General features: G+C 37.2%; 53 protein-coding genes and 1 pseudogene. 9 read left to right on the top strand and 45 right to left on the bottom strand.

Annotation, left to right across the window (positions count from 1 at the left end; genetic code table 11):
- The first annotated feature begins 176 nt into the window (after window positions 1-176).
- On the top strand, window positions 177-320 hold the full coding sequence (locus H0184_RS13520) for a hypothetical protein (protein ID WP_221826073.1): 144 nt from the start codon (window positions 177-179) through the stop codon (window positions 318-320).
- 36 nt (window positions 321-356) lie between these two features.
- Window positions 357-596: an Imm59 family immunity protein gene (locus H0184_RS13515; RefSeq protein ID WP_221826071.1), complete on the top strand. Its 240-nt coding sequence runs from the start codon at window positions 357-359 to the stop codon at window positions 594-596.
- A 139-nt stretch (window positions 597-735) separates the two neighbouring features.
- Here the strand turns inward: H0184_RS13515 and H0184_RS13510 are convergent, their stop codons facing one another.
- The 33 genes from H0184_RS13510 to H0184_RS13355 all read right to left on the bottom strand — a co-directional run bounded on the left by H0184_RS13510 (window position 736) and on the right by H0184_RS13355 (window position 37,973).
- Window positions 736-1,833, bottom strand: a complete 1,098-nt coding sequence (locus tag H0184_RS13510; RefSeq protein ID WP_221826070.1) for a Gfo/Idh/MocA family protein — start codon at window positions 1,831-1,833, stop codon at window positions 736-738.
- A gap of 74 nt (window positions 1,834-1,907) precedes the next feature.
- Window positions 1,908-2,570, bottom strand: a complete 663-nt coding sequence (locus H0184_RS27685; RefSeq protein WP_313771762.1) for a hydroxyacid dehydrogenase — start codon at window positions 2,568-2,570, stop codon at window positions 1,908-1,910.
- Between the two features lie 76 nt (window positions 2,571-2,646).
- Window positions 2,647-2,892: a hypothetical protein gene (locus tag H0184_RS27680; protein WP_260631566.1), complete on the bottom strand. Its 246-nt coding sequence runs from the start codon at window positions 2,890-2,892 to the stop codon at window positions 2,647-2,649.
- Between the two features lie 28 nt (window positions 2,893-2,920).
- A complete protein-coding gene (locus H0184_RS13500) occupies window positions 2,921-3,691 on the bottom strand; it encodes a sugar phosphate isomerase/epimerase family protein (protein ID WP_221826069.1) in 771 nt (256 codons plus the stop codon).
- Window positions 3,692-3,703: 12 nt separating this feature from the next.
- On the bottom strand, window positions 3,704-4,522 hold the full coding sequence (locus H0184_RS13495) for a sugar phosphate isomerase/epimerase family protein (RefSeq protein WP_221826067.1): 819 nt from the start codon (window positions 4,520-4,522) through the stop codon (window positions 3,704-3,706).
- Window positions 4,519-6,363 carry a hypothetical protein gene (locus tag H0184_RS13490; RefSeq protein ID WP_221826066.1) on the bottom strand — a complete coding sequence of 615 codons (1,845 nt, stop codon included), beginning with the start codon at window positions 6,361-6,363 and terminating at the stop codon, window positions 4,519-4,521. Before H0184_RS13490 ends, H0184_RS13495 begins: the two co-directional genes overlap by 4 nt.
- 76 nt (window positions 6,364-6,439) lie before the next feature.
- Entirely contained in the window at window positions 6,440-7,603 is a 1,164-nt protein-coding gene (locus H0184_RS13485; protein ID WP_221826065.1) for a Gfo/Idh/MocA family protein, read from the bottom strand.
- Between the two features lie 56 nt (window positions 7,604-7,659).
- A complete protein-coding gene (locus H0184_RS13480) occupies window positions 7,660-8,418 on the bottom strand; it encodes a sugar phosphate isomerase/epimerase family protein (protein WP_221826064.1) in 759 nt (252 codons plus the stop codon).
- A gap of 238 nt (window positions 8,419-8,656) precedes the next feature.
- Window positions 8,657-9,676, bottom strand: a complete 1,020-nt coding sequence (locus tag H0184_RS13475) for a Gfo/Idh/MocA family protein (RefSeq protein WP_221826062.1) — start codon at window positions 9,674-9,676, stop codon at window positions 8,657-8,659.
- 185 nt (window positions 9,677-9,861) lie between these two features.
- Window positions 9,862-11,232, bottom strand: a complete 1,371-nt coding sequence (locus H0184_RS13470; RefSeq protein WP_221826060.1) for an ABC transporter substrate-binding protein — start codon at window positions 11,230-11,232, stop codon at window positions 9,862-9,864.
- A 41-nt stretch (window positions 11,233-11,273) separates the two neighbouring features.
- Window positions 11,274-12,128: a carbohydrate ABC transporter permease gene (locus H0184_RS13465; RefSeq protein WP_313771761.1), complete on the bottom strand. Its 855-nt coding sequence runs from the start codon at window positions 12,126-12,128 to the stop codon at window positions 11,274-11,276.
- Window positions 12,129-12,148: 20 nt separating this feature from the next.
- Complete coding sequence (locus H0184_RS13460) at window positions 12,149-13,099, bottom strand: carbohydrate ABC transporter permease (RefSeq protein WP_221826059.1); 951 nt, start codon at window positions 13,097-13,099, stop codon at window positions 12,149-12,151.
- Window positions 13,100-13,421: 322 nt separating this feature from the next.
- Complete coding sequence (locus H0184_RS13455; protein WP_260631565.1) at window positions 13,422-14,381, bottom strand: AraC family transcriptional regulator; 960 nt, start codon at window positions 14,379-14,381, stop codon at window positions 13,422-13,424.
- A gap of 564 nt (window positions 14,382-14,945) precedes the next feature.
- A complete protein-coding gene (locus tag H0184_RS13450; protein WP_221826055.1) occupies window positions 14,946-15,521 on the bottom strand; it encodes a hypothetical protein in 576 nt (191 codons plus the stop codon).
- Between the two features lie 444 nt (window positions 15,522-15,965).
- The gene (locus H0184_RS13445) at window positions 15,966-17,123 is read right to left on the bottom strand and encodes a plasmid pRiA4b ORF-3 family protein (protein ID WP_221826051.1); all 1,158 of its coding nucleotides are present in this window, start codon (window positions 17,121-17,123) and stop codon (window positions 15,966-15,968) included.
- Between the two features lie 49 nt (window positions 17,124-17,172).
- Window positions 17,173-17,325 carry a hypothetical protein gene (locus tag H0184_RS13440; RefSeq protein ID WP_221826049.1) on the bottom strand — a complete coding sequence of 51 codons (153 nt, stop codon included), beginning with the start codon at window positions 17,323-17,325 and terminating at the stop codon, window positions 17,173-17,175.
- A 148-nt stretch (window positions 17,326-17,473) separates the two neighbouring features.
- On the bottom strand, window positions 17,474-18,316 hold the full coding sequence (locus tag H0184_RS13435) for a hypothetical protein (RefSeq protein WP_221826047.1): 843 nt from the start codon (window positions 18,314-18,316) through the stop codon (window positions 17,474-17,476).
- 415 nt (window positions 18,317-18,731) lie between these two features.
- Window positions 18,732-20,210: a glycoside hydrolase family 32 protein gene (locus H0184_RS13430; protein WP_221826046.1), complete on the bottom strand. Its 1,479-nt coding sequence runs from the start codon at window positions 20,208-20,210 to the stop codon at window positions 18,732-18,734.
- Between the two features lie 96 nt (window positions 20,211-20,306).
- Entirely contained in the window at window positions 20,307-21,752 is a 1,446-nt protein-coding gene (locus tag H0184_RS13425) for a PTS transporter subunit EIIC (protein WP_221826044.1), read from the bottom strand.
- 1 nt (window position 21,753) lies between these two features.
- Window positions 21,754-23,439: a glycoside hydrolase family 13 protein gene (locus tag H0184_RS13420; protein WP_221826042.1), complete on the bottom strand. Its 1,686-nt coding sequence runs from the start codon at window positions 23,437-23,439 to the stop codon at window positions 21,754-21,756.
- A 307-nt stretch (window positions 23,440-23,746) separates the two neighbouring features.
- Entirely contained in the window at window positions 23,747-24,739 is a 993-nt protein-coding gene (locus H0184_RS13415) for a LacI family DNA-binding transcriptional regulator (RefSeq protein WP_221826041.1), read from the bottom strand.
- A 281-nt stretch (window positions 24,740-25,020) separates the two neighbouring features.
- The gene (locus H0184_RS13410; protein ID WP_221826039.1) at window positions 25,021-25,965 is read right to left on the bottom strand and encodes an aldo/keto reductase family protein; all 945 of its coding nucleotides are present in this window, start codon (window positions 25,963-25,965) and stop codon (window positions 25,021-25,023) included.
- 352 nt (window positions 25,966-26,317) lie between these two features.
- On the bottom strand, window positions 26,318-27,424 hold the full coding sequence (locus H0184_RS13405) for a glycosyl hydrolase family 18 protein (protein ID WP_221826037.1): 1,107 nt from the start codon (window positions 27,422-27,424) through the stop codon (window positions 26,318-26,320).
- Between the two features lie 255 nt (window positions 27,425-27,679).
- Complete coding sequence (locus tag H0184_RS13400) at window positions 27,680-28,069, bottom strand: DUF6933 domain-containing protein (protein WP_221826035.1); 390 nt, start codon at window positions 28,067-28,069, stop codon at window positions 27,680-27,682.
- Window positions 28,070-28,482: 413 nt separating this feature from the next.
- A complete protein-coding gene (locus H0184_RS13395; protein WP_221826033.1) occupies window positions 28,483-29,517 on the bottom strand; it encodes a M28 family metallopeptidase in 1,035 nt (344 codons plus the stop codon).
- 117 nt (window positions 29,518-29,634) lie between these two features.
- Entirely contained in the window at window positions 29,635-30,495 is an 861-nt protein-coding gene (locus H0184_RS13390; RefSeq protein ID WP_221826031.1) for an amidohydrolase family protein, read from the bottom strand.
- Between the two features lie 533 nt (window positions 30,496-31,028).
- Window positions 31,029-31,712 (bottom strand): hypothetical protein, encoded by a 684-nt coding sequence (locus H0184_RS13385; protein ID WP_221826029.1) that lies wholly within the window; start codon window positions 31,710-31,712, stop codon window positions 31,029-31,031.
- A gap of 35 nt (window positions 31,713-31,747) precedes the next feature.
- A complete protein-coding gene (locus H0184_RS13380) occupies window positions 31,748-32,104 on the bottom strand; it encodes a hypothetical protein (RefSeq protein ID WP_221826027.1) in 357 nt (118 codons plus the stop codon).
- 598 nt (window positions 32,105-32,702) lie between these two features.
- A complete protein-coding gene (locus H0184_RS13375) occupies window positions 32,703-34,064 on the bottom strand; it encodes a dipeptidase (protein ID WP_221826025.1) in 1,362 nt (453 codons plus the stop codon).
- Between the two features lie 598 nt (window positions 34,065-34,662).
- Entirely contained in the window at window positions 34,663-35,010 is a 348-nt protein-coding gene (locus H0184_RS13370) for a hydrolase (RefSeq protein WP_221826023.1), read from the bottom strand.
- 245 nt (window positions 35,011-35,255) lie between these two features.
- Window positions 35,256-36,437, bottom strand: coding sequence for a macrolide family glycosyltransferase (locus H0184_RS13365; RefSeq protein ID WP_221826021.1), 1,182 nt, complete (start codon window positions 36,435-36,437; stop codon window positions 35,256-35,258).
- On the bottom strand, window positions 36,434-36,874 hold the full coding sequence (locus H0184_RS13360) for a helix-turn-helix transcriptional regulator (protein ID WP_221826019.1): 441 nt from the start codon (window positions 36,872-36,874) through the stop codon (window positions 36,434-36,436). The genes H0184_RS13365 and H0184_RS13360 overlap by 4 nt, the downstream gene beginning before the upstream one ends.
- Before the next feature lie 145 nt (window positions 36,875-37,019).
- Window positions 37,020-37,973, bottom strand: a complete 954-nt coding sequence (locus tag H0184_RS13355) for a tetratricopeptide repeat protein (RefSeq protein WP_221826017.1) — start codon at window positions 37,971-37,973, stop codon at window positions 37,020-37,022.
- A gap of 124 nt (window positions 37,974-38,097) precedes the next feature.
- On the opposite strand from H0184_RS13355, the gene H0184_RS13350 reads away from it, so the two are divergent.
- Window positions 38,098-39,408 carry a M20/M25/M40 family metallo-hydrolase gene (locus H0184_RS13350; protein ID WP_221826016.1) on the top strand — a complete coding sequence of 437 codons (1,311 nt, stop codon included), beginning with the start codon at window positions 38,098-38,100 and terminating at the stop codon, window positions 39,406-39,408.
- Between the two features lie 401 nt (window positions 39,409-39,809).
- Here H0184_RS13350 and H0184_RS13345 read toward each other — a convergent pair whose 3' ends face one another.
- The 6 genes from H0184_RS13345 to H0184_RS13320 all read right to left on the bottom strand — a co-directional run bounded on the left by H0184_RS13345 (window position 39,810) and on the right by H0184_RS13320 (window position 44,008).
- Complete coding sequence (locus H0184_RS13345; protein WP_221826013.1) at window positions 39,810-40,478, bottom strand: Type 1 glutamine amidotransferase-like domain-containing protein; 669 nt, start codon at window positions 40,476-40,478, stop codon at window positions 39,810-39,812.
- Window positions 40,479-40,880: 402 nt separating this feature from the next.
- The gene (locus tag H0184_RS13340; RefSeq protein ID WP_221826012.1) at window positions 40,881-41,255 is read right to left on the bottom strand and encodes a VOC family protein; all 375 of its coding nucleotides are present in this window, start codon (window positions 41,253-41,255) and stop codon (window positions 40,881-40,883) included.
- Window positions 41,256-41,514: 259 nt separating this feature from the next.
- Window positions 41,515-41,694, bottom strand: a complete 180-nt coding sequence (locus tag H0184_RS13335) for a DUF6440 family protein (protein ID WP_221826011.1) — start codon at window positions 41,692-41,694, stop codon at window positions 41,515-41,517.
- A gap of 212 nt (window positions 41,695-41,906) precedes the next feature.
- Window positions 41,907-42,173 carry a CPCC family cysteine-rich protein gene (locus H0184_RS13330; RefSeq protein ID WP_221826006.1) on the bottom strand — a complete coding sequence of 89 codons (267 nt, stop codon included), beginning with the start codon at window positions 42,171-42,173 and terminating at the stop codon, window positions 41,907-41,909.
- A 168-nt stretch (window positions 42,174-42,341) separates the two neighbouring features.
- Window positions 42,342-42,902 (bottom strand): histidine phosphatase family protein, encoded by a 561-nt coding sequence (locus H0184_RS13325; protein WP_221825996.1) that lies wholly within the window; start codon window positions 42,900-42,902, stop codon window positions 42,342-42,344.
- 173 nt (window positions 42,903-43,075) lie between these two features.
- Window positions 43,076-44,008, bottom strand: coding sequence for a DUF7916 family protein (locus H0184_RS13320; protein WP_221825994.1), 933 nt, complete (start codon window positions 44,006-44,008; stop codon window positions 43,076-43,078).
- 436 nt (window positions 44,009-44,444) lie between these two features.
- Here H0184_RS13320 and H0184_RS13315 point away from each other — a divergent pair, with 436 nt between their 5' ends.
- The 3 genes from H0184_RS13315 (at window position 44,445) to H0184_RS13305 (ending at window position 47,664) form a co-directional block, all read left to right on the top strand.
- Window positions 44,445-45,221, top strand: a complete 777-nt coding sequence (locus H0184_RS13315; protein ID WP_221825992.1) for an MBL fold metallo-hydrolase — start codon at window positions 44,445-44,447, stop codon at window positions 45,219-45,221.
- A 317-nt stretch (window positions 45,222-45,538) separates the two neighbouring features.
- On the top strand, window positions 45,539-46,972 hold the full coding sequence (locus tag H0184_RS13310; RefSeq protein WP_221825985.1) for an MFS transporter: 1,434 nt from the start codon (window positions 45,539-45,541) through the stop codon (window positions 46,970-46,972).
- Between the two features lie 71 nt (window positions 46,973-47,043).
- Window positions 47,044-47,664 carry an NAD(P)/FAD-dependent oxidoreductase gene (locus H0184_RS13305; protein ID WP_221825983.1) on the top strand — a complete coding sequence of 207 codons (621 nt, stop codon included), beginning with the start codon at window positions 47,044-47,046 and terminating at the stop codon, window positions 47,662-47,664.
- Between the two features lie 181 nt (window positions 47,665-47,845).
- Here H0184_RS13305 and H0184_RS13300 read toward each other — a convergent pair whose 3' ends face one another.
- Window positions 47,846-48,202, bottom strand: a complete 357-nt coding sequence (locus H0184_RS13300) for an MmcQ/YjbR family DNA-binding protein (RefSeq protein WP_221825981.1) — start codon at window positions 48,200-48,202, stop codon at window positions 47,846-47,848.
- A 537-nt stretch (window positions 48,203-48,739) separates the two neighbouring features.
- Here H0184_RS13300 and H0184_RS13295 point away from each other — a divergent pair.
- The 3 genes from H0184_RS13295 (at window position 48,740) to H0184_RS13285 (ending at window position 52,428) form a co-directional block, all read left to right on the top strand.
- A complete protein-coding gene (locus H0184_RS13295; protein ID WP_221825979.1) occupies window positions 48,740-49,186 on the top strand; it encodes a PaaI family thioesterase in 447 nt (148 codons plus the stop codon).
- 125 nt (window positions 49,187-49,311) lie between these two features.
- Window positions 49,312-50,682 (top strand): MFS transporter, encoded by a 1,371-nt coding sequence (locus H0184_RS13290; RefSeq protein ID WP_221825978.1) that lies wholly within the window; start codon window positions 49,312-49,314, stop codon window positions 50,680-50,682.
- Between the two features lie 204 nt (window positions 50,683-50,886).
- On the top strand, window positions 50,887-52,428 hold the full coding sequence (locus H0184_RS13285) for an IS200/IS605 family accessory protein TnpB-related protein (protein WP_221825976.1): 1,542 nt from the start codon (window positions 50,887-50,889) through the stop codon (window positions 52,426-52,428).
- A 527-nt stretch (window positions 52,429-52,955) separates the two neighbouring features.
- Here the strand turns inward: H0184_RS13285 and H0184_RS13280 are convergent.
- The 5 genes and pseudogenes from H0184_RS13280 to H0184_RS13255 form a co-directional block, all read right to left on the bottom strand.
- Complete coding sequence (locus H0184_RS13280; protein ID WP_221825975.1) at window positions 52,956-53,954, bottom strand: NADP-dependent oxidoreductase; 999 nt, start codon at window positions 53,952-53,954, stop codon at window positions 52,956-52,958.
- A 711-nt stretch (window positions 53,955-54,665) separates the two neighbouring features.
- Window positions 54,666-55,244: a TetR/AcrR family transcriptional regulator gene (locus H0184_RS13270; protein ID WP_221825971.1), complete on the bottom strand. Its 579-nt coding sequence runs from the start codon at window positions 55,242-55,244 to the stop codon at window positions 54,666-54,668.
- Between the two features lie 739 nt (window positions 55,245-55,983).
- The gene (locus H0184_RS13265; RefSeq protein ID WP_221825970.1) at window positions 55,984-56,451 is read right to left on the bottom strand and encodes a UPF0158 family protein; all 468 of its coding nucleotides are present in this window, start codon (window positions 56,449-56,451) and stop codon (window positions 55,984-55,986) included.
- 40 nt (window positions 56,452-56,491) lie between these two features.
- Window positions 56,492-56,701, bottom strand: a pseudogene (locus tag H0184_RS13260) (DUF6366 family protein); the annotation flags it as partial.
- Window positions 56,702-56,908: 207 nt separating this feature from the next.
- The gene (locus H0184_RS13255) at window positions 56,909-57,394 is read right to left on the bottom strand and encodes an NUDIX domain-containing protein (protein WP_221825969.1); all 486 of its coding nucleotides are present in this window, start codon (window positions 57,392-57,394) and stop codon (window positions 56,909-56,911) included.
- Between the last annotated feature and the right edge of the window lie 277 nt (window positions 57,395-57,671).

Raw genomic sequence — 57,671 nt, 5'->3', positions numbered from 1 at the left:
CATGAAGAAAGATTATCCCTATTGGGATAGCGTCAGAAAAATGCGGATTTACAACTAGTAAAGAAGTTGCCCTTGTCGTTGACGGTACAAAATACATCAATAAAGCGGTAAAATTAACGAAGGGCGTATAGTAATTGAAGAAGCTGGCGGAGTAAAATTATGCAGAAACTGGACTGTTGTCTAAACATATCAAGGTACCGAATTACCCTGGCGTATTAAATGCTTACAGCCCTATCAAATGGGGTGAGGTACTAAAGGGCGGCTACGTACTAGATGAAAATGGAATTGCGATGAAAGAAACTCATAATTCGGAACATTAGGCCTAATAGAAAAAATATAACAAGGTGTGATTAAGTTTGGCAAGAAAGAATGCTTTAGAAATCATCCAAAATGAAAAATTACAGAATTTAAATTGGTTCGATGATCATAAAATTAAACCAAATGAAGTTGGCATTCGAGAAACAGCAAATAAATGGTATGTATATACTTCAGACGAGCGGGCAAATCCGATCTCTGAGAAAGAATTCCAAACGGAAGGTGAAGCATTAGAAAATTTTATTAAACGATTAAGAGCATTGAACAAAATCTCTAGGTAATTAAATTATTAAAGAAAATTTAAATAGGCTAGAAATGAAGGACTAACCTCAGTTGGTTAGTCCTCTACCTTTCCAGCTCTGTTCTTTCAAAACTACTTGGAAATCACCAGAATCAATGGCACTTTTTTCCTACCCTTTTTTAATTAACCGATAGCCTTTCAGCAGTCTCAATCTTAATTGCTTTTTCTTGTGCTTCTATGCATAACGATGCAGCCTTAAATGCATGTTCTTGTGTCATGGCGTTTTCCGTTCCATTCAAGCAATCTAAGATAAATTCGCCAAAGAAAGGACAGCCGACTTTTCCTGATAGCTGATATTGTTTTTCACCTTGATGATTAACTAAATATAAATGGTTTCCTTGATTTTCCCTGGCAATATCGATGTATTTTCTTATCTCGATGTATCCATCTGTTCCTAGAATAAATACACGGCCGTCTCCCCATGTACCAAGTCCATCTGGTGTGAACCAATCCACACGGAAGTAAAACGTCGCTCCATTGTCGGCAACAAGTGTGGCATCCCCGTAATCCTCAAATTTTGGATATTTTTTGAAGTTGTAATTCGCTACTTTACTATGCAAAACTTTTGCATCTTTTGCACCTGTATAATGTAGAAATTGTTCAACCTGATGACTTCCGATGTCACACAAAATACCACCATAATTCTTTGGATCAAAGAACCAATCTGGTCTGCTGTCAGGATTTGCACGGTGCGGACCCATTCCAGTCACTTGAATCACTCGTCCAATAGCTCCTTCTTCAATTAATTGCCCAGCAAAGACTGCACTCTCATTGTGCAATCGTTCGCTATAATAAATTCCCCATTTCAACCCAGTTTCTGCAGTTTTCTTCTTTGCTTTTTCTATTTGATTCAAGTTTGTAAACCCTGGCTTATCCACGAAAAAATGTTTACCTGCATCAAGGACTCTTAATCCTAGATCGCAGCGATCTACAGGAATATTGGCTGCAGCAATTAGCTTGATAGAAGGATTTTTTAAGATCTCTTCTTCTGATGCAGCAGGGATTACATTCGGATACGTACTGCAAAATCTCTCAACCTTCTTTGGATCGGGATCATAAACGGCAACAAGTTCGCCGCCAGCTTCTATTAATCCGTTACACATTCCATAGATATGACCATGATCCAATCCAATGGCAGCAAAAGGGAATTCCCCTTTCTCTACTACATGATTTACCCTTCCTTTTGGTGCGTAGTTCATTCCATCTCGTTTATCCATCGTAAAAACTCCATTCATTAAATGACTTGATTTAAATCGCAATGCTTGGACACTTCTATTTTAGTAATCTATATCTATGCCATGATGATAGATTTTTCTTTGGTTATATTCCATTTCAATGGTTCTCCGCGTAGATAACGTCCAAGCTCTTGTGCCATGTAGTTACCCATTCTTTGACATTCAGCTGACAGAGACCCGGCGACATGCGGAGTCAATATGACATTTTCCAAGCTGTATAATGGTGAGTTCTTTACTGGCGGCTCTGGGTGTGTTACATCTAAAATCGCATAAAGATCTTGACGCTGCTGCAGTGTTTCAATCATTTCCTGTTCCCGTATAACCGCACCTCTTGATGTATTGATAAGTGTGGCATTTGGTTTCATGGAAGAAATATGGTCACCGGTTATTAAGCCCTCCGTTTCTTTCATCCAGGGAGTATGCAGAGAAACGACATCTGCTCTTTGAAACACATCCTCTAAAGTACACATTTCAACATTTAGAGCTTTGCCTTCCATTTCGGAAACAAAAGGATCATATGCGATGACCTTACAATCAAACTGCTTTAACATTTCAGCGACTTTCCGGCCAATCATTCCTAGGGACACAAGCCCAACAGTCGATCCATAAGCTCCTGGAACCTTTTCTCGAGCTGGAAAAGAAGCCTTCTTTTTTACTTGATTGATAAAGTACCAGCCCCGCTTCAATGAAAAAAGAATTTGAGATAACGTAAACTCCACAACAGGTACCGCATTTGCTTCATACGCACTGGTTATGACGATGTTTTTATCCCAAAACTCATCTGTTACAATGTTCTTAATTGATCCTGCACCATAAAAATACCGCTTTTAAATTTGGAGCTAAGTCTAGAAAAGATTGATCCATGACCGGACAACCCCATCCAGTCAAAATAATATCCGCATCAGACAATATGGAAGGATTCTCTTTAATGGATGCTTTTGTTTGTGGTTCTGCATAGATGTGCACAAGTTTGTTAATTTCTTTATATGCGCTTCCGTATATAAGATCAAAATGATCTAGTAAGTAAATCCCTCGAAGCATGTTTTCCCTTCTTTCCTATAAGAGGCTACTATGCAATACGAAACTGCTCTTTTAAATAAACTAGTGATTGTTTAACCTCTGTTTCAAAGTCATTCCAGTTACATTCGATTGAAATCCGGCCATTATAACTAGATTGCTGCACCAAGTTTACAAAGTCCGAATACGGGTAACTTCCTGTACCAGGTGATAGTCTGCCAGAGTCTGCAACATGGATATGTTTAATAAAATCTTTATGTTCGTAAATATGTGTTAGAGGCTCAGAATCCTCATCCATATGGTAAAAATCTGCCAAGGCCTTAATACATTTACGGTTTACTTTTTCAGCAAATTTGACTGCTTCCGGAACACTGTTAATAATATTTGATTCCTTTCGGTTAAGAGGCTCAATGACAATGGTTAAATGAAGTGGATCCGCCACGTCGGCAGCCATATGCAAAAACTGGACAATTTGTTCTTCACCCTTCGCCCTTGAAAAACCATCTGGCAATGATCTAGCTCCCCCGCTTCCAAACACAATGGTGTCAGCACCTATTCGTTTTACTCGTTCTAACGCAGATGATAAATAATTTTTAATCCGTTGTGTGTTCACCTGTTCGCCTACAATTTTTAAATCTCCTGGAAGAAGAATATTACAGGCTTCAACCGGAATGGGCGATTCTTCGTAGTTTCTTAGGATCGATTTAAACTCCGCTTCGCTTGCTTCAGGCTGTAATGAAACAACTGTACATTCGATAAAATCATAACCTGCTTGATAGAGAATGGATGCTTTTTCTATACCTGCACAACAACCTAGTTTCATATAAATCCCACCTTATTTAATTAATTCTTTCATAAAAGAACTATATTGTTTAAACGCAATTTCAGGTTCTTCGATCTCTGGACACCATTTTTTCTCCCATTCTAATGTGCAATAGCCTTCGTATCCATTCCTCTTTAAAATGGTGTATATTTCTTGTAAGGGGACATCACCCTCGCCAAGAAGGCAAAGCTGGTACCCTCTTTGTGTACCTTCCTTTACATAAGAATCCTTCCAGTGTGTATATTTAACATAGTCTCCAAGTGTCTCCCACGTGAAGGCAGGTTCTTCTCCGATCGTTCGATAAGGATGATGCACATCCCATAGGACATGAAAATGTGTGGAGTGAATTCTATTAAAAATTTCTTTCATATATTCGCTGCTGGTCCAATCATCATGTGTTTCAAAAAGGAGATGAACGTCGTACTCCTCCGCAATTTTGAGATATTCTAAGACGTTTTTTTCTACTATTGAATATGCTTCTTCTCTGCTTGTATCACCAATAGAGCCGCCAAATACCCGAATGTATGGTGTGTGAAATTCTTGACAAAGCGCTGCATAGTTCTTCAATTCTTCTCGATAATTTTCAAATTCTTCACTTGAGTTTGTAAACAGCCTTACCGAGCTTGAAAAGCAGGGAACTTCTAGGGATGCTTCTTGAAATCTGCGAACAGTCTCACGTACGTTATTTGAGAACACTGGAAATTTGAATAGATCCAATTCACCTAGGTACCCTCGGAAATCCACTCCATCATAGCCATTTTCCACTGCATTTGAGATAATTTTATCTAAATCCCAATTGGGACAGCCTAATGTTGTAAAAGCTAATTTCATCTTTTCACTCCTTCCCCGAATTTACTGATTCCCATCATATCTAGTAAAGCATTCTCCTCAATGTATTCCTCATTTTGATAGAGATGAACCAAATAATGAGAAATTGCTTGCTTTGTATGATAGGATGCACTTGTCAGGTTTCCATTACGGTATTGCACAACCTGTGGTCCCATTTTTATAGGTGTAATAGGGTTATTATCAAGCACTTTAATACAAACCTTATTTCCTTTGTAATCAACATCAATCCTGTTTTCTGTACAGCTAATTTTCGTGCTGGTTTCCCCATCAGATAATAACAGAGGAAATTCCTGCACCACACTTTCTATCTCACCTATAATAGAATCTTGGACAAGAAGGATTTCTGGTGTAACTGTAAGGGTTTGCTGAATCAGAAAAGCCCCGTTCATTGGACCTCTAAACTCCAGTTTCACCTCGACTTTTTTTGTGTCACAGGATAGTACAGAGACTTCCAGATTAGGAGATTCTTTTGATGTCATCTCCGATAATCGTGTCATCACATTGTTTACATTGATCCAAGCTGGAGCAAAGGATAAAGCTCTATTACTTGTTACTGGTGTTCCATCTGATGGACCAATGGTCGGCCATACATTGTTTCGCTGGATCCGGACAATTCCTGTAGGAGTGTAGTTTTTATCCCCTTTTGTCTGATACTCAATGTAATGCCCGCCTGCATTGATAATCAATTTGTGAAAATAAGGTTCCATCCAAACATAGAATCCCCCTGTTTGTGCCGGACAAGCTAGTTCTCCTATTTCATCGTCCGCCTGTTCGAATGCCAGCGCTAAAAAATACGCTGCAAGCAAATTGTATTGAGAATGATAGGTATAGGTTTCGTACCCCGTACGAGTCATTGGGTCAGCATAATTTCTGACCACATTCAGCTCGCCTGTTGGCCTCTTCCACCTTTTGATAGATTCAAGCGATAAACGTGCTCCCCGTTTAAAGGCTGCTGCCATGATATAATCTCCAGTATTGGCATATTCATTTGCTGCCACTTCAAACTGAAAAGCTTGCTGTGCTTCATTCCACTGATGCTGGGAGCTTCGGCCTCCCGTCGGCATTTCGCCTGTTGGACTTTGCATAAACAGTGACGTTAAATCTCCACGCTGACAGCATTCTAACAGTCTCTCTTTGTGCCTGCCGTCATAGCCTGCAAGCAGCATTAATCGAAAATAGTTTCGTGTAAACATGGCATATGCCATTGGACCATTTGGATCTACATAAAGACCATATTCTGTTAAAAGCTCCATTTGGGGGGCTAATTCCCGATCAATGTCTTCTAAATTCATAGCATTGCCAAGCTTATGAGCTCCCCGCAAGTATTCTCCGGCAAGTGCCACTACTTTCCAATTGTTAATGGTTTTTTTATATAAACTTGCAGGATTCATTCTAGAAAAAGACAGTTCCCATTGTGTGGCTTTTGTTTCAGATACATAAGGTTTCAGTTTCATATAAGCAAAAGTGACCATGGTGGTATAAAAATTACTATGATCGTCTGCACAATTCTCTTCCACCATTTGTTTAAGCGAAGAATCTAACGCTTTACTAGCACTTACTAACATCCAATTTTCTCTTAGCTGCGTATAAAGAAGTGCTGTGCTAGCAGCAAAAGCTGGGGTTGAATATTGTGTCTCACGATGCATACAGTGGTCGATAATTCGACCTTCGTCATCCATACAGGTAGAAAAATATTGGACAAGAGGTTCAATGATGTCTAGATATAAGCTTTTTTTGTACTGTGAATCACGTATTTGTGATTCATCAAATTGTTCCACATACTTCGATACATCACGTTCAAGCGGGAATGGTTTTTCTAACAATGCTTTTCTCCTCTCAAATCGTAAGAAGCAGAATATAGTCGATATTCTGCTTTTTAAGTGTTATTAAACTAATCCTTTAATGTGTTCCTTGAATATTAAGTGTCCTATCGGCAACGATATTCTTTTTGAATGTAGATGTTTTTATTTTCTCTTGCAATTTTGAATAGAAGAGATCTTCATTTATAGGAAGGTCTACCCAATCGTCTGTCCAAGCAGATAAATGGATCGCATTGGAAATTTCTAACCCTTTGATTCCTTCTTCGCCTGGCCCTAGTAATTCTGTACCATGAAGAATTGCCTTCACCCAGTTGGTGGTAATTCCTTTATGCTGTGTTGCTTCTCCTTTTATAGGGATATCAATTTTCCAGCATTCTGGCTCACCAAATCCGCCTTTATATTCTCTGTTAAATTCTCTTTCGGATTGTCGTAATCTCCAAAATGTCAATTTTCCATCTTCGACTACCAATTTTCCACGATCACCGGATATTTCGTAGCGATTGGTACCAGGAGCATCACCGGTTGAAGTAACAAATACTCCTGTTGCACCATTTTCGTATTCAACATAAGCCGTTACGTCATCTTCTACTTCAATATTATGAAACTTACCAAACCCACAAAAAGCCCGAACACGTTTCGGCATCAAGCCGCTCGTCCATTGCCATAAATCAAGCTGGTGCGGGTCTTGATTTGCGAGGACCCCGCCGCCTTCACCTGCCCATGTTGCTCTCCAACCGCCTGAATCATAATAGCTTTGAGAGCGATACCAATCGGTTATAATCCAATTTGTTCGTTTGATTTCTCCTAATTCTCCGCTTTGCACAAGGTCTCTTAGCTTTTGATACAAAGGATTGGTTCGTTGGTTAAACATAATTCCAAAAACTTTTCCACTTTTTTTAGCCACCTCATTCAATTCACGAACGTTTTTAGTAAAAACACCAACCGGCTTTTCTACCAAAACATGCAAACCTTTTTGAAGGGCTTTTATCGCTAAAGGCGGATGATCATAATGCGGGGTTGCTACTATAACAGCATCAAGATCACCGAATTCGAAAAAGCTTTCTGTATTGTCAAACATTTGTATATTTTCCCCTAATGTTTCTTTTGCCCATTTTAATCTCTCGGGGTTCTGATCACATACAGCTGTTAACACTGCCCCTGGTACTTCACCATTATTAAGATAGAGTGAATGGGAACTTCCCATATTGCCAATACCGATAATTCCTATTTTGACATTCTCCAAATTTTTCCCTCTCCTTCATTCATAATTGGTTTGCATTAAGCGCTTTTCGCATTATTTTATTGAAATTGCTTTGATAGCACTTTTAGGTTTTCTAAGCTTGTTTGAAGACTATCCATTGGGTTACCAGGGCAGATATCCTGTTCCACTGCATACCATTCAACTCCTGATTTTTCACACCAATCCAGGATTGGAGCAAAATCAATCAAGCCGGTTCCCACTTCAGCAAAGGTTTTTCTTTCATCTCTTGTCATGTCTTTTAAATGGATAATAGGCATTCTTTGTGCATAGGGTTGTAGAAATTGCAGCGGGTTTCTTCCGGCTTTTTTAATCCAAAACACATCAATTTCAGCCAAAATTTTATTCTCTGCTGTTGGTTCTAACAAGTATTCTAAAGAAGATTTCCCTTCAATTTCAGTGTCAAATTCAAAAGCATGGTTATGATAGCTAATCCGATATCCAGGTGCTTTCTCAGCTACTTCATTTAAGAGGGTCTTTACTTTCTGAAAACCTTCTTTGTTTCTTAAATTCTCAGGAATGTTTGGACAAACAATATCTTTTGTTTGATATAAGCTGACTTCATCTAGTAGATTGTCAAGATCGTTTTCCAGCCGATCAATGGATATATGTATCCCGGCCGTACCAAGTTGATTTTCCTTTAGAGCTGCTGCAACTTCTTCTGGATCATAGCCAGGCGGTAACGCCGACAACTGAACTCCAGCCCAGCCCATTTCCTTTAATTCTTTAAATACTGGTACAATTCCCCTTTTTAATTCTTCTCGTAGCGTATACAATTGTGCTGCAAACTTATTTCTCATATCACGAGCTCCTTTTCTTTTTACAGTGTAATAGCTTACTATCTATATTAAACGGAATATTCAGAGTAGACTTGGTTAAAGTTGTTCAGTATAGGGTGATTTTTTACCCCTATTGCTATTTTAAAAGGAAATTCGTACTCATCTACTAAACATGTTCTAAAAGGCAGAACTTCATTTCTATTAATACTATCCGCAAGTATTTCTTCGCCAACACCATGTTGATTCTGCTTTCATCGTTTTATATGCTGGCTTCTAAGCTTTGCATCTCGACTTCTCTTTTTAATTCTGATGATTTAACGATACTGTCAATCATTTTCATTGATGGAAGGGCATCTTTGACATGTACATACTCGTTCGTATTCTCTACAATACATTCATAGAATTTATTGATTAATTTCATATGACTTGCACCATAATAGAATTTTGAGCCTGGCATCTTGGTATCTTCGATCAATTCTACTTTTTTCCCCTCTTCATCCAGCTTCGTTAGAATACTATCCTTAATGGTGAATTTCTGTTTCTCAAAAACTACCTGAAGCTCAACACTGGAATTATTTGCATTGGCAATGGTCGCAAAAAAGAATCCTTTCGCCCCATTTTCAAAATGAATAGATGCTGTGGCAGTATCTTCGATTTCTACCCCATAATCTAGAAGCTGATCGATGGACCCTCGAATGGATTTAATTTCGCCGCCAAGCAGCTGCATTTGATCCAATGTATGAATGGATTGATTGATCATCACTCCACCACCTGCATATTCCAATTTCCCCCGCCATGGTTTATTGTCATAATAAGATTTGGGTCTCGCCCATGCCACTAACCCCTTGATACCCAACACTTTTCCATATTGTTCGCTTTCAACTATTTTCTTCAGCACTTCAAAGGTCTCATTGAAACGGTTTTGGAAGCAAACACCTATTTTGATATCTTTATGCTTTTCCTCTAGTTTGACGAGGGCAGATCCTTCTTCCGAATTCAATGATAGCGGCTTTTCTTGAAATACGTGAACACCATTTTCAACACATGCTTTTGTTACGGGAAAATGAAGATAGTGCGGCAAACAAATATGTACGCAATCCAACACTTCTTTTTCCAGCATATCTTGAAAATCAGTATAAAAATTCACACCTGGCACGATATCTTTCCTTGTTTCATCGATATCACAAACTGCCACCAACTCTGCACGCGTATTTCCCTTTATAGCGGATAGATGAACACTCGAAACATCTCCAAGTCCAATCACAGCAACCTTTAGCATAAGTCACACTCCTTATCCTTTTCGTATTTTTGCAGCGTATACTTTCTATCTATGAGAGTACTGATCAACCATTATGAAAAGAAGTAACTGTATCCTATTTCTCTACAGTTACTTCATTTCATTGGTGCTCTAGTAATCTGCTAGTTTATCATCTGGTATATTTCTCAATTTTAATGCCACGAAGATTAACGATTTTCAACCCATTCCGTGCTCTCTTTTTGAGCTTTTTTAAGTGCATCCTCCGCACTTCTATTTCCAGTTAATGCAGCCTCAATTTCAGAGGTTAAGATAAAGCGCGGCTGTGAAGATCCCCATGGGTATCTAGGCGTCATCGGTGTTTCCATTGCTTTAAATACTGGAAGCATTAATGGCATTTCTTTCACACTATCCCATTCCGTTGCGGATTTCACTGCTGGGATTGCTCCATATTCTTCAAACACATATTTTTGGACGAAATCGCTTGTAGCAAATTTTACCCATTCCCATGCCAATTCTTTATTTTTACTATCCTTTGCAATGGTAATCGGACTACCTGCAAATAATCCTCCACGACCTTCATCATTTTTAAACTCATTAACAATTCCGATTCGGTCTCCAAGTCCTTGGGCATAAGCTGGTTTAACGGTATCCCCAGGTCCTTGGTTTAACATAATGGCAATATTGTTATCCTTTGATAACCATTTTTCATTCCCTTGGTTACTAACGATTCCCTTTGGTGCATATTTTTGCATTTCCAGCAGCCAATTTAACCCATTGAGCATTTCTGGTGATTCAAAGTTAAACTTAACTTCATCCCATGCAAAACCTGTTCCCCATGAACCATTTTGTCCTTCAGCAAGATCCACAAGAGTGAAAGCAGAAGACCAATCCCCACGGAACCAAATTCCATAGTTTTGTTCACCCGTTTTTGGATTCTTTCCTGTCATCTGTTTTGCTTTTTCTGCAATCTCTTCCATTGTTGGGTTTTCAGATGGATATTCTACACCCCAGTCGTCAAATAACTTCTTATCGTAAGCAATAAAACGGGTATCCCCCAAAAACGGAAGTCCATAAATATCCAATTCCTTACTGTCTGGTCCTAAAGCCTTCCAACCATCAACTTGGTTATCAATGAAGATATCTAGACTGAATTCCTTGTCTTTTTCAATCCACGGCTGTAATGGTTCTAGTACACCTTGTGGAGCAAAATCTGCGACACCAGGCATTTGGTACACATCGGCTTCACCAGAAGTGATCATCGCTTGCGTTTTCTCTGTATATCCTTCCCAAGGCATTAAAACAAATTCAACCGTTGCTCCAGGGTGCTGCTTTTCGAACTCCGCCTTTACTACTTTCATACCTTTTGCTGTCTCACCAGTAACAGGATCTGTCTTGTCATCCATCGCAAAGTCACCAATCATCTGGACCTTAATTTTTTGTCCTGCCCATTTTCCTTCTGTTTTACTGGTTGAAGAAGAACTATTTGATTTTGGAACACAGCCCACAAGTGCAAAACTCAATAACAACATCATCGTAATAAAGAAAGTGACCTTCTTCTTGTAAATACCTCTGCGCATTACCTTACCCCCTATTAATTTTATTTTTGAAAACGAATAAACTATTCTCCCTTTACCCCGCTTAGGGCAATACTTTGGATAATGTATCGTTGTAAAAAAAGATACAAGATGACGATTGGTAGAATACTAACGGTTGCGAGAGCCATCGTTAAGCCCCCTAAACTTGAACCATTTTCTAGCGAGAAACTTGCTAAATAAAGAGGAACGGTTTGTAATTCTAAATCGTTCAGCACAACTAATGGCCACATGAAGTCATTCCAACTCCAAATAAAGGCTAAGATCACCATTGTTGCTGCGATCGGTCCGGCAAGCGGCAAATAGACACTGAAGAAGATTTTAAATTCACCGGCTCCATCAATTTGGGCAGCCTCCCGAAGCGTATCTGGCAGCTGATCAAAAAACTGTTTACAAAGGAAAATCAACATGCCGCTAATAATAGAGGGAAGAACCAATGGATAATACGTGTTCAATAGATTCATTTTATTAAACAAGGTATATAAGGGAATTAACCTCGGCTCCATTGGGATCATGAGCGTACAAAGGACCACAATGAACAAGATTTTCTTACCCTTGAATTTCCCCTTAGAGAACGCATATCCTGCCAGAAGGGAGGCAGAAACTCCCAAAACAACAGAACTCACTGTAACAATGGTAGAGTTTATATACGATTTAATGAGTCTTCCATTCTCGAATACGATTCCATAGTTGAATTTGGAAGGTTCCTCTGGTATTAATCGAGGCGGAAACGGCATTGAAATATTGGCTGTTCTATCAAAACCTACACTAACCATCCATATAAATGGAGCCATAAGCACAACACCGAAAATTAATAGAATAAGAAACTTAATAATAGATGTAATCCTTTCCATTTTCTTCATAGACATGGTGTTATTCAATATAGTCCCTCCTCTCTACGTTATATTTTCATTTTCGAGACTTTGAGATTAATAAAGGTAAAGATCAAGATGATGATAAACATGATATATGTGGCAGCGGATGCGATACCAAATTCAAACCCTGTAAAACCACGCTCATAAATAAAGGCTCCCATGGTTTGGATGGAACGAGCAGGACTTCCATTTGGTCCGCCAACGACATAAACCTCATTGAAACGCTGAAGAGCACCAATCCAACCAGTGATTAATAAGAAGGCAAACGTTCCAGTCATGTTTGGAATGGTGATAAATAACCATTGTTGGAATCCACTTGCTCCGTCAATTTTAGCTGCCTCATACATTTCCGACGAAATGGCTTGAAGATTGGCAAGGCAGATAATAATAACAAACCCAATCCAATGCCAAACTGCCAGCAAAATGACACCCCATTTAGAAGTGGCAGGATCTGAAAACCAGCCTGGTGTTGGTAATCCTAATGAACCAAGAATATAATTTAGAATCCCCATTTCAGGGTGTAAAACAAATTGAAAGATCATGGCTGCCGCAACAATGGAAGTGACATTTGGCAGAAAGTATAAGACCTTAAAAAAGTTTTTCCCTTTTGACACAGAATTGATAAGTGTTGCAAAAATAAACCCTAGTGGAATAGTGATAAGAATTTGAAAAATACCGATATAAAAGGTATTCCAAACGGAATTCCAAAAAGGACCTGAAGTTAATACCGTACGAAAGTTAGCCAGTCCCGTAAAGGTCTCAATCGTCCCATTTGATTTAAAAAAACTCAATCTTAGAGATTCTGCGATTGGATAGACCATGAACAATAAAATACCTAGAAAACTTGGGATTAAGAAAATATACCATGTCCATTGGGAACTTCTTTTTTTCTTTTTCATCGTTTTAGACTCTGTGTGGGTGTTTGTATTCACACTTTGAGTAGTTGTATTGGCCGCTTCCACGCTGTTATTCGCCATAAATATCTCCTTTCTTGATTGGAATTCCTTCACTCTTTTGATTCTTGGTCATCTAACCCCCATTAATGACAACGCTTTCAAATTATCCTAAAAAAATTTACTCATATGTAGGCGATGCTTTTTACCACTGCCTTTTTTATCTCCTTTTGACAACGCCCTCCTGTTTCTGTTAAGGTTCATTCTAGTAAATCTAGCGAATACCATTTTTACTTCTAATTAAATAGTATAAAAATTTAGAATATTTAGCTTGTTTATAATTGTGTTATTTTGACTTTAATTTGTCATATGTTGCTGTTTTGCTATTTTTATTAAGGATAATGCTTTATTTTGAAGACGCTGAATGTTTCCTGATTGCTCTACTATTTCGATATTCTGTTGGAGTAATATTCATTTGTTTTCGGAAAAAACGACTAAAATGAGATGAATCTTCAAAACCGGATTCTAAGGCCACTTCATGTATGGATTTTTCCGGGTGGATCTCCAGTAAGTATTTTGCCCGGTTGATTCGACAAGTCATTAAGTATTGCATAATGGTAAAACCTGTAACATCTTTAAAAATCCTAGCCATATGGTATTTACTTAAATTTAAATTATCTGCAATACTGTCTAACGTAATCTGACTATTAAAATTCTTTTCAATCCAGGGTATAATCCGTTTTACATGAGTATTCTTTTCCGTTTCGATGGGAGGTATTTTTACGAGCTGTTGTTTACTTAATTCATAGATTTTAAATAGAAGTTGTACGAATAAAGTAGATATTTCACCATTTCGCAAACGACTTTCTACACTATTTTCTTTATCAAGCAATTTATTCGGATCTTTACATGCGATTTTTCTTATTAACTCCTTAATCTCTACTAATTTCTCTTTGTCTGTTCCTCGAAATAAAGTATTACTAAGCTGGTTAAACGGATTTAATAATTCAGGAACGTTTAAGTCAATTAAAATAGGTCGCAACCATTCAGATGAAAATTCAATTACACTTCTCTCATACGGGATACCTGGTTCTGGGTATGCTCTGTGCAAGGTTAAACCATTCATGATAATAATATCGTCTTCTTGTAAAGGATAAATATGGTCACCAATTAAATATTTGCAGTTACCACCATGGAAATAATAAATTTCATATTGTTCGTGTGAGTGGTAACTAAAAGCCTCATGCGAGTTGACGGTGTCGACCAATCGATAGTTTGCATTTATTTTCTCATCCAAACCTAATTCCCCCTCTTTTACGACAATAAGATCCATTGCTTTACACGCAGCGTACTTCTCTAATTTCATTTAAAATATAACTGCCATTTTTTTGATAAGTTAAATTTTTATTCTCTTTACTTCTTCTATTCACCTCTATAAATTCTCAAAATTCAAAAAACTAGACTATACTCACATTCATTCAGCTGTCAAACGGGAGAATAGACGGATAGAAATCGGAATAAAAAATAGCCCAGGGAGCCCTTGCCCTAGACATTTATAGATTTTATGTTTAGACAGATGCAGAAATCAGTCAGCGAGTAATTGACTTCATCATAGTGAAACTTAAGCAATTTAGAACCATTAAATATCTGTTATTTTTCTAGAATTTTTGGATGATTAAACTAATACAATTAAGGTTCCCAATGGTAAATAAAAAGAAAACCCGCATACCTTTGTGGCACACGAGTTTAATTTTGTTTGTCTTTTGCTTTATCATTTTCTTGTTTATCTTGAACTTACAAAGGGACAAAATATTCACTGAAAGTAAAAAGAAGGAGACTCATTTTCGATGTCTCCTTCTTTTCGTTTCAAATAATGAAGTTGTCTTTTATATCGGTTTCTATTTTTCAAAAACATGCCGTACCCGTGTATTTAGAGAACTTCCTTTTTCTGAGCACTTTTAATCAGCTTAATCTCACCATTTTTAGGGATTAATTCACTGATGTTTTCATATTTGTCTTCCTTTTTTGACTGGTTTAAGTCCGCCGCTACATATTCCTTAAAGGAGTAGCAAAAGAGTTTACGGGCCACTCTTCCTTTTTCACCAATTAAGTTAAACCAACTTTGCCCTACATAAAAAGGATTCGTTAGTATTCTATCAATAACATATGCTATACTGTCATCTTCTTCCCCTGGATTAAATCTTGTTTTAGTAGAAAGGGCCAAGATAAAATAGTTTGTAAACTTATCTAATTCTAGTAATTGAAGATGGTACTTCTCACGCTGCATTTGATTAAAATCCCTTAAGACCGACTTGATACTTTTCTCAATATCAATTTCAAGTTTACTTGCATCTTTCCAGGTTGATAAACGGGAATTAAAAATTGATAGTGTTAGTATATAATATCCAGCATACTTTTTGGGATCAAATACTTCATTATTAACTTGGCTTTCATCTTCCGGTAAAACAACAAATTTTTTATAGTCAGCAAAGAAATTTTCAATCATATCGAATCCCTTCTTTCATAACTTTATAGTTTTGCTGAATAAAATGGCTTAATCTAAATCTATCTGCAGCTATTTTCATTATGGAGAAAACAACCAAGGTGAACTACTCAGTATTTTTTTATAGCGCAGTTCTTCTCGTAACCTGTCAAAATAACTTCTATGTTCCATTGAATCGAAATTTGTATATAATATATTTCTTTATTCATATTAAAAGTCCTCCTTATTTCTTCAAAAATCCTCAACTTTCACGGTTTTTAATTAAAAAGTCCCATAAGCGAATCGGTAATTTGTCGTAACAGGTCTTTATAAACTCAAAAAAATAGTTCACTTGTTTACAAGCGAACTACCTGGACTGGCCTCAATTTTTTTTCAATCAATGTGTGCTATAGCGAATACTGATTTCCTGACTGATTCCGATAGGAAACCACCTAATTTTCAATCTAATCACAAAAATTGTGAATAATGATAGCCTTTGATTATTTGTTTAAGTCCATGATTTATCTTTTCATGGCTTCTGTTTCTTTCCTTTTGACTATCGGCCCATGCATTCATGTCCTCATGTTCTGGATCGTTCACATCTGCCATAATTCGCAGATATTCCATGTAACCCCCTTCTCCTCCCACATCTTCAGGAGGTCTCTCTCCGATTCCTTCCACAAATGTTGCACGAAACTCATTTGATTTCACAACATTTTCCAATGTGATGATATGTTCCCAGGAATCTCCGAGATCGTATTTATATAGTACTTCACCATAGGCTGGGAAAATTTCTTCAAGTCCAACAAATCGCTCCTGACAGACCTCAAATGCATCATAATTCAAATATTCCATCGTCTCGGGGTCATCATCCATTATAATTTTGAGGTCCTTGCTTTCCGCTCTTTCCACAACGAATTCATGTAAATGAGCGTTATGCCAATCAAAAACGCTTTGAATAATATTATGTAGATGTCTGAAGGAATAAGTCGAAGGCACTAAAACCCGTCGCCAAATTTCATAACCCTCTAGATTGATTTTTATTTTCAGTTGATACAGGTCGATTTCAAGAACATCTTCCACAGCTTCATGATCTTCCTGTCCAACAATAAGGCCGAGGCATTTGAGCATTTTTTCAATCGGATAAAACGCAGGATCATTCCCAGATTTATGGATAAATCTACCGGTTATCATGCTAATATACCGTTGAATTCTTACATTTTCATCTAAATATTCTTGAGTAAACTCAATATCACGCACCGCATTATTCATCCTTGCTACCATGCTTCTGCTGGCCGTTTTCGAAAATGTAATGTCACCCGCTTTTTCCATATATGCTTCAATGACTTCTTTGCGGACACCTTCCATTCGAAAAGCCGTAATGATTGCTTCCCGAATTAATTCATTTATTTTGGAAAAATCCTTCTTACTTGGTCTATAGATAATGATCGAATACCTTGTTTCATTATTCATCAAAACAATCGCTTTTTTTCTATCAATCGTAACAATATTAGCATGCCATGCCATAAAATTATTGGGGAACTGCTCATGTCCTTCTGGAGGATGCAGCTCACTATTCTTTATTCCAAGCTGATCTAGCAAGGATTTCGTACATTGGATTAACATATATTTCACCCTCTTATTTTCACAGGAATTACTGTGGATAAATATTTCATCAACGATCCACCAACTCTTTAAAAGTCTTGTCATATAACCGCTTGATTACATCTAATGCATATTGATCTAATTCTTTTTCAAAAATCACCTGTTCTTCTTGGTCTTTATCTTCTTTCATAGATAGATTACTCCATTCGTGCCAGTTTTCCAAGGAACTCCTCCTATGAATAGTAGTATCAAATAAGGGCAGGTTTTAGTAAACAAACAGGTTTCGTCATAATTCAAGTGAATTTTAACAAAGATGCGACATTTTTTTGCGTATCGGTTCTTTTCATGTCCTCCGAGGGCAATAGAATCTTTTATTCATTCGGCTGCAACCAATCCCAGTCTGGATTTATGCCATCTATAAAAGAATGGGATATAAGGGTTGTAGTCTCCATTGCAGATACCTTTTCCAAATAGAATGTCATGAATTTGTTGTTTAAGATTCCATAGAAGTAGGCGATCGGATTTTTCACGAGATTGGTCCTTTTTATTTTACCTATCAGTTGTCTAAAGGCTTGGATGGTTATGTCTAGTATATCTTCTGTGTCATTCGTACACTCAAAGCGAAAAGCAGTAATTTGCACCATATGCCAATATTCTTCAATGGTTTTTGCATCGCTAAAAAAGCATTTTACCAGGTGGACAAAAGGTTGTGGTACTGTGCTGCTAACATAGGAATCATCTAATGTTGACGGTTCTTCGTTACGTTTATTTATCTTTTGATTATTTGTTTTTAAAAGATTACTAGTTTTATATTGGTGGTTCATTTTTTCCTCTTCGGGTAGTTCATTCGATGGAAAACGATTAAACTGGTATAAATTGCTAGACTGTGAACCGTTTTTCCTTTCTGTTTCAAAGACTGTAATGATCCCAAATTCCATTGCTTTCAAAATCATTCGTTTAAAGGTAGACCTTGATATGCCATTATCATCGTATTGTGCGTGAATTGCTTTTAAGATGGTTCCGATTTTGGCATTGCATACACCGGGAACTTTGGCTGCAAATCGAACGAGCCTTTTTAATCCGACCAGCTCCCCTTTGGTAAAATCATGCTTGTGTTCTAATAACCACATTTCCATATGCTGATTAAATTCCTGAAGGGAACTAAATTGCGAGAACTGCTTAAACTCTTCTGTATTACCCGATTTTATACTCATGATTAATAACTCCCTCTCATCACCGTGTATTCGTTTTCCTTCGTGAGAACTTTACGTGAAAGCTCACGGCCGGCACTTCTACAGTAACGAGATTGGCTGAGTAAATCGAACTGCCCTATTCTACTTTTGAGGGCATTTTTAGAGTGAAACGTCAAAAAACGCCTTCAAAAATGATTTTTGAAGGCGTTTTTTGCATTTTGGGTAGATTTTCAATTGAATTATTTAAATCGCTCCTGACGAATCACAATATTATCAGCCTTAAGAACATTTGCGGGTGCTCCTCCAGGGGCTTTTTCAAAAGATTAAACATCCTTTTATGCGACGCCCTTTTCAAGGGGAATAAAATAAATTAAAACCTCGCGAATCGAAAAATGTTTTCTTATTATTTCACTCCTAGTTAATCTTGAATGGAATATCATTTTTCATCAATTACCCATTTCACCACCTTCACATTTGTTCGACCACCATGGGAAAAAAAGCGGATTCCTCTGCTTTCTTTGCTAGGAAAAATTCTCCCAGTGAAAACCTTCTCCCCATTATTTACAAAGATTTCGACTGAAGAGACGTCCACAAAGACTCGGATCGATATAGTTTTAGATTCGAAACTGCATTTTCTAATCGAACCAAACTCCTCAGCGAAGGACTGCCCGGAGTGTGTGCGGTCAAAACTAATTTTTTTCTCAAAAGAGTTATATTTAATTACTGTTTTTTCATTTGCTCCAACACGGAGCTCGATACCAAATTCCTTAGCTGTACTTGCAGAGAATTCTGCTAAAAGTTCGTAAATATCTCCCGCGATGCCTTTGAAACTTGTAGATTCATTATTCAATATTTTAGTAGCTTCTACCTTTTCACCACGAAGCAACTCAAGTTCAACTACTGGTTTTTGAATAACCTTCTCCTCATGAATAGATAACTCTCTTGGTAGGGTTAGACAATGGGCCCATCCTTCAGAATCAGTTGGATATTCAATTTCGGGTAATCCCATCCAGCCAACAAGGATTCGTCTTCCATCCGGTGATAGGGTTGTTTGAGGAGCGTAGAAATCAAATCCGGCATCCAGTTCTTGAAAATCACCATGTTCAAATGAACCTTTTTCTGTATCTAAAGGATTGCCAATAAAATATCCTGATTGATATATATTTTGATAAACATCACCTTTAGGCTGGAGTCCCTGGGGAGAAAATAAAAGGACTCCATGATTTTGTAATTCAAAGTAATCAGGACATTCCCACATAAAACCAAAATCTCTTTCCTTTGTTTTGACCTCACCGATCCACGTCCACTGTTTTAAATCACTTGATTGGTAAAGAAGTGCACAGCCCGTTGAATTTTGACGTTGTGCCCCAACAATCATATAAAACTTATTATCTGCCTTCCAAACCTTTGGATCTCTAAAATGCTCAGTGTATCCTTGTGGCTGACTTTTTATGATTGGTTCTGGTAATTTGACAATTTCCCCTTTGATATCCATGATTGCTAAGCATTGAGCAGCATGACGATTCCATTTATCATCCCGTTTATTTGCCGTATAGAATAAATATAGATTTTGATCATGAACAAACCCACTACCAGAATATATGCCGTGACTTTCATAACCATATTCGGGTTTTAGTGCAACCCCTTTATTTTCCCAGTTTACAAGATCAAAGGATTCTGTCTGGAACCAATGTTTCATCCCATGAACAGCTCCAAAAGGGAACCATTGATAAAACAAATAATAACGTCCGTTGTACCAGACAAAGCCATTAGGATCATTTAACAGTCCATATTGCGGTTGAATGTGATATTTTTGCCGCCATATACTGTCCGAAACTAATGCTTCAAGCTTCTTTTGTTCTTTTTGGGTCATACTGTCATACGTTCGATAGCGTTGTTTTAATGTCCATTCCATAGTGTACATTTCCTCCTAAACTAATTTTCACTAAAAAACGAGTTGCTATAGTGCAACTCGTAAAAAAACAACAAAAATCATCTTACTAGCCACCAATTAACTAGCTCTACTTTTACTGTGATCTTGGTCCATTTCCATCACTGCTTTTGGTACTGCAAATAGATAAGTAATTATTAAGGCAGCTGCAAAAGTTAATATGGATACGACAACATATACCGCAAGCTGGTTCCACTCATAAATGTACATTAAAGGAGAAAGGACAACGGCCAACCCATACGAATTAGCTTTAATATTTAAGATTGAAAGAATCGCACCCCCGACCGCCGAACAAGCAATCATTACATAAAGTGGTTTCATACTATACCTCATAACAACACCAAACAATGCTGGTTCACTAACACCAAGTAATTGGGTTAATGTTGCACTCATCCCTGTTACCTTGACGGTTTTCTTTTTTGCTTTTAAGGTAATCCCTAAACAAACGCCTGCATTGGCAAACCCATACATCGCACAAAGTGTAATCAGCGGATTAAACCCAGTATTGGAAAGTAACGTTGTCTCAATTGCAATAAACAAATGATGCATTCCTGTCATTACTGCTAAGGGATATAAGAAACCAATTAACAGACCCCCAATTCCAAGAGGAGCACTAATAAGTTTAGTAATAACCGTTACTAATCCTGATTCCACAAAATGCAATAAAGGACCGATGATGAGTAAACCAGTAATCATCATGGTTAATAAAACAAAGAAAGGAGTAAAAATTAAATCTAATGCATTCGGCATGATAGCCCGCAGCTTTTTCTCAAGTTTTGCCCCTAAAAACCCAACCACAAGTGCTGTCAATACTTTACCTTGATAACCCACAACCGGAATAAAACCAAAAGCCATTAGTGGTTCTACTCCACTATTAACATCTGCTACCGCATACGCATTTGGAAGGGCAGGAGAAACGAGCATTAACCCAAGGACAAAACCGATTACTGGCATACCACCAAAATTCCTAAATGCTGACCAGCAAATTAAAGCCGGTAAAAAGGCAAACGCAGTGTCTGTTAATACAGATGTAAGGGTCTTTAGATTTTCAGGAATATCATTAGGACTCATGTCCATTAGACCTAAGAAGGCGTCACTGAACAATACACCTTTTAAACCAAGAAATAAGCCTGTAGCTGCAATAATAGGAATAATAGGAATAAATATATCTGCTAAAGTCCGGACAGCCCTTCTTATTCCCTTTTCCTTTCTGCTAGATGAAGCTTCCTTATTGGGCTGCTCATCTATCGGATCAGGTTGTTTCCCTCTTAGCGCAGCATAGACTTTATTTACTGTTCCCGTACCCAAAATAATCTGGTATTGACCTGCATTATAAAAAACACCCTTGACTTCATCGATTCTCTCGATCGCTTCATCATCGATCATTTCACGATCTTTAACGGAAATGCGTAATCTTGTGGCACAATGAGTATACGATTCAATATTATTCATGCCGATAACGTTAACTATTTCTTTTCCTATACGTTCATATTTATTTTCACTCATGCTAGTTCGCTTCCTTTTTTAAGAGTACAAGTGCCTGATATGGCTTTAATGTATATTCTTGCTCCGTGATTGTTGGGCTCTCTTCTTTGTAGTTATTAAGAAGGATATCATATTCATAATTTCCCAATTCAACGTTCTCAGTTTCAGGTGAAAAGTTGAAGAAACAAACCACTTCTTCGGTATCCAATTTTCGTATATAGGCAATAATCGTTGGATGTTCTTCTAATATAGGTTTAATCTCTCCATAAATAAGAGATTCTTTTGATTGTCTCACTTGAATCATTTTTTTATAAAAATTAAGAATGGAATTTGGGTCTTGTTCTTGTTGTTCCACATTAATCGTTTTGTAATTTTCATTCATTCCCAACCATGGTTGGACTTTTGAAAATCCGCCATATTCCTTTGCACTCCAATGGAATGGTGTTCTAGAATTATCACGGCTTCGCAGGTTAATAAAGTGCAAGGCTTCTTCTGCACTAAAACCTTCGTCAATGGAACGATAGTACTGATCAATACTTGAAATATCGTCAAATTCCTCAATACTTTCCCGTTTAAAATTTGTCATACCAATTTCCTGACCTTGGTAGATAAAAGGTGTGCCTCTAAGGTTAAAATACATTGCAGCCAACATAGTCGCTGAATAGAAATTTCTATTCTCTTCTTCTTTTATAAACTTGCTTATGGATCGATTCTGATCATGATTCTCTAAAAAATTGGCTCCCCATCCCTCTTTTTGGATTTCATTTTGACTAGTAAAGATTAATTTTTTTAAATCTTGTACATTCCAGTCAATCCGCTTAAACCACTCACTGCCAGAAGCAACATCAAGGTCAGCGTATTTAAAGTCAAAAATCATGGAAAAATATCCATTGTCACCAATATAATCACCGTATTGTTCATAAGGAACACCTGGAGCTTCACCAATGGTTACACAATTATAATTAGAGAAGGTTTCTTTATTTAACTCATGTAAGAAAACTTCTATTCCGGGGCGATTCCGCGTTTTCTTTGTACATTTGCCTAGCCCGTCTACTCCATCAGCAGGGATGTTATCATAGCTTTGATCTTTTTTAATAAATGTAATAGCATCGACTCTAAATCCAGCAATACCTTTTTCCAGCCAGTAATTGACCATTTTATATAATTGTTCGCGTACTTGCTTGTTTTCCCAATTTAAGTCAGGTTGTTTCACATGGAAAGAATGAAAATAATACTCATCTGTCCCTTTCAAGGGCTCCCATACACTTCCACCAAAAACAGAACGCCAATTTGTTGGCGGCTGCCCATTCTTTCCTGGCTTCAAGACATAATAATCCCTATATTTACTGTTCTTTGGGTTCTCCAATAAGTCTTGGAACCATGGATGTTCATCGGACGTATGATTAATGACCAAGTCAAGAACAATCTTAATCCCTTTTTCTTTTGCCCTATCAATTAATTCTTCAAGATCTTTCATGTCTCCGAACTCAGGGTTTAATTGATAATAATCTGAAATATCATATCCGTTATCAGCCATCGGAGATTGATAAATTGGACATATCCATATCATCGTAATCCCAAGTGACTGGAGATAATCCAATTTTTGTGTGATTCCTTTTATATCCCCTACTCCGTCATTATTGGAGTCATAGAAACTCTTTGGATAAATTTGATAAATTACTTCTTTTTGCCACCATTTCTTCTCCATGTTGCCCTCTTTCTGTAGATGAGTTGTTCTACTATTTCATGTGGTATCGATTCCATATATTTTTAAAAAGTAAAACTCTATATTTATAGTTCACCAGTGATATACCCCTAAAATAAAAAGTGGTATCGGTTCCACTAGATCACAAAAGAATTTTAGGAACCGGTTCTATACCTATTATATTTACCCTTTTTCATCCTGTCAACGCTTTCTTATTCATTAATATCATACAACCTCTTCAACTATTGGCGCTTTTGGCATAAAAAAAGTGAAATCGATACCACATTTCACTTTTAATCAAAGACTACGCTTACGTCGATTGGCGGACAATCAAATCAATCGGAAGCTCATATGTTTTTATCTGGGTTTTTGGGTTTTCTAACAACTCTATCATGACTTTAACTGACTTTTCCCCCATCTGATCCATAGGTTGACAGATCGTGGTCAATTTCGGATCCAAGATTTCTGCAATTGGCTGGTCGTCAAAACCAACAACGGCAAGATCTTGAGGGATGGATAGGCTATGCTCCTTCGCTTCGATGATGATTCCGGCAGCTACCTCATCACTTCCTGTAAATATGGCCGTGGGACGGTCATCCATCTCAAGAATTTGCTTCAAGATTATTTTTCCATCTTCAATCGTATGTTGGTCCACAAAAATCCATCTTGGATTAATCTTTATATTTGCTTCCTGCATTGCTTTTTGGAAACCAAGATTGCGGTCTCTCCCTCTCCCATGTGCATCGAATAATCCACCCGTACAATAGGCAATCTTTTTATGTCCCTTTTCAACCAGGTGTTTTATTCCTAAATAAGCCCCTTTTGTTTGGTCCAAGCGGATCATCGGGGCCACTTCCTGATTGACATAATCATTACACAGCAGTATGGTACCATACTTAGTATATGGTTCTATAATTTCCCAATCATTTACAATTGAAGTCATGATGATTCCATCTACCTGCTTGTTTTTTAACAGGTTTAAAAAGGCCAGTTCCTTTTCTTTGTCCTCATTACTTTGGGCTATTAATACCTGATATCCCTTTTGGTAGGCTGCATTTTCGATAGAATTCACGAGATAGGAAAAGAAGGGATTCACGATTCTTGGAACAATGACCCCTATGGTTGTAGTTAGCTGGCCTCTTAGTCTCCTTGCGGTAGGGTTCGGTGTATAGCCTAGCTCTTCCATTGCCTTTAAGACCAATTCCCTCTTCTCCTCAGAGACATATGGATGTTTATTTATAACCCTAGACACGGTCGTTTTCGATTGTCCCGATAACTTTGCAACATCTGAAATTGTAGCCATTTGCTAATTAAACCACCTTATCAATTACATTGTTTATTTCTTAAAATAAGTTTACTTGAGCAAAGCCCCTAATGCAATCGATTCCATATATATTGATTTTCGTCTTTTAAGTAACTACATCAAATTTAACTTGAATTTTCCACCAAATTTCTCCATATAAAAACACACCCCGAAAGCTAGATTTCACTCTAACTTTCGGGGTGCACCACATTTGGAAGGTACCTGGCACTTTTATCGGCAAAAAAGAGGGATGCCATCACCCCTCCTTTTCCTAAGTGTTTCTATGCCAAAATCCCCTCAATTTTTTCAATAACCTCACTCGTGAGTTCAATTTCAACGGCTTTAATATTTTCTTCTACTTGGCTTGGTCTGCTTGCACCAATTAATGCGCTTGCAACATTTGGCTGACGTAAAATCCACGCTAACGCCAGGCTAGGTAGAGTGATTTCTAATTCCTTGGCGATCTTCTCTAACTGTTCCACCTTCGTAAAGGTAGTCTCATTCAACATCCCCTTCATGAAGTTATTGATTTCGTCATTTGAGGCACGGCTATCCTCTGGAATGGTATTTCCTTTATATTTGCCTGTTAGAATCCCCTGTGCTAGAGGAGAAAAGACCACCTGTCCGATCCCATGCTTGGAACTCACCGGAATAACTTCCTTTTCTATATAGCGATTTAACATGTTATATACAGGCTGGTTCACGACAATTCGATCTAAAAGGAACTTATCAGCTACACGGACTGCCTCTTCAATCTGAGCAGCACTCCATTCACTTACACCCGCATAAAGAATCTTCCCTTGACGAATTAAATCATCAATGGCTCTCAACGTTTCTTCCACTGGCGTTTCTTGGTCATAGCGGTGACAGTAAAAAATATCAACATAATCTAAGTTCATTCGCTTCAAGCTCGCATTAACTTGTTCCATCACATGCTTCCTCGATAATCCGCGATCATTCGGACCTTCCCCCATTGGCCAGAACGCTTTTGTCGTAATGACATAGGATTCACGTGGATATTCTTTTAAAGCCCCAGCCATAACTCGTTCACCTTCACCACGCTCGTAAACATTGGCAGAATCAAAGAAGTTAATCCCTAGTTCATATGCTTTATGTATGGTTTTCTCAGCTGTGTTATCTTCAACCGTTTTCCCGTAGGTTAACCAGCTTCCTAAACTTATTTCACTTACCTTTAACCCACTATTCCCTAAACGTCTGTATTTCATCGACATCAAACCCTCCCTGAAAAATTAGAAAACGACCTTCATAAACACTATATAAAATTCGGACTATTTTTACAATTATGAAATACTACAGGATTTGATTTGACGTTGTCCCTTATAAATCAAGAAAATAGATCTGGTTTTTCTTTTAGTAAATGATATAGCAAGTCTGTCATTTTTACTGTGTCACATACTCTTCTTTAGGTTTCTATAAATTCGTTTAGAAATCGGTACTCCTGCATTTCTATCTTGTTCTCCAGTGATTAGGAATGGCTTTGGGGAATATTCTTAAGACGTTCATTTAAGAAAGAGGGATCGTCGCAGCAATCCCAATAGGATTTAGAAGACCATTCCTTCACTTTTTTACTTTTATTTTCTCGGGTATAATCTTCCAGTACTTTGAGTCTTCCAAACCGAGTCGCCAAATACCGATTCCCCGTAAGTTATATTTTTCTACAAGGTTTAGCTTAAACCCCAGACTATGGCTATTCTCAAACCATACTTGGTGGCTATGTTGATTTTTATCTACGTAGCTGAAATGAGGTGTTTGCGAACGGGAGTCCCATACAACTTTAGCTTTATATTTATTTTTTTGATCCATTACCTGTGCATAGGAGCTATATACGGCTTTGTTTGCTGTGCTATCCCAGTCCCATCCATAACCTGCGATACCCAGTAAAATTTTTGAAGGTGGTACTTCCTGTTTCAAAGAATACTGAATCGTTGCTTCTGTCCAATCGACTGATGCTGTTGACCCGGGTTTTGTTCTGGGATTGTGTTCATCGTATGTCATAATCATTAACCCATCTGAATATTGACCTAGCTTTTTGTAATCAAACCACGGTGACCAGGGATTAGCACGGGAATCACCTGTGTTTGCCGGGACTGAAACCGTAACGACTTTTCCATCCTGGTGCAAAGCATCAGATAATTCTTTTATCATCAGACTAAAGGAATCCCGGTCAGTCAATTTCAAATTTTCCAAGTCAATATTAATACCATCATAGTTAAACTGATTTATTTCATTGCGTAAGTTCTGAATGAAAACATTGCGGTTACTATCGTTAATGAGTACGTTACTCGCTACCTGCTTGCCCTTCTCCACGGTTTCATAAAAGAGATTATGTACAACCATATATACCTTCAGCTGTTTTTCATGTGCACTCTTAATAACCTTTCTTTTATGATCTGGTGAGACGGATTCTATAAGACTCCCTGGATTCTTATCATCAAGCTTATACCAAAAAGGTGCAATGATGGTTAAACTGTTGTACTGCGAGTCAACTGTAGGTTGAGACCCTGGATACGTTCCTTCCTTTTCTGTGTAAAAACCTAAAACTTCTCGAGGAGTTTTATTCTTATTGTATTCCTCTTTTTTTTGTAACTTACTACAGGATGACATTAGTAATATTGCCATGCTTAAAGCAATGATGGTGAATGACCGATAACCATTTTTCGCCATATTACACCTTCTTCTAAATTGTATATTTATTAAGTTGATAAGAAATGTTGTAACTTATTCACGAATTGACTTTCCAACACAAAAGGCTCAAAAAAAAAAGATCTACACAAGTTGGTTTAGCCGTTCGGTTTTAAAAACAAAAACTCAATTACATAGAAGCTTATGACCTTTCTTATGATGATCTAAAAATCCAAAAAGGTGATATTGCTACAATACTTATATATCATTGAATTCTTGTCTTTTCATCTAAATATTCTAGCATGAACTCAATTTCACGGACCGCATTATTCTTCTTTGTACCAAGCTTCTACTTGCGGTTTTCGAAAATGTAATTTCACCCGCTATTTCCATATATGATTCAATGACTTCTTTACGGACACCTTCCATTCGTAAAGTCGTAATAATTGCCTCACGAATTAATTCATTTATCTTGGAAAAAACTTTTTTACTCGGTATGTAGATAACGATCGAATGCCTTGTTTTTTTATTCATCAAAACAATCGCTTTTTTTCTATCAATTGTGGCAAAATTTGGATGCCATGCCATGGAGCTATTAGGGAACTGTTCATGACCTTCTGTAGAAAGCAGTTCACTATTCTTAATTCCAAGCTGATCAAGCAAGGATTTCGTACATTGGATTAACATTCGTCTCACCATCTCTGTGTTTTGATTTTTTCCTTTCCATTACTTTTAATAATAATACAACAAAAATTGAGTGTTAAAATAAATGTGCTAGGCAACCGGGATAATTGGATATATTCTTATTAAGGATTTTGATATTTTTATAGGGCGACACTATGAAAACGCATTAGTTATTACATAGAAAAAGTGCCTGTCACTAGTCGAAAATTACAACATTCGACAAGTGACAGGCACTTTGTTGTTCTTGTGGAAATCCTCGGCTACTTCAGAACAAGAAAAAGCCCCGTTCCTGCTGAAGAAACGTTGGAAATCATCTCGTTATGTAGTCCAATAAACAAAATTTGGCAGGATTACTTTAAAAAGGTAGTCTAAAATGTAATATTTAGAAAAGGCGAAAAAGAACGAACCGAGCTGGATTAAAGTATCCCCAAGTCTTTCAAAGTTGATTTGATTTTTTCTAAATCATTATTTGGAGTTTTTGATAATTCTCTTATCAAGAAATCGCATATGCGGTCAAGATTATGATGAGGTCCTATTTCAGCATTAAAAAAACGGCTTAGCTCAGCTGTTTCAGATTCATGATTGAATAGAGGATTTTCAGCAGAGGTAAGTAATAATTCAGCAGTATTATCACCAAATTTCCTGTTTATTGTTAGAATGCAGTGTGTGATATAGGTAGAGATATTTGATATCTTCTCTAGATTTAATTTTTCAAATGTATCTTTCGGAGTATGATAGTTGGGGTCATGACCACATGTGAAAAATAGGTTGGGCTTCCTTTTACGATCAAAGATATAATTATCGGATAAATGAAATAATCTTCTGCTTCTTAACCGGTATACTTGAAGATTTTTTACATGATTTTGTGTGAATTTAATAGATTGCGATAGAGATGGGGATGTATTTGCTCCAATCACGAACAAAGAGTTTTCACGGTCTTTTACACCGACAGAATGACCACACAAATCTAAAATAAATGCCCCAAGAAAATGATTGTAATTTAATCGTTTTTGACTATCACGATAAAAATGGATACTACCCATACTTTTGGTTAAAAAGTATCTGTGCTCCTCCATATCAAAGATTCCTAGAACAATATTTATATTTAAGTTTGATGACTTTAATGAATCAAGCACAGACAGTAGTATTCCGATGGAAGCAGCATTATCATTTGCCCCTGGACAGCCTTTTACATGATCATAGTGAGCTCCTAAAAGCAGCCATTTATCACCGTTCCCCTTTCTTCTGGCAAGGAGATTTCGTCCAATCTTACCATCAAAAGCGGTATAGGTTTGTTCCCATTCTTTCTCTACTAATGGAGTTAACGACAACTTCTCAAACTGTTCCAAGATAAGTTTTCTTGCAACGTCATGCCCTTTTGTTCCTGGTACTCGTCCATTTAGGTTCGGATTGGATAGATTTTGTATGAGCTTAATATATTCTCTTTTCAACAAGTATCCCTCCTTTGGCGTTCTCTATGTAAGGAGCAATCACATTTGCTAGAAAAAATGACTAGTAGCCTTGAACCTTTACCTTGGTTACACTTAGTGGATCCTTTTTGAGAATTTTCAATTAATCAATCCTAAAAAATTTTTCCCAAGAATATATTCCTTTTGGTTATCAGGAATTTGAAGTGACTCAATCCAACTTTTCTTAGCTGAATAGTCGTATTCATTAAATTTTTTCATTCCATAAGGTCCGTCGCAACCATAAAGCACTTTACGATACCCTAGAGATTCCACTACTTTCTTTACAATAGAGGGATTAAGGTAATCACTTGATGTATCAACAAATACATTTGGTTGATCCTTAACATATTTCCATAGTTTTTTCCAAAAAGGAAGACCGGCGTGAGCATAAATCACTTTAAGTTTCGGGAAATTTTCAGGCAAATATTTAAACGAGTCAGGTTCTGAAGAGAGATGTATAATCATAGGTATTCCTTTTGATTCACACATAAATGCAACTGAATCAAGTGCCTTAATACTATATTCATGCATGAACGGATGAGCTTTTACTCCGATAAAACCGGGTTTATTAAGATAAATCTCTACATCTTCCACTGATTCAGGAATCAATGGGTTCACTGCTATCCAGCCTAGAAATCGGTCTGGAAACCGATCCAAGGCAGTAGCAACAATGTCATTGTTCGGCTTGGTAAAAATTTTGTATGAATTCCCATAAAGTTTGAAATAACCATCTTTGACTAGCCCATCATAAATTTTGAGTCCAATTTGTGGTGCATTTAGTATTAGAAAACGAAAAAAGTTTTGTAAATTATGTTGAAAAGTACTATCTACTTCAAACATGGTTTCATTCATGGGGGCAATCAAGGCTGTTTTAGTTACATCATGTTTATCCATACCCTCTATCATTTTTTCGAGGGTCAACATTGTTTCATCTACATGAAAATGGCAATCAATGTTCATTAAGTCCCTCCCCATTTATTAGTCCTTAAAATTTCTAAAGGAAGTTCGGTTCTTTCTTCCACCATAAAAATTCTATAATTAGAATAAAATCAGTCTTTAAGATTCGCAAAAGGTCTCTTTATATATATATTCTTGAAATCATAAATTAGATATTTTTCTACATTTCTTGGTTCTTCATCTATTAATACTTTCCAACAGATTATAAGATTTTTGCTATCTCTTCGGCTCATATGGAAGTCTTTGTGAGCTATAGTCTTCCATGCTAGTATCGTTTGGCGTGTTAATAAAATAATGTGGTTGATTATCTTTTACTCCGAACAATATCTATATTTCTCCAAGTATCGTTCCGGTGACTGTTTAATTCCGCCTTTTAGGGGAATGATACCCCAGGTATTGTTCCCTTGACTCCTCAGTTTTGTCTTTTGAGGGAACGATTCTCCAAGTATTGTCCCTTGTCTCATCGATTTCGCCTTTTAAGGGAACGATTCTCCAGGTATAAAGTTCGTTACCAGTATCCAAAAAGGTTTCCAAATTTATAGGAAAGAATCTGGTTCAATTTTAAGCGCAAAAACCAACATACTTAAATTTAACTTGAACGAGCTATACTCGATTTCCTGGCCTTCCTTTAACTCTCGAACTTGCTGCTGAATTTTCACCCAATCGTTTTCCAGCCCCCGCGGGATAGATTCTTCTTTTTCTCTCACCTTTTTTAAGGTAACTAAATGTCGTCTTATTAGCTCATCATAGGTAATCTTAATCGATTTCCCCATTTCTTTTTGCCGGCTAAGAAGTATTTGCTCCTGATTCCTCCTGGCATTTAGATACTCGTTTAATTTGAACAAATGCTGTTCCAGAAGCGGAAAGTCTATTTCTTTAAAGGTTTGTATTTCCTCATGTTGAAAGTCATCTGGGATTTCCACATTAAACCCATCTCGATCAATAAACCTTTGGACTACTTCTTCTTTCTTCCACCGGGGTAACACGTCATAGACAGTTTTTTGCGCGTCACTAAACTCTGCTAGTACCTTTTTTGTTTGTACCTTTTTGTCGTATTCTTTTTTAATAGTGTAGACTGTAGCTATTTGCCTGTCTGTTAACGGTATACCAATCTTGGCTTGGTGGACAATCTCCTCTGGTAAATCTTCTATGTAAATAAATTTTTCAATCGGAAAGAATTGTTTCCTTTGGTATTTTGTTAAGATTTCATCCCGTTCCAAATCAATGGTATGAAATCCTTTCTTAATATCACTGATCAGTTCAGGAGATAAATTCGTATAGTTTTCCAGAAAGTGACTCCTAATTTATAGGTTTTCTTCTCCTTTGAATGGTAGACAATGTATTGATAGCGGAGCGGAGTCCCGCACTCACAGCGAAACGGCTTGTTGCCAAACCCTCCATCTAGCACTTCTTTCAATACCCACGACTCCATTTGCTCCTCAATCTCTTCCTCCGACATCCCTTCGCCTAAAGGAATCCCTTTTTTCTGAGACAGTACCTCCAGCCATTTACTTTTCTTGCCCTGTTTTAGATGGGCACTTAAAAACTCCTGCTGCTCTGGAGATAACGTATTCAGAGTATCATTCACTTCGCGTTCCGTTAATGGCTCCATCGCTCTACCCTCCTGTATACTAGTATTCTGATTTTTTTTACTGATAAATCTTTTTAAAATTTAAATAATGCTCAATCGTCTTCTCATATGTTTTCCAGTCCTTATACCTTCCTTGGATTTTCCCAATCAAAGTAGAATCAATCTGGTTTTCTTCTTTATATAATCCATTGCGACGCATGCTCTGTAATGAACTCTTGCCAGATACCTGTTTTTACTATATTAATTTTACTCCATTATCAGGTTGCTTTTTCATAGTATCCAATTCCTTCTTTTTAACTATTAAATAACTTCTTCAATCAGGCAAATTCTCCTGCTTAATATAAAAGAAGAGGATTTCTGATAAGAAATTCTTTATCTTGATTTGTCAAAAATAGATAAAAGCACCATCACTATTTTGATGGTGCTTTCATCTACCTATCTGCCTTAGGGACAGTCCTCACGATTCTTTTCACCTAAATCGTTTTCAAATCCTTGTTCAGGACTACTCCTATAACTGATAGCTTACCTACCATATCATCCGGAGAGACAAAAGCCATCGGAAGTGTCCCCACGGTTCACAGCAAAAAAGAGGGATGCTATCCCTCCTTTGCTACTTTTATCAGATCAATTCTAAAAAGGCACAGATGGTTAAAATCCCTTTATCAAAGTTTTCTAAGTTAAAATGTTCATTCGGAGCATGGAGATTTTCATCCGGCAACCCGAATCCCATTAAGACAACAGGGGTATTTAGTGTATGGTTGAAATCCGATACAATCGGAATCGAACCTCCTTCTCTTTTATAAACAGGTGCCTTTCCATAAACCTGCTCATAGGCTTCAGCCGCTTTTTGAATCATTGGATCATCGATTGGTGTTAAGAATGGATTACCTGTATCTTGAAGTGTCACTTTTACTGAGCATCCTTTTGGTGCTTTTTCTTCTAAATGTTTTTTGATTAAGAGCTGGATTTTTTCTGGATTTTGATTATTGACTAGACGGCAGGTGATTTTGGCATGTGCCTCGTTCGGAATGACCGTTTTAGTACCTTCCCCCTGAAATCCGCCCCATATGCCGTTTAATTCTAGTGTTGGCCGCGAGTTGATTTTCTCAGGATATGGGTAATTATTTTCCCCACCCGTTAATTCTGTTAAGCCTAATTGTTTCTTTAGCTTTTCTTCATCAAAACCTAGTGCTTTAATCTGTCCCTTCTCAAATTCTGTTAATTCTAAAACATCATCGTAGAATCCTTCAACGTTTACCTTACCATTTTCATCATGAAGAGTAGATAGCAGCTTCACTAATAAATGGTTAGCGTTCTGAACTCCACCGCCGAACATGCCGGAATGCAAATCGGTATTCGCGGTTTTAAGTGAAACCTCGAGAGCCGCAAGACCTCTTAATGAATATGTAATCGCAGGAATTCCTCGATCCCACATATCAGAATCGGATATGATCACCACATCACAGGCTAGTTTTTCTTTATTTTCTGATAAAAACTGTGGAAGATTGGGACTTCCGATTTCTTCTTCCCCTTCGATACAAAATTTAAGGTTTACCGGTAATTTATTTTCTAGTTTCAGTAGTGATTCGACAGCTTTTATATGTAGGAATGTCTGTCCTTTGTCGTCTGTGGCACCTCTGGCATAGATTTTTTCATCACGGATGTCTGGTTCAAACGGCGGTGTTTCCCATAAGTGAATCGGGTCAACAGGCTGTACGTCATAATGACCGTATACTAATACCGTCGGGGCATTTTCCTGATGAAGCCAGTCTGCATAAATAATCGGATGACCTTTTGTTTGTACGATTTCTACGTGCTCCATTCCAATGCTTTCTAACTTATTGGCGATCCAGGAAGCTGCTTTTTGGATGTCCTCTTTATGTTCCGATAAGGAACTAATGCTTGGAATACGAAGTAATTCTTTTAACTCTTCAACATTTTGCTGATGCTGCTTGGATACAAATTCGGATAATTGACTCATGTTCTCACCTATTCTTTATTAGTTTCCATTCTATTTTACACAAAAGTTAGGAAAAAAATAGAAAACTAGCTCAAAAAAGGGAGAGAGTTTATTTGAACGTATTTAATAGTGCCTGGCACTACAGGTTAGTATCAAGGGAATGAAGACTGTTTGCTGGACCAACCCTTTTTCACAGAAGAGTTAAGTCTTCAACCAAAGCTTTTTATTCAAAGGCTCTGTTATTATTCATTTTAGATTTTCTTGTAGGGTTGAGAATTTATAGGCGGAGAATTTCCGGCTATTGTTTATAGAGCAACCTTAAGAGCAGATATAAACGGAGATATTCCGCTTAGCTGCCTTAAATAAGACAAATTACAAGGATTTACAAACAATAAGCGGAAAAACTCCGACTATTTTTAAGGAAATATGGGTATTTCCCAATTTAAACGGAAATTCTCCGCTTATTTTCCAAACACAGTGAATCAACATTCAGTTTAAACAGAGCCTGTTCAAAAAAATGCAGCCTGTTTACCAAGGAATGGGACTGACCGCATTTACCCCTTTTGTAAATAATTCACCATTTAGCGGTTTAATATTGTACCGCCAGATGTCATTAAGATTAAAAGCTTTTATGCTGAATAGTTGCACGATCCTCGTTTAGAATTCCCATTTCTCTAATATGTGCACGGGTTTTATCATCACCTAAGTAAAAGAGCATCGTATAAATCAAAATTATTCGCTGATCATATTCCCTATTTTGAGGCTGATGATGATACTCAAGATATGGAATGTGTGATCGAAAATAACTTTCCCAATCTGTTTCATCATTTTTATCAAAAAGTCGTTCCAGGACATATACTTGCGATTCTGTCGCTTCAATTTTAAAATTCCACTCTCCCTCATGAGGTCTTCTGAAAATTTCATTCGATTGAATATTGATATAATAACTTTGTTTTTGTCCATCCATTCGATCATCTCCTATCTCATTGGATGTTTACCACAACTTTCAATGTTTTAAACATTTTCATACTGTAAAGTTTTATCTCACTGGTTATCACCCATCTTTACCTATTTTGCTTTCTAGTCTATTACTTAACTTTTATGTAAGAATTCTAGTAGAAGAAAAATCATGTTCAAATTGTAAATAACCCGAAAAACAACCTATTTAATGAGGTTTTTCGGGTTATTTCAATTTTCAGTAATTCCAAGCAGTCAGTGTTTCTCTTCAATTTTCGCCACTATAACCTTTGCTGCTTCTTCAGCTCCACCTGCATTCCTAAAGGCTTCAGATAGTTTCTTTGTATTTTCCAGAAATGTTTGATGCTCTATTAAATCAGCTACTGCTTTTGCCAAAAATTTCGGTTTGTTTGCTTTTAATTTTATTCCTGCACCAAGTTCAGCAACTCGGTCAGCCACTATCCTTTGTTCGCTATGTAACGGGAATAATACCATCGGAACTCCAAAATACAGGCTTTCATTGACACTATTCATACCGCAATGGGTAATAAATACATCTACCTTCTGTAATACGGCAATCTGTTCAACATGGTTTTTAACTATAAAATTGTTCGGTATGGTGCCAAGCGAGGCAATGTCTGTCTTTTCCCCAACTGACATCACAATATCATAGGGACTGTCAGCAAATGCTTGGATGCAATTTTGGTAAAAATTCTTATTTTGATTAAGTACCGTTCCCAATGAAATATAAATCAACTTTCTGCTCTTTTTTTCAACATGTACCTCATGAGACTTCCCGATGCTAGGACCTATAAAGGCAAATTTATCGGAAAACGTTTCTGCCATAGGCTGGAATTCTTTCGATGTATACACAATGGTATCCGTTTCATTATCATTTTGAATAATCGATAGAAAACTATCCACTTCATACCCATAAGATTGCAGCAGCTCTATTTTCTTGTTAATTCGCGGCATTCCAACTATTAATCTCAGTATTTCTTTTACACTGCGTTTCATCAGTTTTGCTGTATATTGATTGAATGCGAAGGTTGTTGTAGAACAGATATACGGGATTCCTAATTTCTTGGCAAATAATTTTCCCCAAAAGCATAAGGAATCAGATACAATGCAATCCGGCTGAATTTCTCTTAATTCTGAACATACCTTTTCATCTAACGCTATGGTCGTATCACCAATCATTTCAATTAATGCAGCAAAATCTTTTCCTGCTTTTCGATTCAATTCCTGTTGTGATATCGGAGGTAAGAAGTCATCACAAGGAATAAATTTGGCACCGGCACCTTCTATTTTTTTTTGAAATTCCTTAAAGGAGTAGTACCAAACTTCATGGCCATTCCTTATTAACTGTGATACCACTGGAATTGTCGGATTCGTATGACCGTGAGCGGGGATCGAAAAAAATACAATTTTACTCATTCTGTTTCCTCCCTAGTCGGTTCGGCCCTGCGGATCATATCTGCAAACTCTAGAAAACTATCAGTTTTTAAGATTGCAATCCCTTTTGTCACATCTTCACCTAAAACTACGAGCTTATCACCAGGCTGAATTTGATACATGTCCCTCGCCTGTTTCGGGATGACAATCTGCCCCCGCTCGCCTACCTTCACAACACCAAAGAACTGTTTCCCTTGAGGGCCCAGGTGCTCTACCTCTTCTTCACTCATATTACTGGATAATTGTTCTAATGTGACTTGAAATATCCCAGCTAACAATTTACATTTATGTATATCAGGCAGGGCCTCCTCGTTTTCCCACTTTGCTACGGTTTGTCGTGATACGCTTACCCTCTCCGCTAAATGTTCCTGACTCATTTTATTCTTTTTACGCAAAACACGAATATTCATACCAATCATATCCTCAGCTCCTATATGATTAAATATAAATAAGACATTACCTAAAGTCTATCAACAGTCCGCAACATTTTATGTTAAAAATTGTGGCATCGTATCATACTATAAACCTCTTTTAAGTTTCTTCGTAATAACCTAACTCTCCAAATCATTCAGGTAAGAAATCCTCCACCCGACAAACAATACAAGCCGAAAACTCTTCTGCCAGCTTAATAGCTGCTATAGGTCTCCTTGTTTCTGGATGCAAGATGGATGTCGTTTCAATAATTTGTCCCCAATAAGGAATGTTTCTTGAAAGCCGACGGATAATTTGACGAATATAATCATCACTAACCTCTTGGCCACAGCCATTCGAAGCTATTTCTTGTAACTCATTATAAGTCCTAAAACTTTTTGCCATAACTATTCCATATAAGGTATAAAAAGCCTTAAGATTTAACGAGATGGGTTCGTAATCTTGAAAATGAATTTCCATTCCCTGATCGGATCTTTTTAGTAGTACTTGGTTTAAGTCAGGTTTAAAGTTGAGAAATTCATATTCTCCGATCTTTTCTTCTATTCCATTTTCAATTTTCCGGTAAAACATTTTATTAAAGATTTCTTCATCAAGAACGAGAATTTCATATTTATACCGCTCGATTCTTTCAATTTCCAGTTCAGTGTAGACATTGTCCTCAATAAAGTTAATCTCATGAATGGCTTCTTTTGCTATCTTGATGCCGCAATTGACGAGAAACATGTTTGCAAGCATCCTTTGGGTATCATTTAATTCCTCTTCCATTGAACCGTCCAATGCTTTCTCAAAAAAGGAAACGGCTTTCGTATATTCCCTGTTTTGATAATAAAGATAGCCCAGGCGATAATTTGCAACAGGATGGTCTTCCTGCATATGCAGTGCTTTTTCTAAATATCTTTTTGCTATTTTCGGGTCAGGCTTATCCGCCATTTTAAAATACTCCCCCTGGGAAACAAATAAATTCACCAGTTTCTTGGTTATTTCCTTTTCAAGGGTTTTATCTCTTTGTTTTCTAGCCACACCCAGTACTTCTTTTAATCTTTTTTCTTCCATAAATGGATGGATATCATCATCAAGGTCCCTCATTTTCCATTCACCTCTATATGAAAAATTCCCTTTTACTCTGTCAATCTCCTTCTTTTCTTGCTGTGACAGTCAGTCACAACTGCCTTGCTATACTTCGATTATAAACAAAGAGGAGATGATGGGCATGATAAACAAAGAAATTTTATTGGCAAGACACGGACTACAAAAAGAAGATTTGATGAGATCCCTAAATGGTGAAGTATGTAATGCTTGTAAACTTTTGATTGGTACAGGGAAATTATCTCAAGAAGTCAATGACAACATTACAGATGAAGATTTTATTTCCTTTCTACAGGAATCTGCTAAAACCATCGATTCCCCTGGGCGAGGAATGCTAATTGATCCGGTCCTTGGTGATTTGCCTCTTACTGATTTTGATCCCTACATCCGTGGAGTGATCCGCTGGATGAACCAACTTGGTATTTATACGTATGGCAGCTGTGACGGGCATGGCAGAGGAGAGGCAAGAATTTATCTAAAAAACTATCCGAATGGAAAGCAGCTTGAACTATTGAAGGCTGCCATACCGCCAAGTCTACGGATCAGAATTGAAGGCAAAAATATCCGAGTATATTACCCAAAGAAGGGTCAGTCACTGTTACTTGAATTCGCTGAAAACCTATATCAAGTTTGGAAAAATCCAAGTTTTCTAAAGGACCTTCAGGCAAATCATTTTAAAGGTTTGCTACTAGAGTGCTTAAATGTTCCAGGTGTAAGCACCGACGAAAAAAGATTCTGTTCAAGGCTGCGAAATAAATTGTCTACTCTTATCGATCATTCCTTTATTGACCGGAAAGGCAATCTTCTCGGGTTTGTGGAACTTGGAGATGGTCCCACTGTTCTGCTATCTGCTCATTTGGATACCGTTGAAGAAATTGTCGAAGGAAGAGAAATTATTGAAGAAAATTTCATTCTAAGAAGCTCAGAAGGAATTCTTGGAGCCGATGACCGAGCAGGCGTTGCAGCTATTCTCGTCATCCTTTCTAGAGTGAAAAAGACCAATTTTAGAGGAACCTTGAAAGTAGCTTTTACCGTGGAAGAAGAAATTGGCTGCCTTGGATCACGTGACATTGACGCGAATTTTATCGAAGATGTGGATGCCGCGATTGTGATTGACCGACGTGGAAATAGAGATATTGTTACATCGTGGAGTAACTATGTACCGTTTTGTCCAGAAGAGTATGGCAGGTTATTTGAGAAAGCTGGCCAATTAGCTGGAATGGATGATTGGAAGATTACTGCAGGTGGCATTAGTGACGCGATGGTTTTTTCGGAGTACGGCATCCCTTCTGTTAATCTATCAGCAGGCTACCAAAATGAACACAAAGAAACGGAAACAGTTAATTACAAGTCGACATTTGAAACGGTATTGTTGGTGGAGTCGGTGCTACATCACCAATTGATTAAACAAAATAAAAACCACGTGAAAAAATAAAAGGTAAAGACTGCAGGACAGTACCTACTGGGTTTGTTTCCAGTTTATGATAGAGAAACTAGTTTTCCCAATTAGAGGATAATAAAAAATGGCAATAATAGCAGGCTTGGAGATTATATTAAAACCAGGTGTTTCCACACTCCACAAATCCAGAGTGTTTATGGGAACAAAAGTGGTGCTGGTGATTTTACAAAAAACTAACGGAATCAGTATTGACTGACTCCGTTAGGCATATCTTTCTACTTCATTAAAGCTTAAATTGAGTGCACACCTACCCAAAGGTATCAAGGCAATGGCCAGCACTTCATCTGTTGAAGCGAAGACCCAGTCAAGTGAAATCATATTTTCATTACAAGAATCTCACCTACGTTATTTGATATGTTTAGCGGCGGAAAATAATATCAGGGCGAAAACAGTTTCCAATGTCCTTCGGAGACAACTTCAACCTCTCCGTCGATCACTTTGATGGCGGTTTGATCATCAATTGCATACGCCGTCCCCTGCATCCCGGCGGCCCATCTCTCTGCATTAGCCATCGTGTTATACGGCAGCATCTCGTGATCCAAATGCGGGAACATTGCAAAATTGACAAGTCCCAGCGTTTCATCACCACCGTTGGGTGGAGTCCAGCCAACGAAGAATTCCCCGATGCTAGGGGCCATCACCATGCTCCCAGCACTCATTCCCACATAGACAGCGTGCAGCGACGGCAAGAGGTCTGCCAGCCCTGATTGCCGCATCCAATGGCACAGGTAGAGGGCGTCGCCTCCCGACACCAGCAGGACGTCCGTCTCCCGGACCAGCGGCACCCAGCGGTCTTCGTCGATGCTTGGCAGCGCTGTTAGCTCCAACACACCGACGGACTTCCAGCCCAGGCTGACCATGGGATTCTCTTCTTTCCCGCTGATGAACTCCCATGCTTTGACGCCTGGACCGACCCAGGGGTGTCCGTACATCGCGGTGGGGATGCACAGGGCACTGGAGTCGGCGATTGGCTTGCCCAGCATGTCAACCAGCGTGTCATGTATGCTTTTGTTATTGATGCCTGCAGATGTAAGTAGTAATTTCATAATCTCAACTCCTTGTCGTTACAAGCTACTATTTTTTAGTATATTCTGAAAGGTATGAACATTTAAGAATAACATATACTCGATAGCACACTGCCTACACCTTTTTGATCAGAAGCTAAATGCAAAATGAACACATTGGCTTACAAACTGCATTTTAACCCATTTTTTAATATCCCTATTCACAACGGTAACCCCTTTTTGTGTGCGGAAATCTTAAAAACGATTTTCACCTCCCCAACATTTAATAATGTTTGATGAATGATGAAAGATAATTGATAATCGTCTTTAACCTCTATCAAAATACTTCAATAAGATTCAACAAAAAGAAGCGTTAATCCTGCTTTGGTCAACGCAGCCGTTCCTTTAAGTGTGACCTTTCACATAGTTAAGTTTGTATATTTCTTACCAGTGTACTTGAAGTTTATTACCATTTGGATCAAAAAAGTGGAAATAGGCATGTCCATTATCTTCTTTTATATCCTCAACCTTAACACCATTTTCAATAAGGTGTTGATGAAATTTAGATAATTCAGGACTTGAAAAACCAATGCTAAAGGCTGGAACATTACCTATGGTAAAATGTGCAAATGTATCATCTTCAGTAGGAACTAAGATAAGTAAAAAAGGTCCCTCATTAATTTTTATAATCGCAAATGGATCCTCAGTTATGGTTATTAATTGAAGCCCTAATACATCTCTATACCATAGTGCAGACTGTTCTAAATTCTTTACAGGAATTCTAATATAATGTAGTTGTTCAATAAATGATTTACTCATAATCTACCTCTCCTTTATTCTTTCTTTTATATATAGATTCTCTCCCAATTTATAGAATTAAACTGCCCCGTTAGTGCACAACAAGCAAAAAAAAGTTGCCGAAGCAGCCACTATTCTTAAACTCTTGCACCCATAGTTTAAGTGATAATATTCACAATTGATTCTTTAGGAGAATATAAAAAGGAGCCCATCTTACTAAAAAAAAGCGCCCGATTCTGGAATAAGCCTTTACCAAATGGGCACTTTATCACAGTCTTGACTATTTTTTAAAATCCTCATCTACCAAGGGTTTTCCTTCTTGATCAACCATAACGGTTAAACCACTTCCAGCAGCATTAAGATTCAACATGTATAGAACCCCCGTCTGGTTATCACGAATAATCTTAAAAAATTCTAGCTTTCCTTGTGTATAAATAATTTCAAAACGTTTGCTATCCATTATCCCACTCTCCTTAATCCAATAATCGCTATAGTGATTCATTCATATAACGAATACAATCTGTTCCCTATTCTTAATATGGAATATGTTTTCCCATAAGAATGCACTTACTGTAATTATTTGTACGATTTTAACTTTAAAAAGTTTCAAATCAATTCCAATTCAGGAAGAATTGTTCAACAAACCTGCTTCGTTAGCTTAACAAGAAGGCTCTAATCCAATGCTTTCCAATTAGGGTCTTTTTGATCTGTAATTGATGGCTTTCTAGTATATTTAGTTTTTCTAAACTCTTTTGCACCAAATTCAATAAAGTTTTTTTGTGCCTGTCTTAACGATGGACCATTAGCCCCTCCTTCATAATCGGGATCATCGAATTGAACGGTGTCATCTTCCCAAAAGCAAATTTCACATATATCGTAAGTACCTGGTGGTTCCTCATCTAATGTTTTATATCCACAACATGGACAAGTATATTTCACCAAATCACCTCAATTTAATCATTTATATTCTTCTACTAAACGTTAGTGGAACAATAGAAAGCGATTGCCCTTCTTCGACAATTCCACCTTGATTATACAAACATGGTAGATATAACTAAAATGTTAAACGGCCTTTTCTCTTAATTCTTAAACAAATATGGCGTTCGTTCAATTACATTTCCAGATTCGATTTACTTCTTTTAGTGTCGTTCCATTAAAAGTTAATTTATAAATGTCTGGCATACTAAGTTCTTTCCAAAAACTAAAATCATATTTCTTATCAAAAAAATTCATTATTAGAACCATGATATTACCGTGTGATCCCACGATAATGTTTTTACCTTCATACCTTTCTAAAACCTTTAAAGTTGCTTCAACTCCTCGTTTCTGTGCAATAATATTGGATTCTCCACCTTCCCAAGAAAAGGCAGGCTCCTCCCAAACTTTAGTGACAGCTAAATCGAAATTCTCAACAGGACTTTCAGACAGTATCCGTTCCTTAAAACTATTCTCAATAATAACTTCTTTACCAAAAAAATCTGCGACACCTTCGACTGTTTGAACTGCCCTTTTATATGGACTTGAAATCACATAATCTATATTTTCCTCTTTTAGAATTTGAGTAATTATTTCTGTGTCAATTTGACCTTTTTCAGATAAGGGTCTTCTTAATTCTTCAGGTGTATAGGTTGAATGAGCGTGTCGAACAAAATAAAGGTTAGTTAACAAATTTACCCTCTCCCCTTTTAATTCCTTATTACTGTAAAAGGATAAATTCAATATATGTAGTTATTTTTCCTTCTTTCCCGATCCTGCACCGTACCTTCAATAAGAAAAAGCAATTAGCGAGTGAAGGACAAAAAAATCCCTTCTTATTAACAGAAAGGGAAAATACAATATTTTTATCTTAAAGCAGATGCAGCCATTCTGATATAAGTATGTCTTTTACCCCTAACCGTAATCGAAAGGGTTTGAATATTTTCAGGTAGAGCCATACCAGAATACCCAGCATCCCCGATATGAAAAATATCCGCTCCTGCTCTTTTCGAGCTTAACGCGATTGCGCGGATGGTTTCTTCATCTGCTCCTTCTTGGCTTGTGCCAATTGCAGCAAGGGTTAATGCCCCTTTATTTTTAACGTTTTCTATTGCATGGGCAAGTGTTTCCTCACGAACACCAGGGACTGTTCCGGGAGCGGGGAAAAGAATGACATCTGCCCCAGCTTCTGCAAACCGAGAAAATGCATCTAAATCAAATACACTTCCTGCTGTTCCAGCATTATGCATTTTGCCTGCTATGATTAGTCCTCCAAAATGTTTGTTCGCCAATGTAATTGCTTGTTCAATTTTCTCATTGGTTACCCCTGATTTTGGATTACCCGTTAAGCAAATGAAATCACATCCCAGTTGCTTTGCCATCTCTAATGACTTTTCAGTTGCTGTACGCCCTTCCGGCAATGAATGCAAGTTCTCTAATGCATTAGCATCCGGATCAACAGGTTCAAGATTAATGCCGACTGGAAGACCAGTTAGTTCTTTTATTTTTTGAATAATGTTTTCATCTATTTCACTGCCTGCTGCATTTGGTTGAAATATACTGTAGGAATCCACACCATTTACTTTAGGGTTCATAACATCAAACAGGTTTAGTAAAATCATATCCGCTCCGAATGCCTTCATCACTTCCGGGTTGGATACCTCAGGAAGTAAGGGTTGTGATGTCACGACCGTTTCAGCCAAAATCGTTCTTCCTTCCGCTGCACGGATTGCCTGCTTTAATTCTTCCCTACCCATTTGTCGAAAATCAGAACCTCTACAATCTAATATCCTTTTCATCTCAATCACCTCTTATATATATTCTCCTTTATATTATCTAATTGTTTCTGCTAATGAAAATTTCTAGTTTCTTTTACAAATTTCGGATAAAGTCTAAACAATTCAGCATTTCATCTTTAAAATCATGCCTTTTTATCCTATTACAATTTAAACCCAACACAGGAAGTAGCAGAAGCGAAGGAAGTTGGGAAAAAAAGGACAAGCCCGTTGAGATAAAGGAAAAACCTATTGACCACACGGCCAGCTATTTAAAAACCTTGCAAGAAGGTTTGGCAGGTGGATATACCGTAACCTTTTATCTAGCATTTACTTAACTCCTTTCATAAATAAAGTCAAACGAGCAAAACACTTTATTTACTCTATATATCGGTCAATGGGTCATATTATAGAATATAGATTGTTCAAAGCTAATTTTAAAGAAAAGGAGTTACTTATAATGAATATACAACTAATTCGAAACGCTACGCTCGTTGTTCAATATGCAGATAAAAAGTTTTTAATAGATCCCATGTTATCAGAAAAGGGAACTCTTCCACCTTTTGGACCTGGAGTAGGTTTACCCCCTGCACCAAGAGAAGACCAAAATAATCCTTTAGTAAGCTTACCAACATCCATTGATACTATTATATCTAATATTGATGCTGTCATTGTCACTCATCTGCATCCTGACCACTGGGATCATGCTGCTATAGAAGCGTTGCCAAAAGAAATTAAACTATTTTCTCAAAATGAAGAAGATGCGACAGTCATTCGAAACGCTGGTTTCAAAAATGTAGAGGTTTTACAGGATACAGTCTTTGAAGGTATACAATTAATTAAAACAAAAGGCGAACATGGTAGAGGTGAAATCTTACAGCATGCTGGGCAAGTGTGCGGCGTTGTCTTCAAACATACAAATGAAAAAACTTTATATGTAGCTGGAGACACTGTATGGTATGGTGCTGTTCAAGATGTAATCGAAACACATAAACCAGAAATTATTGTTGTAAATGGCGGAGATAATCAATTCCTAGTAGGCGGTTCTCTGGTGATGGATAAAGATGACATTTATGAAGTTTATAAGGCTGCTCCTAACGCAAAAATTATTTCTGTTCATATGGAAGCAGTTAATCATTGGACATTATCAAGAGAAGAATTAAAAGGATTTATTAATGAAAAAGGAATCTCCGATAATGTTTTAATACCAGATGATGGAGAATCCTACTCATTTTAAGGGTAAAAACGACCAGATTTCTTAATTTATCTTCGGCATGCTTAACATGTTCCTTTATTTATAAATTCTTAATATCAATTAAATTGCTCTGATTAATAGATCAGAGCTTTTGTATTTGTAGTTCAAAATAAAAAAGAGATTTTTAAAAACCCATTGACATACTATAGGGGGGTATAGTAAGGTTTTGTTGTCAGGTGATAGTATGGTTCATGATTGTTCCCTTCCTGAAGGAAGAAATATTCAAGTTATTTTTTTAAACAATATCATACTATACGGGGGTATTCTATATTACTATACGAATTGGAGGAGATTGTTTTATGTCGACGGGTTCACAGACACTTACACAAGCAGATCCTAAGCGTTGGAAAGCACTTGCATTGTTAGGTTTTGCAAATTTCATGGTTATGATGGATAGTGCCATTATTCAGGTTGCCCTTCCATCTATCAAAGAAACTCTAGGTTATTCACAAGAAAACTTACAATGGGTAATGACTGCTTTTCTAATATTCTTTGGTGGTCTTCTGTTATTAGGAGGAAGGCTGAGTGATTTATTTGGGCATCGTCGCATTTTTATGTGGGGATTTTCAATCTTAACCGTGGCTTCCCTTCTTGCAGGATTGGCTTGGGACGATGTAGTGCTTAACATCGCACGGGCAGTTCAAGGTGCTGGTTCTGCATTGATTGCACCTGCGGCTCTTTCTATTGTCATGATTCTTTTTGCTGGGAATCCGAAAGAACTAAGTAAAGCTCTTGCTTTATGGGGGCTTTCAGGGGCAGCAGGTGGTTCAATCGGTATCGTTCTCGGTGGTATCCTTACAGAATTTTTAAGCTGGAGATGGGCGTTATTAATCTATGTTCCTATCGGTATTATCATTTTACTCTTGTCGCCAGGACTATTACAAAAAGGAAAGCGAATGAGTGGACGCATTGACTATTCTGGAGCCATCTCTGTTACAACGGCATTAGTTTTATTGGTTTATGGTGTTGCAAACGCAGAGCACAGTGGTTGGGGATCATCATCAACAGTATGGTCATTGTCCGTTGGAGCTTTGTTGTTTATCATTTTTATTATAATCCAGGTTATGAAAAAAGAACCACTTGTTCCACTTCGTATATTTAAGACTCGAAACTTGTCTATCGGTAACGTTTCGCTCGTCTTGTTATCAATCGCATGGGTTCCGATTATTTATTTCCTTGTATTGTATTTACAACAGATATTGAAATTTGCTCCTTTCTCTGCAGCAATGGCTTTATTACCTGCACCAATACTCATGGCAGTATTCGTTGTTGCAGTAGCTGGAAAGGCAATGGAGAAATTCGGATTGAAGATTACTATGGTTTTCGGGTTCCTTATACTCGGCAGTTCGGGACTACTATTCTCCCTTAACACATCAGTTAATGGAACCTATTGGACAAGTGTACTATTGGCTTTATTATTAGCCGCTCTGGGAAATGCCCTTGCTTATCTGCCAGCTACCACAGCTGCAGTATCTAATGCTAAACCAGAAGAGTCAGGTCTTGCATCTGGGTTGTATAACACTACTTACCAGATTGGCTCAGCATTGGGACTAGCCATCATGGTTGCAATTGCTGGGTCGACAACTGCCTCTAGTGTCGCAGGAGACCCAATTGTCGCTTTAAATGAAGGTTTTCAACAAGCATTTTTATGGTCTGGTATAGCTGCGTTTATAGGCGTTGTATTATCACTTCTGTTTGTCCGTTCACAAAAACAAGAAGAATCAAACGATTAGCCCCACGTTGCTGTAATTAGCTTTGTGTATCTAAGAGTCATGTTGTAATTAATTAACAGGGAGAAATTAATATGGGGAATGAAGTTAAAAAGATAAAGCTCGCCGTAAATGGAGGAATAAGCTTTGGGGCAAAACTTAACAATAAGCAGCTTTTGACAATTTCTAAATATATGAGTGAAAATGAGGAACTTGAATTAACCACATTTCAGCAACTCTATATAGAAATACCTGAAGATAAACAAACAAAAATCACGGAAGAGTTCAAAAGTGTAGGATTGGAATGTTATCCAGTTGGAAACTTCGTAAAGAGCTTAAGAACCTGCAATTTTTGTAAGGGTGAAGAAGAGGAAGGCATGGCAGTGGCGAAAGAATTAAATCGCCGTATCGCTGGTAAACCTGTCCCCTTCACCCTTAAGGTTGCATATACAGGGTGTCCAGTTGGTTGCGGAGAACCAATGTTAAGCGACATAGGTGTTATGAAAGTTAAAGAACACTACAACATTTATGTTGGGGGCAAAGCCAAAGGGAAAGATGCCGTAGTAGGCTCATTATTGAAGGAGAATCTAACACCAAATGAGTTGTACTACGCAGTAGAAAAGATAATTGATTTATATACACAAATGGGTAAAAAACGTGAGACATTTTATAAATTTTTAACACGGATAGGTTGTGACCAATTAAAAAGTCAATAAAAATTTAAAAATTTTTGTTTGTTCCTTTTCTATAATAAAACTGGCTTGACGTTTCTAACGTCAGGCTTTTTTTGTGTAAAATAACAGAAACCCTTATTAAGTTAAACTTCCCCGTTAGAGTTCACAATATTAGTAAGTTCCATAGAAAAAGGCATAAATCCTTCCTGCTGAATCAATGACTTTACTTTTTGAAATTAACTTTTCTATTACTTTTTTTAGTTAATATATAGCTTTGTTTTATCATTTCGTAAATTTCTTCCTTTGGAACAGTACCGTCAAGAATTATCGAATTCCAATGCTCCTTATTAAGATGAAATGCAGGAACTACCGAATTATAAATCTGACGCCAATAATCCAAAAAACCAGGTTCACATTTCACATTAATCCAAGTAAGGCCATCTCTTTCAAAAATCCACGCAAACACTTTCTTGTTATCTATATGTCGCATTAACGTCCAATTCTTATCGCGAAATGGATAATCTTCATATGTATTACCAATCTCCAAACAGTAACCGATAGCTTCCTCTCTATTTTTCATTGTTAACCTCTTCTCTAACCTAATAACTTGCTAGTTTTTTAATATAGCTGCATCCTTAATTATAACCCTTGGGCCCTTTATTACACTAGTCGAGTATAAGAGAGCCTTTCTACCTTACGGTAAATTGTACTCCTCCCCCCTCACAGAACCGACCCCTTACTATTTGAATAGTTTAAATATTCTTTACTGACCTTTCTAAAAATGATAAAATTTTTAAAAAAGGGGGGACAAAGAAGTTGCTGACTGGATTAGTAAAAGCTTTAGTAAGACAGAATCATTTATATACGAACTACTATTGCAGGGGCAAATACGTGAAGAAATATCCGATCAACTTGATATAAAAAAATTAGCTGAATTTATTCATAATTCACTTATCGGGTTAAGAGTATTAGCCAAAACAACGATAGATAAAGAGAAACTTCAAAACATCATTGATTCGACTTTAACGGTATTAGATTACCATTTTTAGAATGAACGTTCTAAAAATGTAATGATTTTGTTCAATCTTTTTTATTTTTAATATGGAGGGTGAAAAGAATGAATCATTTAGAGTTTTTGAAGAAAATGGCAAAGGGCGAAATACCAGGTTCGCCGGCTTCAGAGGTAATCGGTTTTCACATAACAGATGTTGAGGAAGGGAAGGTTGTGATTGAAATGGATGCCACAGAAAGATTACACAATCCGATGGGTACACTACATGGAGGGATATTATGTGACATATCCGATGCCGCTATGGGCTATGCATTTGTAACTACATTAGCTGAGGACGAACTTTTTACGACGATCGAAATTAAATTAAATTTCCTAAAACCTATTTTTAAATCTAGACTTCGAGCTGAGGGAAAGTTAATAAAAAAAGGTTCATCAGTCGGATTGCTGGAGTGTCATGTATATGATGAAAAACAAAGTCTTGTGGCACATTCTACAAGTACATGTATGATTTTGAAGGGTAATTCCGCCGGAAAAAGATTGAAAATAGATTAATATAACTAATCTCACGTAAAAAAAAATCCATTAAAGTAAGATCCATAAAGTTTTAGCTATCATTTAGCTAGTAGTACGATGTAAAGTGCATTTTTATCAATATTAAAAAGGTAAGGTGGGAACTAATGCCTTCTATTCTAACGGCTCCTTCCAAAATGGAAAGCACGGTGCAATTACAAGAGAATAAACTCATTTTAATATGGAGTGTTACCACTTTGCTTGTTGTAATGAATACAACCATGTTTAATGTTGCATTACCCTTTATTCTTAAAGACTTATCCTTAAGCTCATCCTTGGGCTCATGGCTGGTATCAGGTTATTCCATCATGTTTGCCATTTCAACCCTAACTTTTAGTCGCCTATCTGATTTTGTTCCCCTCTCAAGACTTCTACTCCATGGAATTTGCCTATTAGGAATATCATCAGTCATCGGTTTCTTTTCAACTAATTTTTTTATCTTATTAGGAGTTCGAATTCTTCAAGCAGCTGGAGCAGGAGCCGTTATGGGATTAAGTATGATCATGGCTGGGCGGTATATCCCACTATCAAGGCGTGGAAAAGCGATGGCGATTATTGCTTCAGCTGCCTCTTTGGCCTTTGGGTTGGGTCCTGTACTAGGGGGAGTGATTACTCAATACTTAGGATGGAATTATCTTTTCGTTGTCACTATTTTTTCTGTCCTGTCTATTCCTTTCTTCCTAAAGTTATTGCCTAATGAGGTAATTAAAAAAGGACATTTCGATTTATTCGGTGCTATTCTTACGGGGCTTAGTGTAACAGGTCTATTACTTTTTCTATCTACATTTTCGTATGGGATACTATTAGGAACAGTCGTTCTTTTTGCGGTATGTTGGAAATATCTTAATAAGACGGAAGAATCGTTTATTCCACTATTCCTTCTTAGAAATAAGCAATATACAAAGCTCCTTCTTATTAATTGTTCTGCTTTTTTCATTAACTTTTCACTTCTGTTTTTAATGCCTATTATTCTCACAACTGTATTCGGAAAAGAACCAGCAGAGCTAGGACTGATGATTTTTCCAGGTGCCATTATCGCCATGGTTGCTGGCATATATATAGGAAGATTCATTGACCGTTTTGGGAATGCACCCTTAATTATTTTTGGGCAGTTATTGTTATTAAGCGCCTCAATCTTATTTGCATGGTTCTCTTCTGCAAATCCCTATTTTATCCTTTTCATTTATATGTTTGCTAGCGTTGGCTTTACGGCAATTTCTTCAAGTATATCGAACGAGATAACAAGGATCTTGCCCATCAATCAAATTGGTTCGGGGATAGGAATCGGCCAATTATTGCAATTTTTCGGTGCGGGTCTCGGAGTGACTATTTCTGGATTACTCATAACCATTCAAGAAGGTTTATCTTTGGAAATGGTTTATCGACATATTTTTATTTGCTTCTCGATTATTAACATTATGACTGGTTTCATATACGGCTTCTATCTTCGAAGAGCTAGGTTAAAGGAGCAAAGTTAAATTCTTCATCGATTGAATAGAAATAGGACCCATAATAGGTTTCCAGCACTCTTTCAAGGGTTAACAGCAGTTTCAATATATGTAGACAATAATAGACATTAGTGCTAATTTGTGTATCTTAATACTAAATACTTGAAAAAGGTAAAGAAAAATAAGACAATAGATTTTAGAACAAATGTTCCTGGTTCTATTTGGAGGTGCTGAATGATTCAAACCTATCAAACAAAATTAATAAACATTTCATTTCATAATGGTCTGTCATCATACATGTACCTTCAAGAATATGCAGACTACTTTGGTAGGCTGGAGCGAGAGCTTTTTGTTCAGTCTCACATAAAAGGTGTTTCGTCCTCCAGCCTAAAAAAGACCTTTCTAACACGATTTGGAATCACAGCCCGACAATTCAATTCTTTGAAAATGCAGCTGGACGGAAAAGTCTCTTCCTTGATTGAAAAAAGAAAGTTGGATATCAAGGAACTTGAATCCAAAACGACTTATCTGCACAAAATCATTGACAAGAAAACTACACAAAAAGAACAACTTCATCAAAAACTCCAGGACACTTCACTAACCCATCCATTATTTTCGAAACTGGTTAAGAAGTATCGTAATCTTAAGTTTTACCTTCATCAAAAAAAACGCAGACTGAGGAATCTCCAACAAAAGTTGGAAAAGTTGAAGATAGACGTCAAAAATAAAAAGATTCGTATCTGCTTTGGCTCAAAGAAACTGTTTCACAAACAATTCCATTTGGAAGAAAACCAATACAAGGATCATCAAGAATGGCAAAAAGACTGGACTGAAGTGCGCAGCTCCCAATTTTTGGTCATCGGGTCTAAGGATGAATCATTTGGTAACCAGACTGCTACCTATGATTGGAAGAACATATTGAGGCTGCGTGTTGCGAATCTTTTCACCGATAAATATGGTAGATATATAGAGTTTCATGATGTGATTTTTCCATACGGACAAGAGTGGCTAGATAAAGCGAAAGTTCCTTACATGGGTTATACCCGGAGTGGACGAAAACAAAAGTACTACACTTCTGTTACCTATCGTTTTATCAAGAGGGAAAAAGGATGGTATGTTAACGCTTCAGTTGAACGGGAAACACCTAAGGTGGGGACCTCGAATCTAACTGGACTTATCGGAATCGATATGAATGCCGGATTCTTCGCCATTTGTGAAATTGATCGGTTTGGGAACCCCATTAAAAATTGGTCGATTAAAGTCCCTATGTATAGCCGAAGAAAAGACCAGATAACCGCCTCCATGAGTGATGCCATAAAGGAAGTCCTAGAATACTCGGTCTTGGTCCATAAGGATGTCGTCATCGAAAAGCTGGATTTTTCCAAGAAAAAGGATCAGCTGCGAGAACAAGGTCCTGCCTATGCCCGCATGCTTTCAGGGTTCTCCTATTCCACGTTCCGGCAATTGATAGAGATGAAGGCCAAAAAACTTGGAGTAAAAATAATGCGGGTTAATCCAGCGTATACAAGCCAAATCGGGCAAATGAAATTTATGGCACGGTATGGGTTAAGTTCTCACGCATCTGCCGCTTGCATGATCGCAAGAAGAGGTTATCGTTTCAAGACAGAAAAACCTAAGTATAACACCATCCTGTCATTACCAAAAAATCTGAAACTACAGCAATCAAACTTCCAAAAATGGAGAACCATCACCACCCATTTGAAAAAAGAGTATTTATTCCAAGATAAAATTGAAATATTAAAGGCAGATCGTTAAAGTAAAAAAATTGGAGCAACGCTTCCTTTTTACCTGTAAGGAATCAAAGACCACGTACTCCAATTTATGGATGAAATGATTGACCAGCGTGGCTAACAGCCTTTCTAGAGTATCATTTGGTATCCTATTCTGTGTTTTTTGTGTTAAACATGGGACTGTGACGGGAACGATGAAGTTTAAAGTAGTCAATAGACTCCTTTTTACGGATGTTTTCATTCTAGAATTAGGGCGTGATTCCCTAACGCGATTCGCAAAAAACTCTGTTCGTTTGGCGTGCTAAGTAGAATATTAATTATTTCTATTTAGAACATATAGATACTAATATCCATGGATGTCTATATTTTTAGGAACGGTGCTGTTTTATTTCCAAAGAAGGTTAATAAATCATTTTTTCAGTTGTGAGTCGTCTCATAATTGAACTTTTCCGTTTGCGAAATAAATTAAAAGCTACCCTATTGGTAGCTGGAATTATAAAAGGAAAGCACCTTATAGTTTACAAGAGTTCTTCCACGTACTTAAATTTTAGATTAGAAGGTTACAATTACTTTGCCTTGTGAGTGTCCAGTAGAAACTTTTATTAATGCTTTGTTAATGTCATTAAAATTATAAATTGAATCAATAGAGGGCGTGATATTTTCTTTTTCAACAAGGTTAGTGATTTTTTGTAATTGACTGCCATTGGCTTGCACGAATAAAAAGTGATATTCATTTTTATGTTTACGTGCTAAAGAATCTATACGAGCACCCACTAAACCAAACAATAGTTTTTTCCACACTGGAAAATTATTTTTAACCGCAAAGCGATAATTAGGTACGGCTTTTAATGATACTAATTTCCCTTGAGGCTTTAAAATAACAAGTTCTGCTTTTATCTCTTTTGCTCCCAAGGTGTCAATAACGTAATCTATATCAGATAAAATGTTGGCATAGTTTTCCTCATGGTAATTTATGAATTTATCAGCGCCAATTGACAGTGTACGGGATCTACCTCTTTCACTGCCGCTTGTTATAACATATAACCCCATTGATTTGGCGATGGGGATTGCCATAGCACCAAAGCCGCCGGTTCCTCCAGGGATAAATACCTTTTTGTTAGGCTGAGCATTGAGTACGTCATTTAATGCTTGATAAGCAGTCAAAGCAGTGAGAGGAACAGCGGCTGCTTCAATAAAGGATAGATTTTTAGGCATTATGGATATAGCATCTTCATTGACGACCGCATATTCAGCAAAAGCTCCAATTTGATTAACTGGCAACCTCGTATAAATGTGGTCACCAACGCGGAAGTTCTTAACATCTTTTCCAACAGCCTCAATAACTCCAGATAGTTCATTTCCTAAAGTTAATGGTAAATCATAATCAGAAATCATGCGAATACTACCATTTAAAATAAGGATATCTAATGGATTAACACCTGCTGCTTTAACTTTAACGAGTACCTCCCTGCTATTAAATTCTGGTATTTTAACATCATTCAAATACACTTGAATTTCTTTTGTATATTTCTGCATTTGAGCAGCTCTCATTTTTTCATCCTCTTCCTCTACAATTTTTTGTGATTTTTCATTGAAATGCAATCTCTAACGTTGAATGTAAGTGACTCAAAACAAAAACCAGTGCTTGAAGGGATATATGCCCAAGAATGCATCTAACACTGCAAATACACCTAATTCACGCCTCAAGTCACTGTATTAGTAATTTGTATTAGGAGAGATGTGGGTATATCGCAGATACACCACCAGCAAAAACTCTTTGGATATTTCGGCTCACGTCATCGGCAACAATTTCAAAGCTGTCGGAGTCTGGATAGAAATTCAAGTGCTAAATGGCGGCCAAAACCTCGGTTCGCCCCGGTTACAAATACGACTTGTTCAGATATTTCCATTTTTATGTGCTCCTTTTAACATTTATTTTGGTACAACAAAATGTCTTTCTCCTAAAACTACGCAAGTAATCATTTCCTTAAGGAGAAGTTTTGGGCATGGCAAGAATTGTTATATGGGAATGGTCATTCTAAAAAGCACAATGGAATATCCCTTCATGGAGAAATTTTTAAGTGAGGCAAGAATCATATACAAGAACGATCATTCTAAAAAACACAAAAGAAAAATCTCTTCAAGGAGAGAGCTTAAGCAAGGCAAGACTCATATATGAGAACAATCATTCTAAAAAATGCAAAAGCATTGATATCTACATAGAGAAAGCTTTACTACAGTTCAGACTTTCTCTTATAGGAACTATTTATCTAAAAGTTTTATTGATAAATTGGCTATACGATGTAATTTTTCTTTGGGAATGGAGGTTCTTGTCATTACCCTTAACCCTACACACACAGTATGCAGATGTTCCGCCAGTTCGCCGGCATCATACTCTGAAGTAAATTCTCCCTCTTCTTGCCCCCACAGAATAATATCCTTGAGTAGCTGCTCTGATAGTGTGAACGATTCAGTGGACTTTGAATCCACATCAGCATCGCGCATTGCCAATTCCACCGCCGAATTCACCATTAAACAGCCTGAAGGAGAGTTTTCTTCACCATATATCATGAAACTAAAAATAAACTGAAGAGCCTCCGCTGCATTCTTGGAGCGTTTAACTTCTCCCGTAAGCTCAGCACTGACTTTATCACGAAATCGATCCATAGCTTTCAAAAACAGCGTATGTTTGTCGCCAAATGTATCATACAAACTTCTGCGATGGATTCCCATATGCTCGACCAGATCGGTCATGGATGTCTTCTCATAACCTTGTTCCCAAAAGAGCTTCATCGCCTTTTCTAATACTACGTTCTCTTCGAATTCTTTACTTCTTGCCATTTTATTTTCCTCCTCCCATAGGCACTATAACATATTGAGAACGAACGGTAAAGAAAGCAACCTCATAATATTTATTCCAAATATTATCAAATGTAGTGAAATTACCGAAATTACCTATAGCTCAAATAAGAACACTCCACAATCACTTCTAAATTTTATCTGTCAGCATAACCTAAATCCCTTGATCATATGATCCCAAGAATCTTACCAAAGACTGATTTTTAAGGAGAACATACTTTTGTGAAATTTACATAAACAGCACCACAAATTGGTACACAGGATATAAGTAAGAAAGTAGTCATATTTCTATCACCTTAACATTTTTAAGAGTATTATTCCCATTCCTTATTGAACTAATCTTTCACTTATATATAGAATCCACAACAAAACATTGATATGGTGCACCCTTTATCATTGTTTATATGTATCCATAAAGTAGGTGTTTAAGGACTTGACTTGGAGCCTCTGTGGTTACGATTTGTCTTGAAAGGCTGAAACTAAGTTTCCATCTGGCAAACGAGCCTATCATACCCACCTCCCCAAGTAAATCCTATCGTTGTTTACGTTGAAAACTATAATTAATTACTATATATAATGCTTCTACAAAGATACAACTTTGGCATTTTTCATATCTTTACTTTCGTTGATTACGGTGGAAAATCATACTACATAGAACTGCTTCGTTAGTTCAATAAGAAACGTGATTACTATTTATTTTATTAAGCACCTCCTGTTTACTCTATTCAATAAAGTCTATTTTATTTTCCCGGCACCATTCAATCGCAATTTGTTTATAACACTCGTCTCGGTAAGAATACCATTGGTCTTCTAATCCAAAATCTATAATTTTGTCCTTAAATCTTCTAAAGGCACCCTTTCCCTTAATTGCCTTATATAAAGAATCCTGCTTTCGTTGATCACTCATTGTTAAGCAAAAGTTTTCTATTATCTCATATTCATTCACATCATTTTTAGTAGGTAAATCTATATAGTCTTCAAAGTTTTCCACCACTTCAATTGCCAGCATTCTATTTTCACGATCCCATTCAGGTAAATGATCAATTGGTTGTTCGTCCTCAGCAGCTCTCAGGTCCTCCGAGGTCACTATCACTATTTCACCAGTTTTAATATTTAGTAAAGAACGTGATTCTTCAAACTGTATTTCCATTTCCTCAATAATATCTTTTAGTTTGACTTTTAAACTCATTTTTAGATCCCCTTTTTGATATTTTTTTCTAAAGCACCCGTTACTTTAAGAAGATTGAAGCAATTATAGCTCCAATTATGAGTACAAGAATAAGGATACCTGTACCTTTCCAACCTAAACTGCCTACTAAATCAACAAGACTACCTGTGTTTGCCCTGTTAAAGGCATCGTTCAGATTGCCCGTTGGATTGCCTTTTAATTCTTGTTGTCTTAATCTCTCTCTTTTTCGTTCAGGAGTTTCTTTGTTTTCTTACACTTAAAGACCCCCTATGAATTAAACAATCATTCTTTATATATTTAACCACAAATAACCATTAACCTTGTTGAACTATTTGCTTCGTTAGTACAACAAGAAAAAAAGACCGCCGCAGCAGTCATTCTTGAGCACAAGCACCATTAATATGGTAAGGACATTAGTACAAACAAGGAAAATTTCAATTACTGTCTTATGTATGAATTACTTCTTTTCTAATCGGAGTCTGTCTAGGCTATAATCCTCAATTAATTCGATATTCCTTTGGTTTTTAATATATTCTTTTATTTGCTTATTAATATTCGGAATCAGCAAAATGGAGTCTAATTCTTCTAAAGGGACCCATTTAACGCCCGATTGATGAGGATCTGGATTTTGAGGTAATCGTGGTATTGAATTATTCTTTATTGTACATTCAAAAATGAGGTGCAATCCGTGCTTCTCATTGACGTTATAATTTCCAGACTGTTTATGCGGGGGAAACTCATAAATTAATGCTAACGGACCCACATCAACTTGTGCTGTAGTTTCTTCTAACACCTCTCTAGCAACACCCTCTAATATCGTTTCACCTGGCTCAAGTCCGCCACCAGGTAAATTATAATGAATCCCATTATCATCATACTCAACTAAAAGGACAGAATTATTTTCGACTATTAGCCCTGTACATCGTATTCTAACGTGTGACAAGTCTTCACCTCATTTGTTCTTTTGGATACTGATAATTCCTATGCAAGGTAACATATTTCGGTTGATACCTCTTAAACTGAGCTCTACATATATATTCGTCTTATTTATGAGTATAACCTTCTTGAGCTAAACTGCCCCGTTCGTATTATAAGGTTAGCCAGAATGCTAAATATTTCTGGTTGACCTTATTTTTTATGGTCTTATTATATCAGTAGCCAGGGTAGAACGTAACTGCCCGTGGGGCTTCGACCCCGTCAGCTAAACCGTTCGCCCCCTA

The organism is Neobacillus niacini, assembly GCF_019749295.1.
Taxonomy (GTDB): domain Bacteria; phylum Bacillota; class Bacilli; order Bacillales; family Cytobacillaceae; genus Neobacillus; species Neobacillus niacini_D.
Note: the sequence above shows the minus strand (reverse complement) of the source record. Positions and strands in the feature narration are given on the sequence as shown.

What these genes read in the sequence shown, in the direction of transcription:
- H0184_RS13495 (WP_221826067.1), bottom strand. Translation starts at nt 4,522, where the DNA reads ATGAAATTAGCTTTTACAACATTAGGCTGTCCCAATTGGGATTTAGAT.
- H0184_RS13360 (WP_221826019.1), bottom strand. Translation starts at nt 36,874, where the DNA reads ATGATTGGTATGAATATTCGTGTTTTGCGTAAAAAGAATAAAATGAGT.
- H0184_RS13470 (WP_221826060.1), bottom strand. Translation starts at nt 11,232, where the DNA reads ATGCGCAGAGGTATTTACAAGAAGAAGGTCACTTTCTTTATTACGATG.
- H0184_RS13265 (WP_221825970.1), bottom strand. Translation starts at nt 56,451, where the DNA reads ATGAGTTTAAAAGTCAAACTAAAAGATATTATTGAGGAAATGGAAATA.
- H0184_RS13295 (WP_221825979.1), top strand. Translation starts at nt 48,740, where the DNA reads ATGAATCATTTAGAGTTTTTGAAGAAAATGGCAAAGGGCGAAATACCA.
- H0184_RS13390 (WP_221826031.1), bottom strand. Translation starts at nt 30,495, where the DNA reads ATGAACATTGATTGCCATTTTCATGTAGATGAAACAATGTTGACCCTC.
- H0184_RS13345 (WP_221826013.1), bottom strand. Translation starts at nt 40,478, where the DNA reads ATGAAATTACTACTTACATCTGCAGGCATCAATAACAAAAGCATACAT.
- H0184_RS13405 (WP_221826037.1), bottom strand. Translation starts at nt 27,424, where the DNA reads ATGGCGAAAAATGGTTATCGGTCATTCACCATCATTGCTTTAAGCATG.
- H0184_RS13335 (WP_221826011.1), bottom strand. Translation starts at nt 41,694, where the DNA reads ATGGATAGCAAACGTTTTGAAATTATTTATACACAAGGAAAGCTAGAA.
- H0184_RS13420 (WP_221826042.1), bottom strand. Translation starts at nt 23,439, where the DNA reads ATGGAGAAGAAATGGTGGCAAAAAGAAGTAATTTATCAAATTTATCCA.
- H0184_RS13300 (WP_221825981.1), bottom strand. Translation starts at nt 48,202, where the DNA reads ATGAAAAATAGAGAGGAAGCTATCGGTTACTGTTTGGAGATTGGTAAT.
- H0184_RS27680 (WP_260631566.1), bottom strand. Translation starts at nt 2,892, where the DNA reads ATGCTTCGAGGGATTTACTTACTAGATCATTTTGATCTTATATACGGA.
- H0184_RS13425 (WP_221826044.1), bottom strand. Translation starts at nt 21,752, where the DNA reads ATGAGTGAAAATAAATATGAACGTATAGGAAAAGAAATAGTTAACGTT.
- H0184_RS13310 (WP_221825985.1), top strand. Translation starts at nt 45,539, where the DNA reads ATGTCGACGGGTTCACAGACACTTACACAAGCAGATCCTAAGCGTTGG.
- H0184_RS13305 (WP_221825983.1), top strand. Translation starts at nt 47,044, where the DNA reads ATGGGGAATGAAGTTAAAAAGATAAAGCTCGCCGTAAATGGAGGAATA.
- H0184_RS13450 (WP_221826055.1), bottom strand. Translation starts at nt 15,521, where the DNA reads ATGATTGAAAATTTCTTTGCTGACTATAAAAAATTTGTTGTTTTACCG.
- H0184_RS13355 (WP_221826017.1), bottom strand. Translation starts at nt 37,973, where the DNA reads ATGAGGGACCTTGATGATGATATCCATCCATTTATGGAAGAAAAAAGA.
- H0184_RS13415 (WP_221826041.1), bottom strand. Translation starts at nt 24,739, where the DNA reads ATGGCTACAATTTCAGATGTTGCAAAGTTATCGGGACAATCGAAAACG.
- H0184_RS13480 (WP_221826064.1), bottom strand. Translation starts at nt 8,418, where the DNA reads ATGAGAAATAAGTTTGCAGCACAATTGTATACGCTACGAGAAGAATTA.
- H0184_RS13315 (WP_221825992.1), top strand. Translation starts at nt 44,445, where the DNA reads ATGAATATACAACTAATTCGAAACGCTACGCTCGTTGTTCAATATGCA.
- H0184_RS13475 (WP_221826062.1), bottom strand. Translation starts at nt 9,676, where the DNA reads ATGCTAAAGGTTGCTGTGATTGGACTTGGAGATGTTTCGAGTGTTCAT.
- H0184_RS13510 (WP_221826070.1), bottom strand. Translation starts at nt 1,833, where the DNA reads ATGGATAAACGAGATGGAATGAACTACGCACCAAAAGGAAGGGTAAAT.
- H0184_RS13430 (WP_221826046.1), bottom strand. Translation starts at nt 20,210, where the DNA reads ATGGAATGGACATTAAAACAACGCTATCGAACGTATGACAGTATGACC.
- H0184_RS13285 (WP_221825976.1), top strand. Translation starts at nt 50,887, where the DNA reads ATGATTCAAACCTATCAAACAAAATTAATAAACATTTCATTTCATAAT.
- H0184_RS13435 (WP_221826047.1), bottom strand. Translation starts at nt 18,316, where the DNA reads ATGAGTATAAAATCGGGTAATACAGAAGAGTTTAAGCAGTTCTCGCAA.
- H0184_RS13370 (WP_221826023.1), bottom strand. Translation starts at nt 35,010, where the DNA reads ATGGATGGACAAAAACAAAGTTATTATATCAATATTCAATCGAATGAA.
- H0184_RS13340 (WP_221826012.1), bottom strand. Translation starts at nt 41,255, where the DNA reads ATGAGTAAATCATTTATTGAACAACTACATTATATTAGAATTCCTGTA.
- H0184_RS13280 (WP_221825975.1), bottom strand. Translation starts at nt 53,954, where the DNA reads ATGAGAGCTGCTCAAATGCAGAAATATACAAAAGAAATTCAAGTGTAT.
- H0184_RS13380 (WP_221826027.1), bottom strand. Translation starts at nt 32,104, where the DNA reads ATGGAGCCATTAACGGAACGCGAAGTGAATGATACTCTGAATACGTTA.
- H0184_RS13460 (WP_221826059.1), bottom strand. Translation starts at nt 13,099, where the DNA reads ATGGCGAATAACAGCGTGGAAGCGGCCAATACAACTACTCAAAGTGTG.
- H0184_RS13445 (WP_221826051.1), bottom strand. Translation starts at nt 17,123, where the DNA reads ATGTTAATCCAATGTACGAAATCCTTGCTAGATCAGCTTGGAATAAAG.
- H0184_RS13290 (WP_221825978.1), top strand. Translation starts at nt 49,312, where the DNA reads ATGCCTTCTATTCTAACGGCTCCTTCCAAAATGGAAAGCACGGTGCAA.
- H0184_RS13500 (WP_221826069.1), bottom strand. Translation starts at nt 3,691, where the DNA reads ATGAAACTAGGTTGTTGTGCAGGTATAGAAAAAGCATCCATTCTCTAT.
- H0184_RS13320 (WP_221825994.1), bottom strand. Translation starts at nt 44,008, where the DNA reads ATGAAAAGGATATTAGATTGTAGAGGTTCTGATTTTCGACAAATGGGT.
- H0184_RS13350 (WP_221826016.1), top strand. Translation starts at nt 38,098, where the DNA reads ATGATAAACAAAGAAATTTTATTGGCAAGACACGGACTACAAAAAGAA.
- H0184_RS13375 (WP_221826025.1), bottom strand. Translation starts at nt 34,064, where the DNA reads ATGAGTCAATTATCCGAATTTGTATCCAAGCAGCATCAGCAAAATGTT.
- H0184_RS13365 (WP_221826021.1), bottom strand. Translation starts at nt 36,437, where the DNA reads ATGAGTAAAATTGTATTTTTTTCGATCCCCGCTCACGGTCATACGAAT.
- H0184_RS13410 (WP_221826039.1), bottom strand. Translation starts at nt 25,965, where the DNA reads ATGAAATACAGACGTTTAGGGAATAGTGGGTTAAAGGTAAGTGAAATA.
- H0184_RS13400 (WP_221826035.1), bottom strand. Translation starts at nt 28,069, where the DNA reads ATGTTAATCCAATGTACGAAATCCTTGCTTGATCAGCTTGGAATTAAG.
- H0184_RS13455 (WP_260631565.1), bottom strand. Translation starts at nt 14,381, where the DNA reads ATGAAATTAGAGAAGTACGCTGCGTGTAAAGCAATGGATCTTATTGTC.
- H0184_RS13270 (WP_221825971.1), bottom strand. Translation starts at nt 55,244, where the DNA reads ATGGCAAGAAGTAAAGAATTCGAAGAGAACGTAGTATTAGAAAAGGCG.